The sequence below is a fragment of the Paracoccus aestuariivivens genome (genome assembly GCF_009711225.1).
GTDB lineage: Bacteria > Pseudomonadota > Alphaproteobacteria > Rhodobacterales > Rhodobacteraceae > Paracoccus > Paracoccus aestuariivivens.
The window spans coordinates 1-57671 of the sequence record NZ_WMIE01000004.1; the positions used below are offsets into that span (position 1 = coordinate 1).

At 60.4% G+C, this 57671-nt stretch carries 53 protein-coding genes and 1 pseudogene (1 of these 54 running past the window's edge); 26 read left to right on the top strand and 28 right to left on the bottom strand.

Annotated features, from left to right (window positions below; genetic code table 11):
- Nucleotides 1-170 precede the first annotated feature (170 nt).
- Nucleotides 171-938: pseudogene (locus GL286_RS08910) on the top strand (IS5 family transposase).
- A 9-nt stretch (nt 939-947) separates the two neighbouring features.
- Here GL286_RS08910 and GL286_RS08915 read toward each other — a convergent pair.
- The 4 genes from GL286_RS08915 to GL286_RS08930 are packed head-to-tail and all read right to left on the bottom strand — an operon-like array spanning nt 948 to nt 6765.
- Nucleotides 948-2645, bottom strand: coding sequence for an ABC transporter ATP-binding protein (locus GL286_RS08915; RefSeq protein WP_343038857.1), 1698 nt, complete (start codon nt 2643-2645; stop codon nt 948-950).
- A gap of 8 nt (nt 2646-2653) precedes the next feature.
- Complete coding sequence (locus GL286_RS08920) at nt 2654-3778, bottom strand: ABC transporter permease (protein ID WP_155095214.1); 1125 nt, start codon at nt 3776-3778, stop codon at nt 2654-2656.
- Between the two features lie 6 nt (nt 3779-3784).
- On the bottom strand, nt 3785-4771 hold the full coding sequence (locus tag GL286_RS08925) for an ABC transporter permease (protein ID WP_155095215.1): 987 nt from the start codon (nt 4769-4771) through the stop codon (nt 3785-3787).
- A 47-nt stretch (nt 4772-4818) separates the two neighbouring features.
- Nucleotides 4819-6765, bottom strand: a complete 1947-nt coding sequence (locus GL286_RS08930) for an ABC transporter substrate-binding protein (protein WP_155095216.1) — start codon at nt 6763-6765, stop codon at nt 4819-4821.
- Nucleotides 6766-6990: 225 nt separating this feature from the next.
- Between GL286_RS08930 and GL286_RS08935 the strand changes: the two genes are divergently transcribed.
- Together GL286_RS08935 and GL286_RS08940 are read left to right on the top strand one after the other, a co-directional pair.
- Nucleotides 6991-7710, top strand: coding sequence for a FadR/GntR family transcriptional regulator (locus GL286_RS08935; protein ID WP_155095217.1), 720 nt, complete (start codon nt 6991-6993; stop codon nt 7708-7710).
- 67 nt (nt 7711-7777) lie between these two features.
- On the top strand, nt 7778-8659 hold the full coding sequence (locus tag GL286_RS08940) for an SMP-30/gluconolactonase/LRE family protein (RefSeq protein WP_155095218.1): 882 nt from the start codon (nt 7778-7780) through the stop codon (nt 8657-8659).
- Between the two features lie 52 nt (nt 8660-8711).
- Here GL286_RS08940 and GL286_RS08945 read toward each other — a convergent pair whose 3' ends face one another.
- Nucleotides 8712-9530, bottom strand: coding sequence for an aminoglycoside phosphotransferase family protein (locus tag GL286_RS08945; protein ID WP_155095219.1), 819 nt, complete (start codon nt 9528-9530; stop codon nt 8712-8714).
- A 107-nt stretch (nt 9531-9637) separates the two neighbouring features.
- On the opposite strand from GL286_RS08945, the gene GL286_RS08950 reads away from it, so the two are divergent.
- Nucleotides 9638-10111, top strand: coding sequence for a VOC family protein (locus GL286_RS08950; RefSeq protein WP_155095220.1), 474 nt, complete (start codon nt 9638-9640; stop codon nt 10109-10111).
- A gap of 15 nt (nt 10112-10126) precedes the next feature.
- On the opposite strand, the gene GL286_RS08955 is transcribed toward GL286_RS08950, so the two are convergent.
- Nucleotides 10127-11044, bottom strand: a complete 918-nt coding sequence (locus GL286_RS08955) for a LysR family transcriptional regulator (RefSeq protein WP_155095221.1) — start codon at nt 11042-11044, stop codon at nt 10127-10129.
- A gap of 107 nt (nt 11045-11151) precedes the next feature.
- Here GL286_RS08955 and GL286_RS08960 point away from each other — a divergent pair, with 107 nt between their 5' ends.
- On the top strand, nt 11152-11613 hold the full coding sequence (locus GL286_RS08960) for a cupin domain-containing protein (RefSeq protein ID WP_155095222.1): 462 nt from the start codon (nt 11152-11154) through the stop codon (nt 11611-11613).
- Nucleotides 11614-11651: 38 nt separating this feature from the next.
- Here GL286_RS08960 and GL286_RS08965 read toward each other — a convergent pair whose 3' ends face one another.
- From GL286_RS08965 to GL286_RS08985, 5 genes are all read right to left on the bottom strand, one after another.
- Nucleotides 11652-12386, bottom strand: coding sequence for an amino acid ABC transporter ATP-binding protein (locus GL286_RS08965; protein WP_155095223.1), 735 nt, complete (start codon nt 12384-12386; stop codon nt 11652-11654).
- A gap of 53 nt (nt 12387-12439) precedes the next feature.
- Nucleotides 12440-13237 carry a transporter substrate-binding domain-containing protein gene (locus GL286_RS08970; protein ID WP_155095224.1) on the bottom strand — a complete coding sequence of 266 codons (798 nt, stop codon included), beginning with the start codon at nt 13235-13237 and terminating at the stop codon, nt 12440-12442.
- Nucleotides 13238-13258: 21 nt separating this feature from the next.
- Entirely contained in the window at nt 13259-13915 is a 657-nt protein-coding gene (locus GL286_RS08975; protein WP_155095225.1) for an amino acid ABC transporter permease, read from the bottom strand.
- A 1-nt stretch (nt 13916) separates the two neighbouring features.
- On the bottom strand, nt 13917-14585 hold the full coding sequence (locus tag GL286_RS08980; protein ID WP_155095226.1) for an amino acid ABC transporter permease: 669 nt from the start codon (nt 14583-14585) through the stop codon (nt 13917-13919).
- Between the two features lie 66 nt (nt 14586-14651).
- Nucleotides 14652-15662, bottom strand: coding sequence for a LacI family DNA-binding transcriptional regulator (locus tag GL286_RS08985; RefSeq protein WP_155095227.1), 1011 nt, complete (start codon nt 15660-15662; stop codon nt 14652-14654).
- Nucleotides 15663-16058: 396 nt separating this feature from the next.
- On the opposite strand from GL286_RS08985, the gene GL286_RS08990 reads away from it, so the two are divergent.
- Nucleotides 16059-17267 carry an efflux RND transporter periplasmic adaptor subunit gene (locus GL286_RS08990; protein ID WP_155095228.1) on the top strand — a complete coding sequence of 403 codons (1209 nt, stop codon included), beginning with the start codon at nt 16059-16061 and terminating at the stop codon, nt 17265-17267.
- A gap of 3 nt (nt 17268-17270) precedes the next feature.
- A complete protein-coding gene (locus GL286_RS08995; protein WP_155095229.1) occupies nt 17271-19199 on the top strand; it encodes a MacB family efflux pump subunit in 1929 nt (642 codons plus the stop codon).
- Nucleotides 19200-19255: 56 nt separating this feature from the next.
- On the opposite strand, the gene GL286_RS09000 is transcribed toward GL286_RS08995, so the two are convergent.
- Nucleotides 19256-19753, bottom strand: coding sequence for a hypothetical protein (locus GL286_RS09000; RefSeq protein ID WP_155095230.1), 498 nt, complete (start codon nt 19751-19753; stop codon nt 19256-19258).
- A 232-nt stretch (nt 19754-19985) separates the two neighbouring features.
- On the opposite strand from GL286_RS09000, the gene GL286_RS09005 reads away from it, so the two are divergent.
- Nucleotides 19986-20708, top strand: coding sequence for a response regulator (locus tag GL286_RS09005; RefSeq protein ID WP_155095231.1), 723 nt, complete (start codon nt 19986-19988; stop codon nt 20706-20708).
- Entirely contained in the window at nt 20705-21955 is a 1251-nt protein-coding gene (locus GL286_RS09010; protein ID WP_155095232.1) for an ATP-binding protein, read from the top strand. The genes GL286_RS09005 and GL286_RS09010 overlap by 4 nt, the downstream gene beginning before the upstream one ends.
- Here GL286_RS09010 and GL286_RS09015 read toward each other — a convergent pair.
- Both GL286_RS09015 and GL286_RS09020 read right to left on the bottom strand, forming a co-directional pair.
- Complete coding sequence (locus GL286_RS09015) at nt 21952-22833, bottom strand: dihydrodipicolinate synthase family protein (RefSeq protein WP_155095233.1); 882 nt, start codon at nt 22831-22833, stop codon at nt 21952-21954. The genes GL286_RS09010 and GL286_RS09015 overlap by 4 nt on opposite strands.
- 69 nt (nt 22834-22902) lie before the next feature.
- Nucleotides 22903-24414: an ABC transporter substrate-binding protein gene (locus GL286_RS09020; protein WP_155095234.1), complete on the bottom strand. Its 1512-nt coding sequence runs from the start codon at nt 24412-24414 to the stop codon at nt 22903-22905.
- Nucleotides 24415-24748: 334 nt separating this feature from the next.
- Here GL286_RS09020 and GL286_RS09025 point away from each other — a divergent pair, with 334 nt between their 5' ends.
- From GL286_RS09025 to GL286_RS09035, 3 genes are read left to right on the top strand one after another with little or no spacing between them, the layout of a single operon-like run.
- Nucleotides 24749-25930: a sialidase family protein gene (locus GL286_RS09025; RefSeq protein WP_155095235.1), complete on the top strand. Its 1182-nt coding sequence runs from the start codon at nt 24749-24751 to the stop codon at nt 25928-25930.
- A 12-nt stretch (nt 25931-25942) separates the two neighbouring features.
- The gene (gene pdxA / locus GL286_RS09030; protein WP_155095236.1) at nt 25943-26890 is read left to right on the top strand and encodes a 4-hydroxythreonine-4-phosphate dehydrogenase PdxA; all 948 of its coding nucleotides are present in this window, start codon (nt 25943-25945) and stop codon (nt 26888-26890) included.
- Between the two features lie 28 nt (nt 26891-26918).
- A complete protein-coding gene (locus GL286_RS09035; RefSeq protein ID WP_155095237.1) occupies nt 26919-28028 on the top strand; it encodes an iron-containing alcohol dehydrogenase in 1110 nt (369 codons plus the stop codon).
- Here GL286_RS09035 and GL286_RS09040 read toward each other — a convergent pair whose 3' ends face one another.
- Nucleotides 28029-28748 (bottom strand): FadR/GntR family transcriptional regulator, encoded by a 720-nt coding sequence (locus GL286_RS09040; RefSeq protein WP_155095238.1) that lies wholly within the window; start codon nt 28746-28748, stop codon nt 28029-28031. It lies immediately after the preceding gene.
- A complete protein-coding gene (locus GL286_RS09045; protein ID WP_155095239.1) occupies nt 28748-29770 on the bottom strand; it encodes a four-carbon acid sugar kinase family protein in 1023 nt (340 codons plus the stop codon). The genes GL286_RS09040 and GL286_RS09045 overlap by 1 nt, the downstream gene beginning before the upstream one ends.
- Before the next feature lie 386 nt (nt 29771-30156).
- Between GL286_RS09045 and GL286_RS09050 the strand changes: the two genes are divergently transcribed.
- Nucleotides 30157-32253: a TonB-dependent siderophore receptor gene (locus GL286_RS09050; RefSeq protein WP_170295118.1), complete on the top strand. Its 2097-nt coding sequence runs from the start codon at nt 30157-30159 to the stop codon at nt 32251-32253.
- A gap of 1 nt (nt 32254) precedes the next feature.
- Nucleotides 32255-33484, top strand: a complete 1230-nt coding sequence (locus tag GL286_RS09055) for an MFS transporter (RefSeq protein WP_155095241.1) — start codon at nt 32255-32257, stop codon at nt 33482-33484.
- A 40-nt stretch (nt 33485-33524) separates the two neighbouring features.
- Here GL286_RS09055 and GL286_RS09060 read toward each other — a convergent pair whose 3' ends face one another.
- Nucleotides 33525-34004 (bottom strand): CYTH domain-containing protein, encoded by a 480-nt coding sequence (locus GL286_RS09060; RefSeq protein WP_170295119.1) that lies wholly within the window; start codon nt 34002-34004, stop codon nt 33525-33527.
- A 199-nt stretch (nt 34005-34203) separates the two neighbouring features.
- Here GL286_RS09060 and GL286_RS09065 point away from each other — a divergent pair, with 199 nt between their 5' ends.
- The 5 genes from GL286_RS09065 to GL286_RS09085 are packed head-to-tail and all read left to right on the top strand — an operon-like array spanning nt 34204 to nt 37552.
- Nucleotides 34204-34392, top strand: a complete 189-nt coding sequence (locus tag GL286_RS09065) for a ribbon-helix-helix protein, CopG family (RefSeq protein ID WP_155095243.1) — start codon at nt 34204-34206, stop codon at nt 34390-34392.
- Nucleotides 34389-35900, top strand: coding sequence for a CHAD domain-containing protein (locus GL286_RS22850; protein WP_155095244.1), 1512 nt, complete (start codon nt 34389-34391; stop codon nt 35898-35900). Before GL286_RS09065 ends, GL286_RS22850 begins: the two co-directional genes overlap by 4 nt.
- Before the next feature lies 1 nt (nt 35901).
- The gene (locus tag GL286_RS09075; protein WP_170295120.1) at nt 35902-36663 is read left to right on the top strand and encodes an AAA family ATPase; all 762 of its coding nucleotides are present in this window, start codon (nt 35902-35904) and stop codon (nt 36661-36663) included.
- Entirely contained in the window at nt 36660-37157 is a 498-nt protein-coding gene (locus GL286_RS09080) for a CYTH domain-containing protein (protein ID WP_155095245.1), read from the top strand. The genes GL286_RS09075 and GL286_RS09080 overlap by 4 nt, the downstream gene beginning before the upstream one ends.
- The gene (locus tag GL286_RS09085; RefSeq protein ID WP_155095246.1) at nt 37154-37552 is read left to right on the top strand and encodes an NUDIX hydrolase; all 399 of its coding nucleotides are present in this window, start codon (nt 37154-37156) and stop codon (nt 37550-37552) included. The genes GL286_RS09080 and GL286_RS09085 overlap by 4 nt, the downstream gene beginning before the upstream one ends.
- A 109-nt stretch (nt 37553-37661) precedes the next feature.
- Here GL286_RS09085 and GL286_RS09090 read toward each other — a convergent pair whose 3' ends face one another.
- The 4 genes from GL286_RS09090 to GL286_RS09105 all read right to left on the bottom strand — a co-directional run bounded on the left by GL286_RS09090 (nt 37662) and on the right by GL286_RS09105 (nt 45276).
- A complete protein-coding gene (locus GL286_RS09090; protein WP_155095247.1) occupies nt 37662-38993 on the bottom strand; it encodes an HlyD family type I secretion periplasmic adaptor subunit in 1332 nt (443 codons plus the stop codon).
- Nucleotides 38994-38997: 4 nt separating this feature from the next.
- Nucleotides 38998-40941, bottom strand: a complete 1944-nt coding sequence (locus tag GL286_RS09095) for a type I secretion system permease/ATPase (protein WP_155095248.1) — start codon at nt 40939-40941, stop codon at nt 38998-39000.
- A complete protein-coding gene (locus tag GL286_RS09100) occupies nt 40938-42932 on the bottom strand; it encodes a hypothetical protein (protein WP_155095249.1) in 1995 nt (664 codons plus the stop codon). The genes GL286_RS09095 and GL286_RS09100 overlap by 4 nt, the downstream gene beginning before the upstream one ends.
- A 115-nt stretch (nt 42933-43047) precedes the next feature.
- The gene (locus GL286_RS09105) at nt 43048-45276 is read right to left on the bottom strand and encodes a hypothetical protein (RefSeq protein ID WP_155095250.1); all 2229 of its coding nucleotides are present in this window, start codon (nt 45274-45276) and stop codon (nt 43048-43050) included.
- Nucleotides 45277-45837: 561 nt separating this feature from the next.
- Here GL286_RS09105 and GL286_RS09110 point away from each other — a divergent pair.
- Nucleotides 45838-46530, top strand: coding sequence for a response regulator transcription factor (locus GL286_RS09110; RefSeq protein ID WP_170295121.1), 693 nt, complete (start codon nt 45838-45840; stop codon nt 46528-46530).
- Between the two features lie 41 nt (nt 46531-46571).
- The gene (locus GL286_RS09115; protein WP_170295122.1) at nt 46572-47045 is read left to right on the top strand and encodes a hypothetical protein; all 474 of its coding nucleotides are present in this window, start codon (nt 46572-46574) and stop codon (nt 47043-47045) included.
- Nucleotides 47046-47051: 6 nt separating this feature from the next.
- Here GL286_RS09115 and GL286_RS09120 read toward each other — a convergent pair whose 3' ends face one another.
- Genes GL286_RS09120 through dctP form a run of 4 tightly spaced genes read right to left on the bottom strand, consistent with a single transcriptional unit; the run spans nt 47052 to nt 50355 of the window.
- Complete coding sequence (locus GL286_RS09120) at nt 47052-47480, bottom strand: type II 3-dehydroquinate dehydratase (RefSeq protein ID WP_155095253.1); 429 nt, start codon at nt 47478-47480, stop codon at nt 47052-47054.
- Nucleotides 47481-47496: 16 nt separating this feature from the next.
- Nucleotides 47497-48798: a TRAP transporter large permease gene (locus tag GL286_RS09125; RefSeq protein ID WP_155095254.1), complete on the bottom strand. Its 1302-nt coding sequence runs from the start codon at nt 48796-48798 to the stop codon at nt 47497-47499.
- Nucleotides 48795-49304 carry a TRAP transporter small permease gene (locus GL286_RS09130; protein ID WP_155095255.1) on the bottom strand — a complete coding sequence of 170 codons (510 nt, stop codon included), beginning with the start codon at nt 49302-49304 and terminating at the stop codon, nt 48795-48797. Before GL286_RS09130 ends, GL286_RS09125 begins: the two co-directional genes overlap by 4 nt.
- Before the next feature lie 58 nt (nt 49305-49362).
- Entirely contained in the window at nt 49363-50355 is a 993-nt protein-coding gene (gene dctP, locus GL286_RS09135; protein WP_155095256.1) for a TRAP transporter substrate-binding protein DctP, read from the bottom strand.
- A gap of 196 nt (nt 50356-50551) precedes the next feature.
- Between dctP and GL286_RS09140 the strand changes: the two genes are divergently transcribed.
- Entirely contained in the window at nt 50552-51238 is a 687-nt protein-coding gene (locus tag GL286_RS09140; protein WP_155095257.1) for a GntR family transcriptional regulator, read from the top strand.
- On the top strand, nt 51235-51921 hold the full coding sequence (locus tag GL286_RS09145; RefSeq protein ID WP_155095258.1) for an FCD domain-containing protein: 687 nt from the start codon (nt 51235-51237) through the stop codon (nt 51919-51921). The genes GL286_RS09140 and GL286_RS09145 overlap by 4 nt, the downstream gene beginning before the upstream one ends.
- A 4-nt stretch (nt 51922-51925) precedes the next feature.
- Here GL286_RS09145 and GL286_RS09150 read toward each other — a convergent pair whose 3' ends face one another.
- Nucleotides 51926-53260, bottom strand: coding sequence for a nucleotide sugar dehydrogenase (locus GL286_RS09150; protein WP_155095259.1), 1335 nt, complete (start codon nt 53258-53260; stop codon nt 51926-51928).
- Between the two features lie 108 nt (nt 53261-53368).
- Between GL286_RS09150 and GL286_RS09155 the strand changes: the two genes are divergently transcribed.
- Genes GL286_RS09155 through GL286_RS09165 form a run of 3 tightly spaced genes read left to right on the top strand, consistent with a single transcriptional unit; the run spans nt 53369 to nt 56153 of the window.
- Entirely contained in the window at nt 53369-54337 is a 969-nt protein-coding gene (locus tag GL286_RS09155; protein WP_211596240.1) for a polysaccharide lyase family 20 protein, read from the top strand.
- Nucleotides 54334-55419 carry a glycosyltransferase gene (locus tag GL286_RS22855; RefSeq protein ID WP_170295123.1) on the top strand — a complete coding sequence of 362 codons (1086 nt, stop codon included), beginning with the start codon at nt 54334-54336 and terminating at the stop codon, nt 55417-55419. The genes GL286_RS09155 and GL286_RS22855 overlap by 4 nt, the downstream gene beginning before the upstream one ends.
- The gene (locus GL286_RS09165; protein WP_155095260.1) at nt 55416-56153 is read left to right on the top strand and encodes a polysaccharide deacetylase family protein; all 738 of its coding nucleotides are present in this window, start codon (nt 55416-55418) and stop codon (nt 56151-56153) included. The genes GL286_RS22855 and GL286_RS09165 overlap by 4 nt, the downstream gene beginning before the upstream one ends.
- A gap of 2 nt (nt 56154-56155) precedes the next feature.
- Here GL286_RS09165 and GL286_RS09170 read toward each other — a convergent pair whose 3' ends face one another.
- Both GL286_RS09170 and GL286_RS09175 read right to left on the bottom strand, forming a co-directional pair.
- Nucleotides 56156-56608 carry a cyclic nucleotide-binding domain-containing protein gene (locus tag GL286_RS09170; RefSeq protein ID WP_155095261.1) on the bottom strand — a complete coding sequence of 151 codons (453 nt, stop codon included), beginning with the start codon at nt 56606-56608 and terminating at the stop codon, nt 56156-56158.
- 64 nt (nt 56609-56672) lie between these two features.
- On the bottom strand, nt 56673-57671 hold the 3' portion of the coding sequence (locus tag GL286_RS09175; RefSeq protein WP_211596242.1) for an ABC transporter ATP-binding protein. It continues 1683 nt past the right edge of the window; only the last 999 of its 2682 coding nucleotides appear in the window; its start codon lies off the right edge, out of view; the stop codon is at nt 56673-56675.

Below are 57671 nucleotides of genomic sequence, written 5' to 3' on the forward strand. Positions count from 1 at the left end.
TTGGACCGCCTCGCTTTTCTGATCCCGAACAGAAGCGAAAGCCCGCGAACGACCGAGAAACCACGGCGGTGCACTGCTCGATGCCGCTTGACCTAAGGACCTTGAATAGCGAAGGACCCATTGATTTTGGATTTACGGTGTGATTCAGGCTCTGCGAGGAGAGCCTTCTGATGATCAACCTTTTCTGGCTGACGGATGCGCAACAGGCGCGACTGTAGCCTTTCTTTCCAAAGTCGCACCGCAAGCACTGCGTCGACGACCGCAAAGTCCCGGTCTGGATTATATTGATTAATATCAATTACTTCCGCAGGAGCGGCGCGCCCAAGAAATACGGCCTAGCCAAGACACTCTATAACCGCTGGAAACGGCGGGATGAGATGAGGGTGTTTGCCCGAATAATGCTTGGTTTAGCAGATAACGCGGCCGATCCGACAACACTTATGATTGATGCAACTTACCTGAAAGCCCATAGGACAGCGACGAGCCTGTGGGTGCGTTCGGAGGATCAGAAAACAGTCCGGGGGATTGTTTCCCTAAGAATGGCGGACTGAACACGAAACTGCACACCTTCACAGACCAGGAGGGTAAGCCATTGCGCTTCGTTCTGAGTGTCAGACAGGTGAGTTATTACACCGGCGCGGCGGCGTGGCTTGGCTCATTTCCGGAAGCTGAGGTCCTGTTGGCCGACAGAGGCTACGACATCGACTGGTCCAGATACACCTTAATAACAAAGAGAATACGCGATACATCCCAAGGCGCAAATCACGAGAGACGACGCCGGTCATATTTGACAAACGCCGATATCGCCGGCGGAACCGCATCGAGATGATGTTCGGTTGCCTGACCGACTGGCACCGAGTGACCGCTGCTACGACAGAGGCCCAAAGATATTCCTCGCGACCATCACTCACTCGGCTATGGTCATGTTCTGGTTATGAGGCCTGATCTTAGCTTGCTGCCCTAATGGGGGCCGGTTTGGCCTCTCCAGTATACCGGAAACGGCGCGAGCAGTCGCGGTCGCGCGGATCAGGGCGCGGGATCGCCGACAGAAGCGCCTGCGTATAGGAATGGTCGGGCTCGTTGCAGACTTTTTCAGCCGAACCAACCTCGACCAGCTTGCCGCGATACATCACGCCGACGCGGTCGCACATATAGCGGATCACGCCGATATCGTGGCTGATAAAGATATATGCGAGGCCCAGATCGTCCTGCAGCCGCATCAGCAGATCCAGCACCTGCGACCGCACCGAGACATCCAGCGCCGAGGTCGCCTCATCCGCCACGATCACCCGCGGGTTCAGCGTGATCGCGCGGGCAATGCCGATGCGCTGGCGCTGCCCGCCCGAGAAAGCATGCGGATAACGCTCGCGCGTCGCGGGGTTTAGGCCCACCTGTTCCATCAGGTGGCTGACGCGGTCGTCCAACTCGCGGCCCTTGGCGATGCCATTGACCAAAAGCGGCTCGCCGATGATCTGCGCCACCGTCATGCGCGGATTGAGTGAGCCGAACGGGTCCTGAAATACCATGCGCAACTCGCGCCGCGCCGATTTCAGCGCCGCGCCTTCGAGCGTCACCAGATCGACCTGCGAGCCATCCGCGCGGCGATACAAAATCTGCCCGCCGGTTGGGTCGTAAAGCCGCATCACCGCGCGGCCCATCGTGGTCTTTCCCGAGCCGCTTTCGCCGACAATCCCCAAAGTTTCGCCCGGACGCAGGCTGATCGAGACATCGTCCAGCGCCCTGACCTCGCCGAAATTCATCGACAGGTTCCGAATATCAAGGATCGGGGCCGCGTCAGTCGCCAAAGGCGGGCGCGTGGCGCGGGCCTCAGCCCGACGCTCCAGTTTCAGGACCGAGCCGATCAGCATCTTGGTGTAATCGTCCTTGGGCGCGTGGAAGATCTGCTCGACCGGGCCATATTCCTTGACGACGCCGTTATGCATGACCAGCACCTCGTCAGCGATCTGCGCCACCACGCCCATGTCATGGGTGATGAACAAAACCGCCATGCCATGCGATTTCTGCAGCCGCGCGATCAGATCAAGGATCTCGGCCTGCGTCGTCACGTCCAAAGCGGTCGTTGGCTCATCCGCGATCAGAAGCTGCGGCTTGCAGGCCAAGGCCATGGCGATCATCGCGCGTTGCCGCATTCCGCCCGAATATTCAAAGGCATAGCGGTCGATGGCCTTTTCCGGGTTCGGGATCTCGACCTGTCGCAGCAGGTTGATTGCCTCGGCCCGCGCGGTCTTTTTGTCCAACCTCAGATGCAGCCGCAACGCCTCGATGATCTGGTCTCCCACCGTATGGACCGGGGAAAGTGAGGACATCGGCTCCTGAAAGATCATCGCAATCTCGGCCCCGCGCACGGAGCGGATCGCCTTTCCACGCGGGTCCAGCCGCGCAAGGTCCAGCGAAGTCCCATCCGCCCGGTTCAGGATGATCTGCCCCGAGGCGATCCGTCCGGGCTGATCCACGATCTGCAAAATCGAGCGCGCCGTGACCGATTTCCCCGAACCGCTTTCGCCCACCACGCACAGCGTTTTGCCCGGCGCGATGGAAAAGGACACCCCGTTCACCGCCGTAAACACGCCCGTGCGCAATGGGAATTCTGTGACCAGATCGCGGACTTCCAACAGAGGTTTCACGGCGTCTCTCACTTATTATAGGGATCGGCGGCGTCGCGCAGACCATCGCCCAAAAGGTTCAGCGCCATCACCGCCAGCACCACAGCGCCCCCCGGCAAGAACAGCCAAGGCGCGGTCGCGATGGAGCGGATATTCTGCGCCTCACGCAGCAGCACCCCCCAAGAGATCGTCGGCGGCTGCAGACCAAGGCCAAGGAAGGACAGCGAGGTCTCGGCCAAAATCATCGCCGGAACCGCCAAAGTAACCGAGGCGATAATGTGGCTCGCGAAGCTCGGTAGCATGTGACGGAAGATGATGCGGCGTTCCGGCACGCCGTCCAGCCGCGCGGCGGCGACGAATTCTTCCGAGCGCAGCGACAGGAAGCGCCCTCGCACCACTCGGGCAAGTTGCGCCCAACCGGTCAGGGACAGGATGATGGTGATCATCATATATTGAAGCGTCGCGGGCCAGTTCTGTGGCAGGGCGGCGGCAAGCGCCAGCCAGATCGGGATGGTCGGCAAGGCCAACACGAACTCGATCACGCGCTGGATCACAAAGTCGATCCGCCCGCCGTAATAGCCCGAGATACCGCCCAGCACGATGCCCAGAAACAGCGACAGCGAGACACCGACCAGCCCGATCGACAGCGAAACCTGTGCCCCTTGAACGACGCGAGAATACACGTCCCGCCCCAGCCGGTCCGCCCCGAACAGGTAAAGCGGCTGCTTCGGATCGCTCGAGGCCAACAGATGGATATCGGTGCGAAACAACCCCAGCACCGAATATTCATAGCCCCGACCAAAGAACCTGATTGGAACCTTCTTGGCGGGGTCTTCCTTAAAGATTGCCGCCAAAGTCTCGGGGTCGCGCGACAGCTTCATCGGGCGGAAATACAGCCCGAAATCCCAGCCCTCGGATCGGTCCACGAAATGCACCACCTGCGGCGGATGAAAGGTAGACCGCGCGTTCTGCTTGACTGGATCGTTGATCGCGAAAAAACCCGGCACCAGCGCCACGATGTAAAGTGCCAGCGTCACGAACAGCGCGATCATCGCCAGCTTGTGGCGGCGAAACGCCCACCAGATCAACTGCCATTGCGAGGCGACGGCGACGCGGTCGCGCGAAACCTCGGTGACTAGGGTTGCGTCACTCATCTGCCCTCACTCAAGCCGGATGCGGGGATCGACCAGCGCCAAAAGGATGTCGCTGATCAGCGATCCAATCAGCGTCAGCGCGCAGATCAGAAGGACGAATGCCCCCGCCAGATACATGTCCTGCGCCATCAGGGATTGCAGCAGCATCGGCGCGGCGGTCGGCAGGTTCAGCACAATTGCCACCACGACCGAGCCGGAAATCAGGTTCGGCAGCAACCACGCAATTGTCGAGATGAAGGGGTTCAGCGCGATCCGCATCGGATACTTCAACAGCAACCGTCGCTCGGACAACCCCTTCGCCCGCGCCGTCGTGACATAGGGTTTCGGCAGCTCATCCAGCATATTCGCGCGCATCACCCGGATCAGGCTGGCGGTCGAGGACACCGCCAGAATGATCACCGGCAGCCACAGATGCTGAAGCAGATCGACCATCTTGCCGATGCTCCACGCTGCATTCTCATATTCAGGGGAAAACAGCCCGTCAACCGACTGCCCGAACTCGACCGCCGCGATATACATCAGCACCAAGGCGAGCAGGAAAGACGGGATCGACAGACCCAGAAAGCTGAAAACGGTAAAGGCGTAATCGCCTATCGAATATTTACGCACCGCCGAATAGACCCCGATCGGCAGGGCGATGGCCCATGTCACGATCAAGCTTGCGACCGCCAGAACCAGCGTCAGCGCCATCCTTTCCCAGATCAGCCCCGAAACCGGCTGCTGCCATTCGAAGGACAGGCCGAAATCGCCTCGCGTGACGATGCCCCACACCCATTTCGCATATTGCACGATCATCGGCTGATCCAACCCGAAGCGCTCGCGCAGCTGCGCGGCGGCGTTCTGGTCCACGATCTCGTTCGAGGACGCCAAAGTCGCGACATAGGTCGTCACATAATCGCCCGGCGGCAGCTGGATCAGCACGAAGGCCAGAAAGCTCACCCCGAAAAGCGAGGGGATCATCCACAATACGCGCTTGGCGATGAAACGCAGCATCGGCACCTCAGGTGGCAAAGGGGGCCAGCGAACCGGCCCCCAAGGGATCAAGTAAAGTAGAATTGCTGCGGCATCGCCGGGCCGGGATTCGGCCATGACCAGCTGTCCGGCTGGGTCTCGGGGACGTTGTGCAGATTGTTGCGGATGATCCCGAAGCCGCCGACCGCCAGACAAACGCCGATGGTTTCAAAGGCATCGGCGGTCAGATCAAAGACCTGCTTCATGATCTCGCCGCGCTTGGCCAGATCCGCCGTGGCGCGGGCCTGATCGAACAGCGCAAACCGCTGCTTCTGGCTTTCCGGCGGCTCCTCGCCCGAGGCCCCGTTCGAGGTGTACCACATTGCCCAAGGGATCGCGTAGCGCGAGCCTTGCGGATGGAAGGCGAAATAATCACGCGGGTCGAGCATAGGGTCGAGGCCCCCCGGTCCAGGCCAGACCTGCGCGTCATGGGCGTTGTCATCGCCGCGCGTGTAATACAAAGCGCGCTCGATGGTGTTGACCTTGACGTCAAAGCCCAGCTCGGCCCAATGCGCCTTGACCAGTTCCAGCGTATCGACAAGGTCCGGATACAAAGTCGGGATCACGTCGATGGCAAAGAAGGTGGTGCCGCCATCGGGCCGCAGCCGCCAGCCATTGCCGTCGCGCTTGTGGTATCCCGCCTCGTCCAACAACGCGTTCGCCTTGTCAGGGTCGTATTCGGTGAATTGCTTCGACAGCCCTGCGTGATGCCACGGATGGCCGGGGCGGGGTCCGGTCTGGTAAGGCTCGCTCTGGCCGAAATAGACGATCTCGATGATCTCGTCGCGGTTCAGCCCAAGGGACAGCGCCTGACGCACTGCCTTATTGCCGAACATCTCGCGCATGCCCTTATCCTTATGGGTCATGTTCAGATAGATCTGGCATTGCTGCGCCGCCGAGGGCACCAGCTTCAGTAGGCGATAATCACCCTTCTGCGCGTTCTCGGACAAAGTCGGCTTGTTCGCGAGGATGTTGATATGGCGATCCTGAATGTCGATCTGCCCCGAGATCACGTTCAGCATCAGCGATTCCACATCCTGCGAGATGCCGAAATTCAGTTCATCGGCATAAGGAAGCTGGTTCCCTTCGGTATCGACCTGCCAGAAATAGGGGTTGCGGGTCATCACCACTCGGGTCGCGCCGCCGGTATAGGGCTCCTTCACTACCCACGGGTCCAAAGTCGGTTTCTCGGGATTGGCCCAGCGGCTCGGGATCTCGATATCGCCGCATTTGGCGCGGAAAAGCTCGGGCCATGTGCCAAGACCAGCCGCCTTGGCCTCGGCCTCAAGATCGCGGCCCGACGAGGGCAGGAACTGCCCGCAATAATGCTTGGCAAACAGCGTCGGATGCTGGCCAAGGGGTGTCGCGAGGTTTTCCAGAAACAGCGCATTTGGCGCGGCAAAGGTAAAGCGGACGGTCGTCTCATCGACCTTCTCGGCCACGACCGGCTTGCCCGCGACCTGCAATTGCGCCGGGGTGGCGCTATACAGATCCGTGTTCTTGACCACCTCCTCGATCGAGAACACCACGTCATCGGCGGTAAAGGGCTGACCGTCCGACCAGCGCATCCCCTGCCGCAGCTTGAAGGTGAATTGCGTGCCGTCCGGGCTGATTTCCCAGCTATCGGCGACATTGGGCAGCACTTCGGTGAAGTCCATGTTCCAGCGCACAAGGCCCTGATTGCCGACCAGCCGCAGGATGCCGTTATGGTCCGACGACCCCCGCAACCCGCGCCGGATCGAGCCGCCATAGGTCCCGACCTTTTCATGCGGTGTGACGACCAGCGGATTGACCGGAAGACGGTCATTCAGCGCGGGCAGACCGCCCGATTTGACCGCCTCGGCCAAAGATGGGGCTTCCTTGGCATTGGCGGCGAGCGCTTGCGGCGCAAAGGCGGCCAGCGCAAGCACGCTTCCCGACGCGGCCAGAAAGCCACGACGGCTCAGCCCGCCAAATGACGGATTGTGGTCCTGCATCCTCGTTCCCCTCCCTTGGGCAGTCCTGATTTCAGACCCGCCGTCGCAGCCAACCCCTCCCAAGGTCGTTTTCGCCACGCGGCGATTGCTACAACCGAATCGTTACCAGACAGCCCAAAAATTACAAGTATTGACAGATTGTGACAGCTTTCATAACGCTGATCCGATCTATCAAGTCATAAAAGAACCCGTTCGCAAAACACGATGCCTGCAGGGAATGACCCGATGACCGCGATGACGGGCCCTGACCATCGGCCCGAGGCGACCCGCTTCAGCGATATCATTTACGAGAAAATCGTCGGGATGATCGCGGATGGGCGGTTCCCCTTGAACGACCGTCTGCCCTCGGAACCGAATCTTGCGGTCATGCTTGGTGCGTCCCGTCCCGTGGTCCGCGAGGCGTTGGAGCGACTACGGCAGGACAACCTGATCGTTTCGCGCAAGGGTTCCGGTTCCTATGTCCGGCAACGGCCCGACAGCACCATGTTGCAGCAGGTTCCGGTCGGCTCATTGGCCGAAGTGCAGCGTTTTTTCGAGTTCCGCGCGGGGCTTGAGGGCGCAGCCGCCGAACTTGCCGCCCGCAACGCCACCGCACAGGACCGTCACCGCATCACCGAGGCTCTTGCGCGTCTTGAATCCGCCATGACCCGCGGCGATCTGGGGGCCGAAGAAGATCTGTCCCTGCATGATGCTATCGCCGAGGCCAGCGGAAATCCGTTTCACCTGCAGGTGCGCAATCTGTATCGTCCGCACCTGACCATCGGCCATTCCGTGACCCGCAGCCTGAGCCTGCGCCGGTCCCCGCCTCATGTCCGCGCCGTGCAGGACGAACATGCGGCGATTGTCGAGGCCATTCTGGCGCGGGATGAGTTGGCGGCGGGATCGGCGATGCGCGTCCACATCCTGAATGCCCGTAATCGCATGTTCAGTGGCGTCGACGATTGAAATGTCCCGCCTGTTTTGACGATATGGCGACGGCTTCACCGCCGGCCTGCAAAAGTTAAGGAACGATATGATCAACCCCGCCCGCTTCCGGCCAGAGACCCGCCAGCTTATCGACGTTCCGTTGGGGGTCGGGGAATCTCCGGTCTGGGATGACCGCGAGCAAGTCCTTTGGTTCGTTGATACACTCGGGCCTGCAGTATTCCGGCGCCACGAAGACGGCAGGCTGGACCGTTTCGATATGCCTGCCGCCGCAGGCAGTCTTGGGCTGTGCGAAAATGGACAGATTGTGGTCGGATTGCAGAACGGCGTCCATTTGATGGATCCGCGCGACGGCAGTCTGGCCCTGCTATGCAATCCGGACGGCGGTCGCGAGAACAGCCGCCTGAATGACGGCAAGATCGGCCCCGATGGCTGCTATTGGGTCGGCACCCGCGACGAGGCTGAGCCGCAGACCGGCAATGCCCGTCTGTACCGCGTGGCGCCCGACGGCAGTTTCACGCAAATCCTTGACGGGCTTCTGACCTCGAACGGTCTGGCATGGAGCCCGGACGGCCGCCGTATGTATCACTCCGACAGCAGCGGGCTTTTCGTCCAGGTCTTCGATTTCGACCCAGCGAAGGGCTTGATCGGCCCCGCTACGCGCCTGCATGACAACGCCCCCGACGAGGGCCGCCCCGACGGAGCCGCCATGGATGCCGAAGGTTGCTATTGGAGCGCAGGTGTCCGCTCGGGGCGGCTGAACCGCATGAATGCGGATGGCGAAATCTTCGAGATTTGGGACATGCCGCATAAAGGGTGCAGTATGCCCTGCTTTGGGGGGCCGGATTTGCGCAAGCTTTACGTCACTTGCCTGCAGATGCCGCGTCAGGATGGCAGTTATGAAGCGGGAACCCTGCTTGCCTTTGACGCACCAGTTGCTGGAGCCCCTGTCGCGCGATTCAAGCTGTAGCGCAACGATGACCTGACAATACCGGAACCAAGGAACGGATATGAGCAGTCCGCTAAACGGATAACCTGCTCAGTTCGGCCGCTGCCATTTCCGCAACTTTCGCGTTGATCGGTGCGGACATGCCTTCTTCAAGAAACCAGACGGCCGACAATCCGCACCACGCCAATATCCACTGCAACATGCGCTTGCGAGCAACTCCGGACATGCCTGTTACGATGTCCAACCGTCGCAGGAACAGACGCTGGTCAACTGCGACAGGTCGGGCTGGCCGGGCAAGGTCAGGGTTCAGGAAAATATTGGCGTAATCGAAGGCACGTTCTCCCCACAAACCTTTGGGGTCGATCGCCAGCCAACCGCGATCGCCAAAGTCCAGCACATTTCCGTGGTGGATATCGCCATGTAAAACAACAATGTCCTGCGGACCGACTAGTAGGTGACGCGCGGCATCCGCGCTGTCCCCAAGCATTCCGCCGCGGGATTTTGCGACCGGCCACAGATCCTGAAACCAGCGATCCAGCGACACCAGACCGTCGGGCGGCGCGGCCTTGCGGGCATGTAGCAACGCGACTGTGTCGCATATGATGCGGCAGGCATCGTCATCCTTTCCGGATCGCGCCATGGCCGAAAGCGATGTGCTGCATTCGGCCCGCTCGATCAACAGGGCTGGCCCCTTTCGGGCCAGAACCTTGGCCGCACCATTGCCGTTCCACCACGCCAAGGCTGCGCCTCCGCGACCTTCTTCAGCGGTGAGGGCAAGTTTCAACATGCATCGTACGTCGTTCTGGCGCACGGGCAGCAGGTGCGCGCTTGGCGACGTGATCGCATCACCATCAGGGATCAGGTGCCAGCGCTGCAAATAGGGATCGAACATGGCCCCATTGTAGCAAGAGATCAGCAGGGCTACACTGATTTCGCGGCGACATGACGCGATACCTCACGAAAGCACAGCGGCCCGCCGCCTTTCGAAAGGAAAACGTGATGGCTAAGAATACGATCTGCCTGTGGTTCGACAACGACGCCGAGGCTGCGGCCCGATTTTACGCCGAGACCTTTCCCGATAGCGCCGTTTCGGGGGTGCATCGCGCGCCAAGCGACTATCCCGGGGGCAAGAAAGGCGATGTGTTGACGGTGGATTTCACCGTCGCAGGCATCCCCTGCCTTGGCCTGAACGGCGGTCCGGTTTTCAAGCATAACGAGGCTTTTTCGTTCCAGATTTCGACCGAGGATCAGGCTGAAACGGATCGTTACTGGAATGCGATTGTCGGCCATGGCGGTCGGGAAAGCGAATGCGGTTGGTGCAAGGACAAATGGGGGATTTCGTGGCAGATCACCCCGCGTGTCCTGACCGAGGCATTGGCAAAAGGCGGTGCCGAGGCCAAGCGCGCTTTCGAGGCAATGATGGATATGAAAAAAATCGACGTCGCTGCCATTGAGGAAGCGCGACGCGGCTGAGCGGTTCGCACGACCTCAGGTCGGGCAGGACAGATCGGGCTCGGATTTCGACTTGCGGGCAAGGAAGTTGACAAAGGCCTTTACCCGCAGCGCGATCAAGCGATTGTCAGGATAGACGGCATGCAAGGGGACAACTCCGGCGCGCCAATCCGTCAGAACGCCCTCTAGTCGACCGGAGCGAAGCGCGTCTCCGACCACAAAGGCGGGAAGTTGGCAAATCCCGCCGTCATTCAGGGCGGCGACCATCAGCGCGGTGCCGTCGTTCAACTCCAGCCGCGGCAGGATCGGCACGGCCACGAGCTCGGGGCCTTGGGTCATGGTCCAGACCCGCCCACGCCTCAGCGGCGTGAAATGCAGCAGATCGTGGCCGACAAGATCGTTCGGCGTCAGGGGGCGACCGCGACGCGCCAGATATCCGGCACTCGCGCAGGTCAGTAATGCCGAGCCGCCCAACGCGCGGGTGATCAGGTTCGGACCGACGGCGATGGTGCCCCGAATGGCAAGGTCAAAACGGCCTTCGATCAGGTTGCGTTCGTCGTTCGACAGGTCCAGCTCGATCCGCATGCCGGGATGCAGCGCCAGAAACTGGGAAATCCACGGGACAAGAAAGCGATGGCAGAAATCCGGCGGTGCGGTCAGCCGCAACCGGCCTTCGGGCGCAGTATGCTCGGCCTTTGCCGCGCGTTCGGCCAGATCCACACGCTGACCCAGATCGGAAAGTTGCTCGCGGTAGACCTGTCCTGCGGGCGTGAGGCGCACGATTCTGGTCGAGCGATGCAGAAGACGAACACCCAGTCTTCGTTCCAGATCAGACACCTGCGCGCTGACTGTCGCACGGGACAGGCCCAGCCCTTCGGCAGCAAGGGTGAAGCTTTCCTGCTCGGCCACGGCCAGAAACGCGGCAATGCCGTAAAGGGGATCTACCGTCTTCATTAGGCCAACCATCAAGACAGTGTCGCGGGATCGGGCCGCTTTATCGACCAGCATCGCCAAGCTTATAGCGGCTTCACCTGAAAACAATCGTCTTGATGGAGAGACAAATGACCAGCTTTGACCAAGCCGCCTATTCTCCTACGGGGGCCGGAACAATGGCGATGGGTTTTGGCCCGCACCAGATCCGGATTCCGGCCACCCAGACCGGCGGACGACTGGGGGTGTTCGAATCCGAGCTTGCGCCCGGCGAGGGGCCGCCGATGCATGTCCATGACCGCGAGGACGAGTTCTTCCGCGTTCTCGAAGGCCGTTTCGCCTTTTGGTGCAATGGCGTACGCGTCGATCTTGACGCAGGCGGCCTGATCGTTGTGCCACGCGGATCGGTCCACCGCTTCATGAATATCGGTGAGACATCCGGTAGGGTCATGATCGTGGTCACCCCCGGCGGGTTTGAGGGATTCTTTGGCTCGGTCGAGGCGGAAAATCCGTCCACCCCGCAAGAGATCGACAGCCTCGCCGCGCGCTACCATCTACGCTTTACCCCTGCGCTGGCTGCCGCGATGGCGTGACTCCTGAACAGTCGCCCGCGCAGGACGCGCACTTCCCGTCAGGTGATCTGGCCAAGGAAATTCTGCAGCCGCTCGTTTCGGGGATTATCGAAGAACTCGGCAGGGGCGTTTTCCTCGACGATGACGCCCTTGTCCATGAAGATCACGCGGTCGGCGACGGCACGAGCAAAATCCATCTCGTGGGTGACACAAATCATAGTCATCCCCTCGCGGGCGAGGTCGATCATGGTGTCGAGCACCTCTTTGACCATCTCGGGGTCTAGCGCCGAGGTCGGCTCGTCAAACAGCATGATGCGCGGCTTCATGCACAAGGCCCGTGCGATGGCGACGCGCTGCTGCTGTCCGCCCGATAGTTGGGCGGGGTATTTCTCGGCCTGTTCAGGAATGCGGACGCGCTCAAGGAATTTCCGCGCCGTCGCTTCAGCTTCGGCCCGTGGAGTTTTGCGGGTCTTCATCGGGGCAAGGACACAGTTCTCCAGCACGGTCAGATGCGGGAACAGATTGAAGCTTTGAAAGACCATGCCGACATCCTGACGGACCTTGGCAACGTTGTCTCCGCCGGCGGTCAGTTCGACGCCGTCAACCGTGATGGTGCCGGACTGGATGGTTTCCAACTGGTTGATCGTGCGGATCAGCGTCGATTTTCCGGACCCCGACGGCCCGCAAATGACGATGCGCTCGCCGCGTGCCACGGTCAGGTTGATGTCCACCAGCGCGTGGAAGGCGCTGTAGAACTTGTTGACGCCGCGCATGATAATCGCGTGTTCAGACATGGTCCGGCTCCGGCAGGCTGGGCGCCCGACCATTTCGATCGGGCGGCAGGAGATCACTCGGCGGTTTTGACGAATTCGGGCAGCGGGCCGCCCAGCCATTTTTCATGGGTCTTGTCCAGCATGCCATCAGTTCTGGCCTGCGCGACAAAGGCGTTGATCTTTTCAAGCAGCGCGTCAGAACCCGGCGCGACCGCGATGCCCTGCACTTGGCTGGACAGATCGAACTTCTTGTCGAAACGATCGCCGGAAGCGGCATTGACCTGCGACATGACCACGTTCGAGGCCCCGATCAGTTTCACTTGTCCCGACATCAGCGCTTGAACCGCGCTGGCATCATCGTCGAAGCGGCGGATGTCGGCGTCAGTCGGCGCGACCTTGGTCACTCCGGTGTCTTGCGTCGAGGCGCGGGTGACCGCGATGCTTTGCCCCGAAAGCCCGGCCGCATCCGCAATCGCGGTCCCTTTGTCCCCATAAACCGCAATGCTGATACCGGCATAGGGCTTGGAGAAGTTCACTTTCTCGGCGCGTTCCTTGGTGATCCCCAGCGAGGCGACCAGAACGTCGACCTGCCCCGAAAGCAGATAGGGAATGCGGTTCGGGCCGGTCACCGGCACGATCTCGGCCTTGACGCCCAGAAACTCGCCAAGGGCTTTCGCGACATCGGCGTCATAGCCATCGGGCTTGCCTGCGACGTCCAGAATGCCGAAAGGCGGAAAGTCGACCAGCATACCGATCTTGACTGTACCGGCCGATTCAATCGCGGCCAGATCAGTGGCGAGCGTCGGTCCAGCGAGGCCTACGGCAAGTGCGCTGGCCGCAAGGGTCGCGAAAAGACGACGGTTCAGTTTCATGTTTTCCTCCTCCGTTGTTTGTCAGCGCGTGATTGCCCGGCGCATTCGGGTTTCCATGCGTCTGGCCAAGAGCGACAGCGGCCAGCACAGGATGAAATACAGGATCGCGACCGTGCCAAAAACCAGAAACGGCTTGAAGGTCGCATTGTTGACGATCTGTCCCGCACGCGTCAGTTCGGTGAAGCCAATGATCGACGCCAAAGACGTGCCCTTGATCAACTGGACCAGAAACCCGACCGTCGGCGCTGTCGCGATCCGCATCGCTTGTGGCAGAATGACATGCCGCATCCGGTCGGCATAGCTCAGGGACAACGCCGTTGCGGCCTCGGTCTGGCCCGAAGGCACGGATTCGATCGAGCCACGCCATATTTCGCCAAGATAGGCGCTGGCATGCAAGGTCAGAGCGACAGCGGCAGCGAGTAGCGGGTTGATCGGCAGGCCGACGACTGCCAGCCCGAAATAGACCAGAAACAGTTGCATCAGCAGCGGCGTGCCCTGAAACACCTGAATGAATCCGGCGGCACATCGGCGCAGGACGGTGATGTGCGAGGTCCGTGCCAAGGCAATCGTCAATCCGCCAAGCGCACCTCCGGCGAATGCGATGGCCGACAGGATCAGCGTCCAGCGCACGGCCATGACGATGAACCACACATCTGCGGATGAGAAAACCCGGATCATCCTAGCGGCTCGCCGGATACGAGAACACGGCGCGGCGTATCATCGCGAACACCGCCGAGAAACCCGCTGCAAGCAGAAAATACATCACCGTCAGCACCAGATAGACCTCGAAACTGGCGAAAGTCTTGGCGTTCAGATCCGCGCCCGCCGAGGCGAGGTCATTGGCCGAAATCACCGAGACGACGCTGGAGGTCAGCATGAGGTAGATGAACTGGCTGGTCAGGGCGGGGTAGATGTTGCGCAATGCCGGTTTCAACACGACATGGCGCAGAATCTGCAAAGGACTTAACGCCAGCGCCCTGCCGGCCTCGATCTGGCCTTGCGGGATGGACTCGATTCCGGCGCGGATGATCTCGGTGCCGTAAGCACCTACATTGATCACCAATGCGACCAATGCCGCAGTATTCGGTGACATCGAGATCCCGACCGCAGGCAAGCCGAAGAAGATGAAGAAAATCTGGATCAGGAAAGGGGTATTCCGGATCACCTCGACATAGATATCGACCAACCAGCGTAACAGACGGATGCCCGATGTCTTGGCGACCGCACCCGCCACAGAAACGATCAGCCCCAGAACCATCGCCATCAGCGACAGCCGCACAGTCAACCATGCCCCGTGCAGAAGAAGGTCGATATTTTCTAGTACCGGCTGGAAGTTGAAGTGATACATCTGCCCTCCCCTGCGGATGTCGCTCCTTCCTATTTAGAACGATCTAAGTCGCGATCTGAAATAAAGTCAATTAATTTGGACGCCGCTGCTTTCGCGTATTTTAAGCGCCGGAACCAGAATGCTGCGCTGGACCGGGACATCGGGATGGGCAAGGCGGCGGGCCAATAGCCCAGCCGCCGAGGCTCCGATCTGGTCAGGCCACATCGCTACGCTGGTTAAAGGCGGAAAGGTCAGTTGCGCCAAGGGCAGATCGTCCAGTCCGATCACAGCGATATCCTGACCCGGAACGCGCCCCGCGCGCCGCAGTCCTGCCATCAATCCGGCGGCAAGCACATCGTTGAAGCACAGAACTGCAGTAGGTCTGCTGGCGAGCTGCAACACCTTTTCAGCCGATTGAAAGGCCCCCTCCCAACTCAATTCGGCCTCGACGATCCCCCCGTCTTCGGCATCGGTCTGAGCCAAGGCGCGGGTAAAGCCCAGAAGACGCTCCTTGCGGGCTGAGGTGCGGGCAGTCACCGAAAGAAAGGCAACGCGGCGATGCCCCAATGCCACCAGATGTCTGACGGCAAGTCCCACGCCCTCGGCATAGTCGCCACCGGCGAAATCCGTCGCGTTCTCGCCTATCTCGCGAAGGGACTGGACGACGGGCAGATCCCAATGGTGCAACCGGTCGAGAAGCCCCGGGTCGGTGCCTTGGGCGGGACACAGGATGACCCCATCGACACCGTGGCCGCGAAAGCGGTGCAGGATCTCATCCTGCCGGAGTGGGTCGTCATGGCTATTGGCGAGCAATACGACACGATCCCCCTCGCCCATCACCTGCTCGACGCCCGAGAGAAACTCGGTAAAAAACGAGTTCACGAGGTTCGGTACCACCACTCCGATCGTGCGGCTGCTTTTGCTTCGCATTCGCGCTGCGCCTAGATCATGCACGTAGTCCAGATCGGCCATCACGCGTTCGACCTTCAGGCGGGTCTTTTCTGCAACCAGCGGCGACTTGCGCACGACCAGAGAGACGGTCGCGCGGGAAACACCCGCACCTTGGGCGACATCCTCGAGCGTGACCTTGCTGCGCATGCCGTTTCCCCCGACGTCATATCTCCAAAATACCGAAGATGACTTTTTTTGATAGGGTCGATCCCAGCAAGAGCGCACATCATTTCAATCAACTGCACAACATCGGGGCAAGTCTTGCCCCGATGTATTGTTGTTCACCCTGAGGGCGAAAAACTCCCGTCCTGGAACCGCTGGAACGGACGATCCGCACTTATCCGTGACCAAAGACCGACAAGATGTGGAATGGAAATCGACGGTCGCAGCTTGTAACCGAGCATTTCCGACCATGAGGCAGACACGTTTCGTTACAAATTTGGCGGCTTTGGAAATCATTGCTCACCACCAGACCAACACGCGAAACGTGGGCTTCCTATGTCGGTCACAACGGACATTCGAAGTGAGATGAGGAAAGGAACGATGCGCAGATCCGTAATCGCCGGACTGGTCGTGATGGCCTTGGCAATCATAGGGCTTGGCCTGCGGCACAGTGGTTTCGCCACCGGCAATGCGTCAACGCCCACCTATCTGACCGCACCTGTCACTCGCGGAGACGTCGAACTGACCGTCATGGCCGAAGGTCAGCTGAAACCAGAACATCTGGTGGCGGTCGGGGCGCAGGTCTCGGGGCGGATCACCTCGCTTGCGGTGAAACTGGGCCAGACCGTGAAAAAGGGCGATCTGATCGCCGAAATCGACTCGGTCACGCAGGAAAACGCCTTGCGGACCTCGAAAGCGTCGCTGGCGAATTACGAAGCGCAACGGGCCGAACGGCAGGCGGTTCTGGCACTGGCGGAAAAAACGATGGCCCGCCAACAGCTTCTGGTCAAAAATAAAACCATTTCCCGCAGCGACTATGACAGTGCCCAAGAGGAAGTCGCGGTCGCCAATGCCCAGATCGAGGCGCTGGATGCCCAGATCGCGGGTGCGCAAGTCGCCATCGAGACAGCCGAGGCCAATCTGGCCTATACCCGCATCACCGCCCCCAGCGACGGCACGGTTCTGGCCATCGTCAATCAGGCCGGACAGACCGTCAACGCGGTGCAATCCTCGCCGACAATCGTGGTGCTGGGGCAACTGGACCGGATGGGCGTCCATGCGCAGATATCCGAGGCCGATATCGCCAAGGTCGCGGCGGGCCAGAAGGTCCGCTTCCATCTGCTAGGCGACGGCAGCCGCATTTACGAATCCTTCCTGCAGGAAATTGCCCCCGCGCCCCAAAGCATCGTCAATGACAGCGCGATCGACCCCGACAGCACCTCGGACAGCACCAGCGAGGCGGTTTATTACATCGGCCTGATCCCCGTTGAAAACGCCGACGGTCATCTGCGCACCTATATGACGGCGCAGGTCAGCATCGTGCTGGGGGCAGCCGACCAGGTATTGACCATCCCGACGGCCGCATTGGGAACGCAGGGTCAGGACGGGTCGTATTCCGTTCGGGTACTGCAAGGCGACGGAACGTCCGTAACCCGTCAAGTGCAGATCGGCTTGAACGACAAGGTTGTGGCCGAAGTCCTGACCGGCCTTGCCGAAGGCGATCAGGTCATTACCGGCGAGGCTACGAACTCCACATCCAAATCCGGTCAAAACGGCGGCATGATGGGCCCGCCGCCGATGGGAGGTTAACCGATGAATCCGCTTATCACCCTGACCGGCATCACCCGCAGCTACCCCTCGGGCGAGGGAAGGTTGCAGGTCTTGCATGGCATCGACCTGTCCATCGCACAGGGCGAATTCGTCGCGATCATCGGCGCATCCGGCTCGGGAAAATCGACGCTGATGAATATCCTCGGCTGTCTGGATCGTCCCAGCGAAGGAAGCTATCTGCTGGACGGGCGCGAGGTTTCGGAACTGGAAAGCGGCGATCTGGCCGCCTTGCGCCGCGAGTTCTTCGGCTTCGTCTTCCAGCGCTATCACCTGCTGTCCGAAATGACCGCATTGGGAAACGTCGAGGTTCCCGCGGTTTATCGGGGTGTTCCCGCAGCCGCTCGGCGTGAGAAGGCTGCGGCACTTCTGGGCCGGTTGGGAATGGGAGAGCGTCTGGACCACCAACCCGGCAAACTCTCGGGCGGCCAGCAGCAACGGGTCTCGATCGCCCGTGCGCTGGTGAACGATGCGCGCGTCATCCTTGCCGATGAGCCGACCGGAGCCCTCGATAGCCGCAGCGGCGAAGAAGTCCTAACCATCCTGGAGGAACTGAACGCCGAGGGGCACACCGTCATCATCGTGACCCATGACCCCAAGGTTGCGGCGCGGGCCAATCGGGTGATTGAGATCGCCGATGGCAGGATCGTCTCGGATCAAGCGAAAGCCGAAGCCACGCGCGCCCCAATTCCCCATTCCGTCGCAAGCACCGGCGCGCCGGGGCTGGGAAGGTTGAGCGAGGCCTTGCGCATGGCACTACTGGCAATGCGGGCGCATAAATTGCGCAGCTTCCTGACGATGCTGGGGATCATCATCGGCATTGCCTCGGTCGTGTCGGTCGTCGCCTTGGGTGAGGGTTCACGCCAACAGGTTCTCAAGAACATATCTGGTCTTGGAACCAACACGCTGCAGATTTTTCCCGGCCAAAGCTTCGGCGACATGCGTTCGGGGCGGGTGACGACGCTGGTGCTAGAGGACGGAACCCAGCTTGCACGACAAACCTATGTCGCGTCCGTCAGCCCGACGGTTAGCAGCAGCCAGACCCTGCGCTATGGCGCGACCGAGGCCAGCGCCCAGATCAGCGGCGTCGGCGACCGCTATTTCGACGTGGCCGGTATCACTTTGACAGACGGGCGCGCCTTTGACGCCACCGACGTCGCCGGAATGAGCCAGGACGTCGTCATTGACGAGAACACCCATCAGGCACTGTTTCCGGACGAAGATCCGTTGGGCAAGATCTTCATGGCGGGCAAAGTGCCGTTGCGGGTGATCGGCGTCGCAGCCGCCCAAAGTCGCGGTCCGGGCGGCAGCACCAGCCTGACGGTCTATGCCCCTTATAGCACGGTGCAGACGCGCTATCTGGGTTCGACCAGTGTCAGCGGGCTTACGCTGCGCGTAGCCGATGACGTCGATATGTCGCTGGCGCAGCAGGCGGTCACCGATTTCCTGACCCAACGCCATGGCAGCAAGGATTTCTTCATCATCAACAATGACGAGATCCGTTCGACCATCACCAGCACCACCCAGACGATGACGATCCTGATTGCCGCCATCGCGGTGATCTCGCTGCTGGTCGGCGGAATCGGCGTGATGAACATCATGCTTGTTTCGGTCACGGAAAGGATCGGCGAAATCGGCTTGCGCATGGCGGTCGGAGCCCGGCGCTCGGACATTCGCGCGCAATTCCTGATCGAAGCCGTTCTGGTCTGTCTGATCGGAGGCGTCGCGGGCGTGCTGACAGCATTGGGCTTTGGGCAATTGTTCGCGCTGGTTGGCAGCAGTTTCCAGCCGATCTATTCGTCGACCTCGATTGCAGCGGCGATGCTCAGTTCTTGCAGCATCGGCTTGGTGTTCGGCTATCTGCCGGCGGTCAATGCCTCGCGGCTTGATCCGGTCGCGGCGCTCTCGGCCTGATCGGGACAGAAAAAGGGCGGCCGGAGATCCGATCGCCCTTTCTTGTGGAGAAAACCTCAGTTCATCCGGCGCGGTGCTGGTCCGAGGATCTCGACGATGCGTCCGTCCTTCTTGTTCACCAGGACCAGTTTGTCACGGACCACGCGGTACTCCTTGCCGTGCGGGGCATCGCCGATCCGGCTGTGCTGTCCGGGCTTATAGAGCTTGCCGTCGCGCCCGCTATCGCCAACCCTCAGCTGGTGCTGATCGCCATGTGGCGGAACCCGACGCGCCTGTTCGTGATGCCCGCGCTCGTCGGGCTTCGGACCGCGACGGGCCTCGTGCTGGTCGCCTGCCTCTGGTGGCGGGCCGCGACGCGCGTCATCCCGCCCTTCCTCGCGGGTGGGGCGTTTTTTGCCCTGTTCGCCATGGGGCGGCTTCGGGCATTTCTTGTGGTCCTTTTGGTCCGGCTGACATGCCGGTGGGGCGCCATCTGGCCGAGCCTCGGCCTGTGCGATCTGGGCGGCACCCATCGTTGTCACCGCGATTGCGGTCATCATCAGAAATCGACGCATCATTTCTGTCCTTGTATTTCTGCTCGTTCTCCGCGCCTGTCTGCGCGGTCGGGTCAGCACTAGGGACCGTCGATGTCGGGCTTAGGTCCGGCAGGTGACGAAACATCTCTGGCGGGGATGGATTTGTAACCGCGTGTTTCCAAGAAGGTCGCAGCAAAATATCGTCACAAATTTGGACAGCGCATTGCGGCGAATACGGCTAGAACAGGTGGCACAGTCCAAGGTGATGACGATGAAGCATATCCTGATCGTCGATGACGACCCCGAGATCCGCAACCTTTTACGCCGCTATCTCGAGGGGCAGGGTTTTCGTGTCTCGGTCGCTGCCGACCGCCGCGAATGCGAAGCCCGCGTGGCGGATTCTCGGCCCGACCTGATCGTGCTGGATGTCATGCTGCCGGATGGCTCGGGGCTTGATATCTGCCGCAGTCTGCACGAGCATCGTCCCGACCTTCGGATCATCCTGCTGACCGCGCTCAAGGAGGATGTCGACCGCATCGTCGGGTTGGAACTGGGCGCGGATGACTATCTGGGCAAACCCTTCAACCCGCGCGAACTGGTCGCCCGTATCAAGGCCGTGTTACGGCGCAGCGGTCCGGACGACGCCCCTGCCCCCGATACGCGAACCTATGTCTTTTCGGGCTTCAAGGTTGATCCGGGCCAGCGCCGCGTTCTGGCTGCCGATGGCCATGAGGTTGACCTGACCGGGGCCGAATTCGACCTGCTGCACGTCTTTCTTGAACGGCCCGGGCGGTTGCTGTCGCGAGACCAGTTGCTGGACCTGACGCAAGGCCGTGACCGTGATCCGTTGGACCGCTCGATCGACGTGCTGATGAGCCGGTTGCGTCGGAAACTGGCGGAAAAGGAAGCTGGCGCGATCTTTCGGACGGTGCGCAATGGCGGCTATCAGTTGTCGGTACCCGTGACGGCGGGAACGGGAACCTCCGACGCATGAATTCGCTTCGCACCCGCATTGCCGCCTTGCTGATCGCCGCCATCGTCGCGGTGGTGGTTCTGGCCACCTTCACCGCGACAAGGGTGATGCAACCACCTTCTCCGCAAGCCACAATGGAGCCGGTAGCGTGGCAGATCCATCTGACAATGACGCTGCTTGGCCATGGCGCGGGGCCTTCGCCAGATTTGCGATCCGCGCCCGCAGAGGGACTGGCCGACACGCGGATGACCGATTTTCTGCGCCATGCGCTGGCCCGGACCGGCGAGCCACTTGAGGCAATCGTGACGCATGAAACCGGAGTCGCAGCCCTGACCGCGTCGATTCCGGTCGCCGATCAGGGGTGGCTGATCCTACCTATTCCCGATCTTTCTCCGCCGCCTGGCCAATGGAAGGTGCTGGCTGTCTGGCTGTCGCTGATGGGATTGGGCAGCGCAGCAATCGCGATCCATGCCGCGCAAAGACTGACCCGCCCCCTCCAACTTATCGAAGATGCGGTCGACAAGATCGGACCGGACGGCAAGATGGCCCCGCTTCCCGAAACAGGTCCGGCCGAGGTCAGGGCCGCCGCCCGTGCCCTGAACCGGCTGTCGGGTCAGCTTGGCCGCGCGATGGAAAGCCGGATGAGATTGGTGGCAGCCGCTGGCCATGATCTGCGCACGCCGATGACGCGGATGCGTTTGCGCGCCGAGTTCATTGCGGACGACGAGGAGCGCGAAAAATGGCTATCGGACCTGCAAGAGCTTGACATGATTGCCGACAGCGCCATCCGCTTGGTGCGCGAGGAGGTCGGTCCGGATGGTCTCCAACCGCTGCGGCTGGATCGACTTCTGACCGAGATTGCCGACGAATTGCGGGCGCTGGGACAAAAGGTCGATCTGAGTCCCCTGCCTGTCGCCACGATCATGGCCGGACCGATTGCGATCAAGCGCGCATTGCGTAACCTGATCTCGAATGCCGCGACCCATGGCAAGGGGGCGGAGGTTTCGCTGGCCGCCAAAGGAAAAAACGCGGTCATCCGGATCCTCGACAGTGGCCCGGGTGTACCCGAAGAGCTGCTGTCACAGGTGTTCGAGCCGTTTTTCCGTGTTGATCAGGCCCGCCGGAAATCCGTCCCCGGCGCGGGGCTTGGACTGGCCATCGCGCGCGAGATCATCGAACGGCATCAGGGCAGTATCACCATCCGCAACCACGTTCCGCACGGGCTGGAGCAGGTTTGTACCCTGCCCTTGCCCGCGCTTCGCGGCTAGATCAGATCGTACTTTACAAGAATGGCCCGGATGCTTTCGTCTTGTGCGGGATCGGGCAGCAAGGCGGGTTGGCGGCTGGCGCCGACCGAACTGTCCATTAGAAACAGCGCGCGTTTGACCAAGGCAGGCGGATACCCCAATCCGTAAAGATCCTTGCGGAAATCCCCGAAAATCCTCTGTTGGTTGGCCGCCTCGGCCTGATCTCCGGCGTTGAAGGCGCGGATGATGCCTGCAAGCACCTCGGGCATGACATTCCCCAAACCCGAGATACACCCCGCCGCGCCGTTTTGCAGTGACCAATGCACCAGATGATCCGGACCGGAATAGACCGCAAATCCGTCGACCGCACGGCCGACAGCCAGATAGGCCTCTAGCGTGTCCTGCGCCCCGCCCGAGTCCTTGATGCCCGCGATATTGCTATGTGCGGCCAGCAGACGCGCGGTTTCGGGTTCGATATGGTTCTGGGTGCGGGCCGGAATGTCGTAAAGATAGACCGGCGTTTCAACCGCATCCGCAACCGACGAGAAGTGCCGCACCATCCCGTCTTGGGTACATGCGATGAAAAAAGGCGTGATCACGGCGATGCCATCGACGCCAATCCGGTCGAATTCGCGCGCGAGTTTGATTGTCTCGAAGGTCGCGGGCATTCCGGCATTGACGATGACCCGCGCGCGGCCTGCGACCTCGTCAACGACCGCATCGGTCAGGGCGACTTTTTCTTCGAATGTGAGTGCCGTGAAATCCCCGTTGGTTCCGGCGCACATGATGTTGTTGCCCGCTTCGACCTGACGGCGCACCTGAGCGCGGGTTGCGTCGAAATTGATCGTCTCGTCGTCGTTGAAACAGGTGACAAGCGCGACAAAGGCTTCCTTGGACATGCGGGGCTCCGGGAAAAAAGGCGCGGCGGATTGGCTCCGCCGCGCAAGGGGAAGGGAGAGATCAGGCGCTTACTTCAGCCCGATATGCGACAGTTGCAGTTGACCGTTCGTCGCGATGGTGGGTTTGAAGTCAAGGCGCTCGCCGACGCGGCTGTAGCTGACCATGTGGAACAGCGGGATGTCTGCGACCACATCGTCATGGACATAGGCGGCAAGCTCGGACCACAGCTTGGCACGGTCGTCGCCGGTCGCTGCCGAGGCACGTGTGATCAGGTCGTCCACCTTGGGATCAGAGATCCCCGACTGGCGGCCGTCGCTGGCATATTTGAAATACATGGTGAAAACAGGGTCGCCCTTGTTGTTGTCATGCATCGCCGCCAGCATGTAGACGCCCTGATCGGTCGGATAGGGTTTCGAGTAGTATTTCTCGTGCTCGGCAACTTCGTGGAATTCCAGCTTCACGTTGAAGCCGACATCGGTCAGCATCTGCTGGATCGCCTCCATCACCTCGGTGACTTTGGGGAAGTTGGCGGTGCGGGCGATCAGCTTGATCTCGGTATCGACGGGGACACCGTCGGCCTTGGCCTCGGCCAGCAGTTTTTTCGCGCCTTCAGGATCGAAGGCCGGAACCTTGATATCGGGGTTCCAGCCAGCTGTGGTCGGCGGGAACAGCGCAACGGCAAGCTCGGTTCCGTCCGGCAGAAGGGTGCCGATGAATGCCTGACGGTCAATCGCCATGTTCAGCGCCTTGCGCACGCGCAAATCGCTGACCGGCGCGACCGAGCTGTCCAGGCGGATGTAAACGGTTTCCGAGTCGAGATAGGTGAAATCGGTCGCCGGATTATTCGCATCCTCGCGCGCGATCGAGGGCGCAAGGTCGGCCTCTCCAGTGGCGACCATCGCGGCGCGAACCGATGGATCGGTGCGGAACAGATAGGTCGCCGAAGTGACCTTGGGCTGTTCGCCCCAGTAGTCATCGCGGCGGGTCAGGACAATCTGCTGGCCGGGTGTCCAATCCGTCAGGGCGTAGGGGCCGGTGCCGACGGGGTTGCGGGTAAACTCGATCGGCGTTTCCTCGGGGACGATGGTGATCAGGGACAGCAAAAGCGGCAGGATCGGCTGGACCGGATCGGCTGCGAAATCAATCGTCTGATCGTCAACGACATTCGCGTTGACCTTCATGCCGCCAAAGTAACGCTGGGATTCACAGGTGATCTTGTCGCTCATCGCGCGATCGAACGAGTGCTTCACATCCTTGGCGTCAAAGGTCGTCCCATCCGAGAACTTGACACCCTGCCGCAACTTGAAGCGCCACGACCCGTCGGGCTGCTGGCTCCAGCTTTCGGCCAGACGTGGCATCAGGCCCTGCCCACTGCGCGTATCATATTCGGTCAGCGTCTCGTTCACGTTCTCAAGGATCACCCGACCGATGTTCGAGCGGGTGGCCATGCAGGGCTCAAGCAGGTCCAGATCCTCGCTAAGCACGATCTTGATATCGGTATCGGCAGCAAATGCGGGCGCGGCAAAGCCGCCAAGCCCGACAGCCAGCACAACAGCGCCAAATCTCAGAACATCCTTCATCTTCTGTCCTCCCCACAGGTGATGAGAAACGGGCGCCGCTATCCGGCCTATTCCAGCCCGCCTTGTCAGGAATCGGCCATCAGCCGCCTCCGTGGACCGCTCCCCCGGCCACACGTCGTGAGGATGACTTCCATGCCATCAAGTTGTCAATGAAAGTTTTTAAAAGCATCCGAGTTATCCGCATATTGGAAGATATACTCCTTGATTTATTGGATTAACTGGCGAAATCCGGCGCTGTACACCGATAAAATTCTCGTTCCATCAACTTGACAACTGAGTTTTCCTGCGGCGATTGTCAGCGCGGCGCAACCATTGTCAGCGAAGGAGGGGCAGCATGACACCGACAGAGATCGCAACGGCGATGACCGGCAGGCTGACCGCCGTCTCGCAACAGCGGATCGAGGCGTTTCTTCCCTCGCCCAAGATACAGAACCACGCGGCCTTCCTGCATCTTTTGCCCGACGGCGCCCTGATCTGCGCATGGTTTGGCGGCACATTGGAAGGAAAATCCGATATCTCGATCCATGCCTCGATCTTGTCGCATGAAGCGGACAGTTGGGGTCCGGCACAACAGCTCAGCGACGATCCCGACCATTCCGAGCAGAATCCGGTGATCTTTGCCGCGCCGGACGAGGGCTTATGGTTGTTCCACACATCGCAACCCAGCGGAAATCAGGATGAGTGCCGCATCCGCATGGTCGCCCTGACCCGAGATCCGCTTGATCCGCTGCGCCTTTCGACCGGGGAAAGCCGCTATCTGGACGATCTTCCTCGTGGCTGCTTCGTTCGCGGACAGGTGACATTGCGCGGCGATGGCGCGTGGCTGCTGCCCATTTTTCGCTGCGTGTCCAGACCGGGCCAGAAATGGAACGGCAGCCATGATGTGGCCGCGGTCGGAGTCTCGCAGGACGGAGGCAAAAGCTGGACCTTGAACGAAGTTCCTGCTTCGATTGGGTCCGTGCATATGAGTCCCGTCGCGGGCAAAAATGGCGTCGTACCTGCCTATTACCGCCGCAGGCAAGCCGACGCGGTGCATGTGAGCCTGTCGCAGGACCAAGGCGCAAGCTGGGACGCGCCCCGTCCGACCGATCTGCCCAACAACAACTCGTCGATTGCGGCGATCCGCATGGCGGACGGGCGCATTGCGGTGATCTGCAATCTCGCCTCGGCCCAAAGTTCGACGGATAGACGGGCGTCGCTTTATGACGAGTTGGGTGAAGATGACGACCGCCCCGACGCTGATCCGACGGGCGGCTGTACTCCGATCTGGGGCGTTCCCCGCTCGCCGGTCGCCGTGTGCATTTCCGATGATGGCCTGCATTTTCCGATCAGGATCGTCATCGAGGACGGGCCAGGAACCTGTACATCGAACGACTCGACGGACGGGCGAAACAAGGAAATGTCCTATCCGTGGCTGTTGGAAGGTCCGGATGGCAGCCTGCACATTGCCTATACCTATCATCGCCGCGCGATCAAATATGTCCGGCTTGCACCGGGTTGGGTAGCGACCAGTTGAATGGACGAAAAAATGAGCGATATCATTGGAATAACGATGGGCGATCCCGCCGGAGTCGGGCCGGAGATCAGCGTCAGGGCACTGGCCGAGATGTCACCTGCGGATCGCGACCGGACGTTGATCTACGGCAATCTCGCGACACTTGAGGCGGCTCGCGCCGTGAGCGGCTTGGACATCGACCTGACTGGTCGCGTGGTCGATCTGCCGGTCGAGAACGCGCCTTTGCCATGGGGCAAGTTGTCCGCCGTCGCGGGCGATGCGGCATTTCGCTTTATCGAACGGGCCGTGCGGGACGCGCAGTCCGGCAAGATCGGCTGCATCGTCACCGCGCCGATCAACAAAGAGGCGCTCAATCTTGCCGGCCACCACTACGATGGCCACACGGGTATGCTGCGTAGCCTGACCGGATCGAAAGCGGCCTATATGCTGCTGGCCTCGGAACGGCTGAAGGTCATCCATGTTTCAACCCATGTCTCGTTGCTCGAGGCGATCCGGCGTGCCACGACCGAGCGTGTCTTGGCCACGATCCGCGCCGGAAACGCGCATCTTAAGCGTATCGGGTTCGAGAATCCGCGCATCGCGGTTGCCGGCATCAACCCGCATTGCGGCGAGAACGGCCTGTTCGGAACCGAGGATGATGACCAGATCGGCCCTGCCGTCGCGGCCGCCCAGGCAGAAGGCATCAACGTGCAGGGACCGATTTCGGCCGATACGGTGTTCCATCGCGCTTTTTCGGGGGCGTTCGATCTGGTGGTCGCGCAATATCACGATCAGGGGCACATCCCGATCAAGCTGGTGGCATTCGACACAGCCGTCAACGTCTCGGTCGAGCTGCCGATAGATCGCACCTCGGTGGATCACGGCACGGCCTTCGATATTGCGGGCAAAGGTGTGGTGAACCACGGCAACATGAACTCCGCCATCGCCTATGCCCGCAAGCTTGTTGCGGGCAAACGGTAAGCCTCTGAGTATCGAAAGGAAGTCCCGCATGGCTTTAGCGCGCAACATCACGCTGCACTTACCGAAACGGCTGGAGATCGGTGCGGGTGCGGTCCGCAGGGTCGGTGAATGGGGCAACGAGGCCGAACGCATTCTGGTCCTTGCCTCGCCCCATACCGCAGGTTTCGTTGAAAAACTGGCTTTGCGTGGAGAGGTCGAGATATTCGACGCCATCCCCGGCGAGCCGGACATCCCGTGCCTTGATGCCGCGCTGACCGCCGCCCGCAAAGTCCGGCCCGATCTGGTCATCGGCCTTGGCGGCGGTTCGGTCATGGATCTGGCCAAGCTGGTCGCTGCGATGTGGGATAGCGATCAGACGCTGGCCGATGTCGCCGGCCCGAACCGCGTCGCAGGAAGACGAAGCCGTCTGGCGCAGGTCGCCACGACCGCAGGAACCGGCTCGGAAGCAGGCATTCGTGCCCTGATCACCGATCCTGTCGCAGGCAATAAGATCGCCGTTGAAAGCCCGTACCTGATCGCCGATCTGGCTGTTCTGGACCCCGAGCTGACCTTCAGCGTGCCCTCGGCGGTGACTGCGGCCACAGGGATCGACGCGATGGCGCATTGCGTCGAGGCCTTTACCAACAAGAACGCGCATCCGGTCATCGATGGTTATGCCCGCATGGGTATTGATCTGGTCGGGCGCTACCTTGCCCGCGCGGTTCGCGATGGCGCGGATACCGAGGCGCGTGAAGGGATGATGCTGGCATCGTTCTACGGCGGCATTTGCCTTGGTCCGGTCAACACAGCCGCCGGACATGCGTTGGCCTATCCATTGGGGACGTTGCTGCACCTGCCCCACGGCCTCGCCAACGCCATCATCTTTCCGCATGTTCTGGCCTTCAACCAATGTGCCGCGACCGGAAAAACCGCCGAGGTCGCCGCCGCTTTGGGTCTTGGCAGCGGTGACTTGTTGCAGCAGGCATATCGTTTCTGCGCCGATCTTGGCGTCGAGATGCGACTATCCGCCCATGGCGCGACGGATGATCAACTTCCCCGTTTCGCCTCGGATTCCCACACCATCCGTCGTCTGATGGACAACAATCCTCGTGACATGGGTGTCGAGGATATCTTGTCGATCTACCGCGCAGCCTTCTGATCAGGCCTCGTCCGGCTCGGGCTTGCGGCGTTCGAACAACCGTTCACGCGAGCCGGACAAATGCTCATACATCAGGCGCTGCGCCAGATCGGCCTCGCCATCGCGGATCGCGTTGAAAATGCGGGCGTGTTCGTCGAAAACGCGCACCAGTCCAGTGCTTTCGCGTTTGACCGACGCGCCATGGAACCGCATTCCGGTCGCGATGTGCTCCTTCAAGGCCTCCATCGCGGTCGAGAAATAGCTGTTCTCGCTGGCCCGCGCGATCGCGAGATGGAACTGGAAATCGGCATCCTCGCGATGCGATTGCCTGTTCGTCGCATCCCGCATCAATTCCAGCGCCGAGGCAATGGCGCCAAGCGAGATCTCGTCATGGCGTTCGGCGGCGCAGGCGGCGGCGGCTGGCTCCATCGTCAGGCGGAATTCATAGCAATTGAGCAGGTCCGCAACATTCTCCAACTGGCCGAAGCCCAATGGTTGCTTCAATCCGACCGAGCGCACGAAGCTGCCTGCCCCCCGACGCGAGTAGATCAGCCCTTGCTCGCGCAACCGGCGCAGGGCCTCGCGAACGATAGGGCGCGAAACCTCGAATTCGGCGGCAAGATCATGCTCGGTCGGCAGCCGTTCATCCGGCGCGAATGCGCCCGATTTGATCGCGCGGTGAACCTTGTCAAAAACGATATCGGCAAGGCTGCGTCGCGCCACGGGCTTTTCGAATGCCATCAATTGCCCTTTCCGATCATCGCCGCAAGCTTCACCAAGCTGTCCTTGTCGCCGAAGCCGCCCGATTTTGTCACCACGGTCAAGCCACCGGCATCCGAGGCAACCAGTCCGGGCAAACACTCGCCCCTGACTGTCAGGAAAGGAATCGCGCATTCGCGTAATATCGCTTCGGCCGTCGCGCCCCCTGTCAAAAGCGCCGTGCCGGTACCGGCCTTCACCAGATGGGCGACAGCCTTTGCAAACCTTGCGCCGACAATCTTGCCCGGTTCGGCGCGCGCAGCGGGCAAAAGCTGGATCAGCAAGCGATGCGCTTCGGGAATTGGGCATGGGACTTCGCCATTAGGCGCGGCGACATGCAGAAATCCCTGCCCCTCCGCAAGACGCTCCGCCTGTGCCAGCGTGATCGGATCGCGGGAGCCGATGACAAAAATCGCATCCGGCCCCGGAAGGGTCGCATACACACTTTCCGGACGTCCCGTCATCTGTATCGCCAGAGCCTCGGCAAGACCTCGGGCCCCGATCAGCAGATCGGCATCGCTTTTGCGCAACGCATCGTGCATCTGATCGGTGGTCGAAATGTCCGGAATGGATGCGGCCTCGGAAAACTTCCCAAGGCTTGCGGTGACAGGAATAGGCTCAGCCACACCAAATCCGGTCACGCGGCCGTCCGCCACGATCCGGCCAAATTCAGGAATTGCCGGAGCCATCAGCGCATGATGGAACGGAATTTCTGCCAACTCGGCGGCAATGTTGCCCTTGAGGCGGCTATCAACCTTCTTGAAAATTCGCACCTCGGGCAATGCCGCCATGGTCTTGCGCACGGCCAGGGCCGCATCGCGCTGCGGAATTTCGCGACTACAGGTCGTTACCGCGATCACATCCGGTTTGGTTGCGAGGGCATGTACAATTTGCTCCGGCCCAAGCGCGACGACAACCGAAAGGCCCCGTCCCGCAAAAGGCGCAGCCGAGTCCAGCGCTCCGGTCAGATCATCGGCGATAATGGCAAGCGACGGTTTGGTCATTGCGATGTCGCGTTTTCGCGATCAATGAATCTGCGCATGAACTTCCGGCCTCTGTTACTGGTATGTCACTTTGGGGGCCGCGTAAAAAGTTGTCAAATATGAGTTAACCAACGGCGGGCTCAAATCCAAAAATTCAGATGATTAGTTGGAACAATGACGAAAAATAAACGGCAATTATTCTTTACAACATCAGAGATCAGAAACCCGCTTGATCCTGCGGCAATGACGCAAACAGCGCAGGCCCGGCCTGTGCCAACATTTGGGCAACAGTCCAATTGTTTTTGTCGGATACAGGCTATTCATACCTTATGTTTTTTGTAAGTAGGCTGGAATACCCATCCGCGCAGGCCAGAACGTCAGGCGCGGTAAGAAAACGGACAGTACCTATGCGATCCAGACATATTTTCGCCATGCTTCTTGGCACCACCACCTTTGCCAGCGGCGCTTATGCGCAGGACGCGGTTCAACTGGACGCCATCGTGCTCGAGGCTGAAAGCGACGAAACCCTGCTGCAGAACGGCTACATCGCCGAATCCGGCCGTCAGGCCATGCGCGTCGACACGCCGATCGCGAAACTGCCGCAAGCCGTGACGGTTATCACGCAGGACCAGTTGCAGGATCAGGCGCCCCGCACGATGCTTGAGGCATTGAACTACACCGCGTCGGCAACCCCGGGCAATTTTGGCTTCGACAGCCGTTATGACTCGTTCTATCTGCGCGGCTTCCCGGCCTACCAGACCGGCGTGTTCCGCGATGGCCTGCGCAGCTTCAACGGCTCGTCGGCATGGTATCGCAACGACCCTTATACACTGGAAGGGATCGCGGTCCTGAAGGGTCCGGCCTCGTCGATGTTCGGCGTCAGCACTCCGGGCGGCATTGTGAACCTTGTCAGCAAGCGCCCCAAGGACACACCGTATAACGAGACACGCCTCAGCTTTGGCAGCCATTCCCGCGCGGAAGCGGCGGTTGACTTCACCGGCCCGCTCGATGCCGAGGGGGATACCCTGTATCGGTTCATTGCGCTGGCCCGTGATGCAGACACCCATATCGACGGCTATGCCGATGACCGCATCCTGATCGCGCCCTCGGTCAGTTTCCGTCTGGCTGACGACCAACGCCTGCTGCTTTCCGCCGAATATGCGAAAGACAGCACCGGTGCAGTCGCCTACATGCATTTCGACGACATCACCAACCCGCAGGTGACCGACGAACCGGCAGGCGATCCGGACTACAACAACTTCGACCAAGAGCAATTCCGGATCGGCTACGAGTATTCGTGGGATATCGCCGAGGACACCCAACTGCGCCAAAGCTATCGCTGGACCAAGGTCCGCACCGATATGCATTACGCCACGCGCTACGGCCTCTATCCCGACCTCGCGCCCGGTTATTGGAGCCGCTACCACGAGACCGCCAAATCGCACGTGCTGGACCTGATGGTCGAACACAAGATGACGACCGGCAGCTTCAATCACACATTCGCACTTGGTGCTGACTACACGCGCGGCGAATACACTGCCGATTACGGCGGAACCGGCGACGGGCAAGCGGCAAACGATGCGATGGACGTGCCATTTTATGGTTCGCGCAAGCAAACCCAGAAGGGCATCTACTTTGCCGACCAGATCGAGCGTGACGCTTTGACGATCTCGGCTTCTGCCCGCTATGATTGGGTCGAGACGGATTATGCCGACGCGACATTCGGTACCAATATAGTCACCTCGGGCTCGCAAAAGGACGAGGCTTTCACAGGCCGTCTTGGTGCATCCTACGAGTTTACGAATGGCGTGACGCCCTATGCCAACATCGCGAGTTCATTCGCGCCGAACGTCGCACAGGTGTTTGACGACGCCTCGGACCCGACTGGTGGTCCCGCCGAGCCGACCGAAGCGATCCAGAAGGAGATCGGCGTCAAGTATGCGCTGCCAGATCAGCGCACGGTGATCACCGCCGCGATTTTCGACATCCATCAGGACAACGGCACCGTGCTTGCGGTTGGCGATGACGGCCGGAACCGTGGCCTGCAATACGATCTGACTTCGCGCGGTTTTGAACTGGAAGCGATGAGCAACCTTGAAAACGGTGTCAGCCTGATCGCCTCGTACGCGCATATGAAGGTCGAGATCAACGATGGCGCCCCCGGCACCGAAGGCAATGAACTGTCCGGCGTTCCTGACGACACCCTGTCGCTGTTCGTTAAATACCAGCCGCAGACCGGTCCGCTGGAGAATGTCGGCCTGATGGCCGGAATGCGTTACATCGGCAAAAGCTACGGCAACGACGCGAACACGCTGCGCAACGCCAGCCGGACCTTCTTTGATCTGGGCGCGACCTATGACTTCGCGGCCTTCGGCTACGCCGGCACCGAGCTTCAGTTGAACGTGCGCAACCTGTTCGACCGCGAAGCCCAGACCTGCACCGGAGACTGGTGCTATGCCGACGAGCCGCGCATGATCGACCTGAGCCTGTCGCGTCGCTTCTGATATGACACCGGTCATCCGCCGCCATGCGTTGCCAATTGCCTTGGCATCGCTTGGCGGGCTTTACATCACGCAAAGCGTTCTGGGCGGGTTCATCTGGTCCGCCCTCCCTGCTGTCATGCGGCAGCAGGGCATGGCGCTGGACCAACTTGGCTTCCTGTCCCTTCTCGTTCTGCCTTGGGCGCTGAAGTTTCTGTGGAGCCCGTGGATCGAACGCTGGCGCAGGCCGCATTCCCAAGCAGCCCGCACCAAGGCCGTCATCGCGGTCGGGGGCGGGTTCATTCTGTTCGCCACGGTGCTGCTGGCCCTGCGTGGGGACATGCCCCTTCCGATGCTGATCGCCGCGCTGTTTGTCATCGCGACGGCAACTGCCACCGTAGACATCGCCTGTGATGGTCACGCAGTAGAGGCTTTCCCCACCCGCGCCTATGGCTGGGCCAATATGGTGCAGGTCGGCGGGGCATATATCGGCGCGGCGCTTGGCGGAGGTCTGGTGTTGATCGCCATCGACCGCCTCGGCTGGCAGGCGGGAATGGCCGTCCTGATCGGCCTATGCCTGTTAGGCACACTGCCATTCCTGCTGCTACGCCAGCCCAAGCCTCTGGGGCCGCCCGCGCCTGCCGGAGCCAGCTTGCGCGCGGCACTCATGCGGCCAGACTTGCGTCGCGGGCTGCTGATTACGGCCCTGTTCGTTGCGGCGATGAAATCCTGCATGGGGTTCTTCGGCCCGTTTCTGGTCGATTACGGGTTCTCTCTGACCGAGGTCGGGCTTTACAGCGCCTCGGGCAGTCTCGTCGTGGGCCTGCTTGGAGCAGTCCTGGGTGGAATTGTCGTCGCCCGCCTGGGTACGCTGCCCGTTCTGATGATTGCGCTGATCGGACAGGCCTGCGTTCTGGCTTATTGCTTGGCAGTCGCGGCGGGTTGGGGATTGCCGCTGCAGCCCTTGGCCATCCTGACCCAGATCGGTTCGAATGCGTGGCTGGCTTTCGGATTCGTCGCGCTTTATGCCCGCTTCATGCAATGGTCCGATCCCGGACAAGCTGGCGTTGATTTCACCATCTTCCAATGCACCGACGCCCTTATCGGCATGTTGCTTGGACTTGTTGGTGGCCAGATCGCCCAGCATTTCGGTTATTCCGCGTTGTTCGGCGTCGCGCTGGTATGCTCGATCATCTGCGGTGTCGGGATCCTGCTTGGTTGGGAAACACCCTCCGAGAATCGCGTGACCGGATAAAGACCGGCGGAGGTCGCCTTTTTCTCAGCGATCCAGACGTTCAGGCCATCTCCAGTTCGCGGTTCGCCTTGCGGGCCGCAACCATGTTCACCTTGCGATAGGCCTGTACGCCGCTGACCTCGCGGCCGACCCATGCTGGCAAAGGCACGGGATAGTTGAGGCTGGGAAGTTCGACCTCGGCAATGGTAATACCGGCCAGAAGGCCATGATATACATCGACCGTCCATGTCAGTTCACCCGCCGGAATGTGATAGCGGGTTTTCTCGACGACTTCGTCGCCACATAGCCGAAGCATCTCCTGCGCATCGGCAAGCGGAACAGGATATTCGAATTCGTCACGGACGATGCCGTGGCGGGGGCCTTTTACGGTCAGGATGGCCTGATCGTCCTGAATGCGGACACGGACCTTGCGCCCCTCGGTCGTCGATATAAGGCCGTCGTGCAACTCCTGCTGATGCGAAACGCCAGCTTGCCAGCCGCTATTCGCAACCAGAAATTTCCGTTCTATTTCCTTCGCCAAGGCGAGCTCCGGCTGTTGGACAAGGCTTGGTTCGGAATAGGCTGCACGATTAGTATGATAAACAGACAAAACGCGATTGCATAGCTGCTATGCGCCACATTGCGTCATGCCGCAACCGGAATCGTGACTTCATGAAACTACCGCTTGCGGTGCGTCGGATCAGGTGACATCATGACGTCACTTTTTGCCAAGGTGAGACATGCCGAAAGCCAAGAAATCCGGGGCCGGAGAAGCAAAGGAAAGCAAGACCAACACCTCGCTTCGGCTTGAGCGCAAGACGCTCAAGGCGCTGAAGGTCAGGGCGATTGAAGAAGACACCAGTGTCCAGAAGATCATCGAGAAGCTGATCGAGGGCTATCTCAAGAAGGCGGCGAAACGAGAATCGTGACCACTACTGCAAGCGAGATCCTTATTCTGGATGGAGAACCGGTCAAAGCGGGACGTGTCGGGAAGCTGACAGCAGACCTTGGCAGCGAAGCCGACTCCGTTCCATTCACCCTGCTGGATTGCCATGACGGGTCGATCCGGCAGACCGGACAGGTGCTGATCGAAGCCGGACCGAAATTGATGCTGTACCGCAACAATGAGGTTCTGACGCAGTCTGCAAAGCGGGCGGGCGACTTTGTCGCCGATCTGGCCGAGGGGCCGGTGAAAAGCGCGCTGAACGAGACATCGCCGCTGCGCTGCCTGTTGCCGGTGGGTTCCGGTACGCTGAGCCGCTCGCAGATCGCGCTGCTAGATAAGGAAGGCAAGACACACGCCCGCGCCGATTTGGTGGTCCTGCATCCGGCTGGTCAGGATCGAGCGGTAACGCTGGCGTCACTGCACGGGCTGCGCGGCTACGGCAAATCCTTTGCAGCCCTATCGGCGCATCTGCGGGGCGCTGGCACGGCGGATCATGCTATTCCGGATCTGGTCGGGATGCTGTTTCCCGAGCATAAACCCTATGATCCCAAGCCTGAAACCGCCATGACGCCAGAGCAGACAGCCTATGACGCGGCAAATGACATCATCCGGACCTATCTGACCGTCGCGCGCCAGAACGAAGGCGGGATCATAGCCGATCTCGACAGCGAGTTTCTGCATGATTACCGCGTGGCACTGCGCAAGATGCGCTCGGTCGTCAGCCTATTCCGTGATGTCTACGACGAGGCGCAGACTGCGGCGCTGAAACGCGACCTCTCGGACCTGATGGCTCCGACCGGCAGATTGCGCGATCTGGACGTCTATCTTCTGGAACGCGGAACCTATCGCGATCTGCTGCCCGAGGCGCTGCATGACGGGCTGGCCTTGATGTTCGACATCTTCAAACGCGAAAGGCGACGCGAGCACAGGAAGCTGGTCAAACGATTGCAGGATGCGGATTACGCCGCCCAGATCAAGGCACTGGAAAACCTGTTCCCCAACGAGGCAGGCCCTTCGCGCGGTCCTGATGCGGAACATCCGGCCTTCGATTATGCCTGCGGCCTGATCTGGAAACGCTATCGCAAGGTCTGCAAGATTGCGGCCGGAATCAACGACGACACACCGGATTCCGAGGTGCACGAGTTGCGGATCAACTGCAAGAAGCTGCGATACCTCATGGAATTGTTCGCGCCGCTGTTCCCGCGTGGGCGGCTGAAATCGCTGCTTTCTCCGTTGAAGGAACTGCAGGAAAATCTGGGGCTGTTCAACGATTACTCGGTCCAGCAGGTTGCTATGCAAGACTTCCTGATCCGCCACCCGTTGAAAGGACAGGACGGGCTGGCCATGGCGACAAGCATCGGGGCCTTGATCGCGATCCTGCACCAGCGTCAGATGCAAGAACGTGCCCGCGTGGTGTCCAGTTTCGAACATTTCGACAGTCCGGCCATCCGGCAGGAATTCGCCAATCTGTTCCGCAGGAAAGGAGCCTGATGTGAAGATTATCGCTTGTTACAGCAACAAGGGCGGCGTGGGCAAAACGGCGACTGCGGTGAATCTGGCCTACGCCTTTGCCAAGGCGGGCGCACGCGTCCTGCTTTGCGATCTTGATCCGCAAGGGGCGTCGGGTTTCTACTTCCGCATGAAGCCTTCGAAGCGGTTGCTGGACGAGGCGTTTTTCAAGGATGTCGAGCGTTTTGCCAAAGCCATCCGTGGTAGCGACTTCGATAATCTGGACATTCTGCCCGCGAACCTGACCTTCCGTGATTTCGACATTTACCTGTCACGGATGAAGCACGGCAATGCACGGTTGGGAAAATCGCTGAAAGGTGTCGCGAGCGATTACGACATCGTCCTGCTCGATTGCCCGCCGAATATCTCGATGCTGGCCGAGAACGTGTTTCAGGCCGCCGATCACATTATTGTCCCGGTGATTCCGACGACCCTTTCAGAGCGCACCTTCGAACAGCTTCTGGATTTCATCGACGAGCAGGCCAAGTCCGACAGGAAGAAGATCGTCGCCTTTTTCTCGATGGTGCAGAAGCAGAAAACCCTGCATGTCGAAACGATGGCGCGGATGCGCGACACCTATCCCGAACGCTTCATTTCCGCCGAGGTGCCATTCTCGACCGACATCGAGCGTATGGGGACGCATCGCGCCCCTGTCGCGACCTTCGCTGCCGCGCGTCCGTCAGCCAAAGCCTATGACGACGTTTATCGCGAGTTGAGGGAACACATGGACAAAGAGGGAAAATGACCGACCGACCGCTGGAAATCGAGCGCAAGTTCCTGCTGCGCAAGTTGCCCGATCTGGAACACGTCCCTTCGGTCGAAATACGGCAAGGCTACATCACCGCACCGCAGGACACGACCGAGGTCCGGCTTCGGCAGTCGGGAGAAGGTCACTTCCTGTCCGTCAAAGGCGGCGCGGGGCTGGTGCGCTCCGAACGTGAGGTGACGATCTCGGCCCAGCAGTTCCAATTGCTTTGGCCGGAAACCACGGGGCGGCGGATCGAAAAGACGCGCTACAAAGGCCAGCTTCCCGACGGCCTGACCTATGAATTGGACGTCTATGCCGGATCGCTGGAGCGGCTTTTTACGGTCGAGGTCGAGTTCCCCTCCGAAGCCAACGCGAATGCCTTTTCAGTGCCGGACTGGTTCGGCAAGGACGTGACTCTGGACAAACGATACCGCAACAAGTCGCTCGCGGTCGCGGATCATGAAACCATCAAGGCTCTCCTGAACGGATGAAGAAACGGTATGGTGTCATCTGCTATCTTCCGGGCAAAAAACAGGACGAGGTGATCCTTGTCACCAGCCGGCGTAGCAAGAACTGGATCTTCCCCAAGGGCCGCAAAATTCCGGGCATGTCCGGCCCCGCTTCGGCCAGACGCGAAGCCTATGAGGAAGCCGGTCTGTTGGGTCGGATCGACAAGCGCATGAAGTTCCGGATCGCCACAAAGCAGGCCGGTGAAAAGGTCGAGTTGCTGCTTTATGCGATGCGGGTGGACAAGCTGCTTAAACGTTGGCCCGAGGCGCGCCAGCGCTCGCGCCTCGTCATCTCGCGCAGCAAGGCCGAAAAGCTGCTGGATTGCCCTGATACCAGTCTTGCGCTGAAGAAAGTTCTGGGCAGAAACAAGCGTTGAACACAATGGCACTTGCGACCGGCCCGACCAACGCAATCGCCATGTCAGGGTCGCTCGGTGCGCCTCCCATGTCGGTTGCAAGCGATAGCTGCGACCATCCGCACCAGTCCTAGTTCTCGCGGAATGCGCGGGACAGGCTGTCTTCGATGGGCTTGACCAGATATTCGAAGAAGGTCCGGGCCGAGGTCTCGATCATCACTTCGGCGGGCATTCCGGGGGTTGGATGGAAGCCATGGACGCGCTCGAGTTCGGCGGCTGGCAAGGCGACGCGGGCGATGTAGATCTCGTGCCGGACCCCGTCCACCTCGGTCATAAGAGCATCGGCCGAGACATAGACCAATTGCCCCTGCAGAACCGGCGTCGTGCGCTGGTTCAGCGAGGTCAACCGGACCGCCGCATGCTGGCCGACTTCGACATCATCAATGTCCGAGCGCGAAATCTGGGACTCGACCACCAAGGGGGCGTCCTGCGGCAGGATTTCCACGATGGGTTTGCCTGCCTCGATCACGCCGCCTGCGGTGTGATAATACATCCGCACGATGGTACCAGCGACGGGCGAAAGGATTTCGGAGCGCTGCAAGACATCCTGCGCCTTCATCGATTGCTCGCGAACGCTGTCCAGATCGGCCTCGATCGACTGGCTTTCATCCAGCGCGGTCTGACGATGCTGGTTCCGGGTCTGTTGGATCTCGCGCTCGGCCTTGCGGATGGCTTCCTCGGTTTCGGCGATCTGTGAGGTCAGTCGTTCGATCTGACCCTCGGCATCCGCGACGGCGCGTGCAAGGGTATTGACCTCGCTCCGCCGCACCAGACCGCGATCGAAAAGCTGGGTTTTGGTGTCGAAATCCTCTTTCAGCAGCGAAAGCTGGGTTTTCAGCGAGATCAACTGGCCGTTGAACCCGCTGATCCGGGAACGACCGGCGTTGATGTTGCTTTCCAGCAAGCCGACCTCGCCTTCTTCCTTGGCGCGGGCAGCACGAAAGGCGGATAGCTGCTCGGTCATGATCGCGGCAAAGCTGGAGTCACTGACCTTTTCCTCAAGATAGCCGGAAAAGACCGGAGCATCCGCACCTTCATACTCGGCGTCCAGCCTTGCGCTGATGGCCTCCAGACGGGCGCGGCGCAGTTCCAGCTCACGCTGGTTCGCCTGCGCGGCGGTGCCATCCAGCCGGATCAGGACCTGCCCTTCGGTGATAAGGTCGCCCTCTCCCACCAGAATTTCATGGATGATGCCGCCTTCAAGGTGCTGGACAATCTTGTTGCGACCGGTGGCGACAAAGCTGCCCGGAGCCATGACTGCCGCAGCCAAAGGCGCACTGAAGGCCCAAACTCCGAAGCCGCCCAGAGCCACGACCATAAGGGAAAGCCCCACGATCAGATGCCCGCGGACCGAGCGGGGAACATTGGCGTAAAGTGCGGTATAATCCGAGTTCTGGGTCATGGTATCACCCTTGGCTCTGTGGTGGTGCCGGAGGCGTGGCGGGATGCGCGGGTGGCGGAGGCATCGGCATGCCCTCTTCGCTGCGGCTGAGTTGCGCCAGCTTTTCAAGCATCTGGTCGCGCGCGCCGAACATGGCGATCTGCCCGTCCGCCAGCAGCATGATATTGTCTACGTCGCGCAATAGCGAATGTTTCTGCGTCACCACGATCATGGTGATCCGGTCTTTCTTGGCCAAGGCCATCGCGCGCGACAAGGCCCTATCCCCCGCCGTATCGAGGTTCGAGTTCGGCTCATCCAGCACCACCAGACGCGGGTTGCCGAAAAAGGCCCGTGCCAGCCCGATGCGCTGCTTTTGCCCCCCGGACAAGGGCGAGCCGTCTGCCGCCACGATGGTTTCATATCCCTCGGGCAGCTTTGCGATCATGTCATGCACATCGGCCAGCACCGCAGCCTGATAGATGTCCTGATCGCTGGCATCGCTGCGCATACGGGCGATATTGGCTTTGATCGTTCCGGGGAAAAGCTGTACGTCCTGCGGCAGATAACCGATGGATTGCCCCAATTGACGCTGGTCCCAGTTGCGCAGATCCATCAGGTCAAGGCGTACGCTGCCCGATGTCGGCAGGATCGAGCCCACCAGCATCTTACCCAATGTGGTCTTGCCCGCGCTTGATTTTCCGACAATCGCCAAGGAAATTCCCGGCATCAGCGAGAAGGTGATCGAGTTCAGCACAACCCGTTTGGTTCCGTTCGGGACGTAGAGCAGCCGCTCGACATCCAAGCGACCCTCGGGGCGGGGCAATTGCAGGCGTTGCTGGTTCAGCGGTGATGCCTTGAGCAGCGAGGAAATCCGTCCGAAGGCCGAGCGTGACATCGAAACGCTGTTCCAGCCTTCGATCGCGCCCTCAATGGGGGCCAGCGCCCGGCCAGCGATGATGGACGCTGCGATCACCATGCCGCCGGTGATCTGGCCCTGCAGCGCCAGATTTGCACCCCAGCCCAGCAGGGTGATCTGGGTCAGAAGCCGCACTCCACGCGACAGTCCGGCAAAGACGATGTTGCGATCCTGGGCGCGGACCTGCGCCGCCATCGAACTGGCCGCATCGCGCCCCCAGATGTTGACCGCCTCGGGGATCATGGCCAATGCGTTGATGATCTGCGAATTGCGCGCCATCGAATCCAGATGCAGGTTGGCCCGGCTCAAATGGCGGTTCGCCTCGGCAAAGGGGGCGGCGGTCATGCGCTGGTTGATCAATGCGATGATCAGCAAAATGATCGCGGTGGTCAGTACGATCAGTCCCAGATGCGGATGCACCAGAAAGATCGCGAGCACGAAAACCGGAACGAAGGGCAGATCCAGCAGCGATAGCAACGTCCCCGAAACCAGAAAGCTACGCAATTGCTGCAAATCTCCAAGGGTCTGGTATTCCTGCCCGTTGCTTTGCAGTGATGCCCGCGCTGCCGCCGACAGGATCGGAGCCCCCAGCCGCGCAGACAGATCGACCGAACTGCGCAGCAACATCCCGCGACGGATCGCGTCGAAGATGACCTGCAAAAGGACCGCACCCACGATGATGACGGTCAGCATGATCAGCGTGTCGATCGAGCGGCTGGTCAGCACCCGATCCGAGATCTGGAACAGGTAGATCGGAATCGCCAGCACCAGCAGATTGGTGACGCAACTGAACAGCAGCACCCCGGCGATATTGGCCCAGATCTTGCGCAAACTGGCCTGCAAAGCGCCCGCAATATCGGGCTCGGATACGCGCTTGTGGAATGCCGTCCCGCCAGAGGCGGGCATCGCGGCGGGAAGGCGACCGGCTTCCTGATCGATGGTCGGGCCGGTACCCATCGGTTTGGCACTTGGCGGGCGCGATTTGTCACCCGGCAGATCAAGACGCAGGCGCGGTTCGCCCGTGCGGCTGTCAGTCGTACGATCCTGAGTCATGCGAGCACGGTTTCCATTACATCGCCGGGAACCGGCGCATCAGCGTTGATCGGCCGGAAGCCGTGATCGTCGTCATTGTCGGCAAGAAAGCCGTCAGCCAGAAACAACACAGCCTCGCTGGCCAATGCCGGCGGCCCCGCGGGCATGGCTGGCGCGTCAGGCGTCACCAACTCGGCCTGATGCAGCAACGCATCCGAGTAATGCTCTCCCGGCGTGTAAATTTTGGAATCGACTCCGAACTCGGAAATACTTGCGCTGTTCACCAGAACGTTCGAGCCTGCGACGACCTTGACCTCGGCCCCCGTACCCACGACTTCGTTACGGTAGACCTCGATCTGGTCCGAGTCCCCCAGCACATTGGTCTGGCGGATCATGTTGACCGATACCATATCGCCTTCGATATGCAGAACCCGCACGATGTCCCGACCAGAGAAGGCCGGATCGTTCAGGATCGACGCGGGGAGATTGACCTCGCCATTCCCTGCATCCCGCAGCATTGCGTCGATTGCGGCATTGGTGGCGGTGACACTATGAGAGCCGATCCGCGTGATACTGGTTTCGTTGTATAACAGGTTGTCGCCCGCACTGACCTGCGCGCCATCTACCCCGATTCCGATGCTGTCATTGTCCAGCATCACATTCGTCTGGATGATCGCGTTGAGATTGATCATGTATCCGTCGATGATGATCAGATCGAACTGAAATCCCAACTCGGCCAGCGAAACCTCGTTCATCGAACCGTTTTCGCCCATCAGCATCAACGTCTTGTCGGTATGCAGCGAAACCGTGGAGACGTCCCTGTCGGAAACGAAATTGTACTGATCGATCCAGTTGACGCAGATCAGGCTGCCTTCCAGCGTCGCGGTCAGCCAATATTGCGGCGCGTCTGCGTCGCCTCGTTGCTGAGGCATCGGGTTCGAGAAAATGCTATACGAGGCGAAGTTCAACGCATTGGTCGGAGTACCGTCGAAATTGGATGGCGACAGACCCAGTTGCGTGAAAATGGCGTCGTTGTCGCACCAGACATTGGTCTGGCTGATAATGGTGTAGCTATAGATGCCCTGCCCCGCCGCGATCACGGGGGCAGTGATCCATGCATCGTTGATGCTCGCCTGATTGAGCAGCAGATTGTTGCCATAGACCAGTTCGTGCTGGGCGAAATCGTCCTCGGTATCGCCGTCTTCGTCTTCGTCCTGCCGCTCCTGCCGGTAGGTCGGCATCAGGTCTTCGAAATCGGGACGCGCATTGGTCTGCTCGCCGTCAAAATATTGGCCCAGAACATCCTCGCCCCATCTTGTCGAAGCTTCCGCACCGCCGAAATCGCCGTCTGGCGCAGTGACGTCCCGAAACGCATGCGCCACGGATAAAAAGGACACCCCGTCAGCGGGCAGATCGATGTCCAGATCGACGCCCAACTGTCCGGACTGTTGGCACAGCGATGCGAGCTGCTCGCCAGATTCGTCCGGTCCGAAATGCGTCGCGCTGCCGAACTGGTCATCATCGGAAAGCAATGTGGTCTGGTAGGTGACAGCCGCAACCGATCCGGGCGGAGGCATGGTCCATTCATATTCCGGCGTCGGAGGGTCGGGATCTGGGGGATCGGGGGGATCGGGATCCGGCGGATCGGTTGGCGGTGTCACATGCCAGTTGTGGTTCAGGAACCGCTCTGCCCGCTCGTTGAACGCTTCGGCTTGCGGCCGTCCGAACGAGACAGGATCACGAACCGGATTGATGAAGACATAGTCGGCCTCGGTCTGAAGCCCTTCCTGCACGGGCACCGGAGGTGTGTAGATCACCTCGGGATTGTAATCGGTGGGAATGCGCGGATGGTCCGTAACCAGATCCTTGGGCGTAATCGTGCCGGGATCGACATCGGGATTATCGGGGGTCAACTCGTCATAGTTGATCCGCAATCGCGCCACTTCATCCGTTAGGTGGAAAACGCCTATGAAATGCCAAATCGCTTCGTCGACAGGGGAAATAAACAGCATGGTAACCACCTTCCTCGCCAATTCCTTCCCTCTGGGGCGGTCAGGCTGGCGTTGTTCAAATGCTTCCTGCGCGAAGAGACTCCGCGCAGGAATTCGTTGCTAGAAAGCGTCGCGCTCAGACGTCATCGTCGCCGACGACGCTGGAGTTCAGGTCGCCACCAACCACAGTCATATCGACCGAGTTACCAAGGATGTTCGCGCCCATCACGATGCTTTGGTTGAAGGCCGTCGTATCAAGAACGCCATCGGCCGATGCGGTCGAAGTGCCGGTGACATAGCCATCATCTCCGTTATTCGAGCCCCACATGCCCGCATTGGCCGAGCCGCCAGTGCCGGTCATGATCTCGCCGATATCGCCACCATTGCCGCTATCGGCATTGGCACCGTCGCCGCCGCGCGACCAGCCGCCGCCAGCTTCGGCCCAACCACCGTCGCCGCCGGTTGCATCGGCCCGACCGCCGGTGCCGGCACCGGCAACCGCTCCGCCGAAGCCCGCACCATAACCGCCAGCGTCGCCGCCAGCGCCTCCGGTCGATCCGGCCGCACCAAGACCAAGGCCAAGGGCATCGCCAGAAGTGGCATCGCCACCCATGCTGCCTGCCGCGGCCAGAGCCGCACCTAGTCCGTTACCGTTGCCGCCGTCGCCGCCTGCGCCGCCATTGCCGCTGTCGCCGCTATCGCCGCCTGCGCCGCCATTGCCGCTATCGCCGCCTGCGCCGCCGGTGCCGCTATTGCCACCGTAGCCGGCCATGCCGCCATTGCCGCCATATCCGGCCTCGCCGCTGTCGCCGCCATCGCCGCTGTCGCCACTGTCGCCACCTGCACCGCCATTGCCCGAGTCGCCTGCGTCTCCGCTGGTTCCTCCGCCCGCAGCACCGACGCCAAGACCAAGCAAGGCTCCGATACCAACGCCGATGCCGCCACCGGCAAGACCGCCCGCACCACCATCGCCGCTGTCGCCGCCATCACCAGCGCTGCCGGTTTCGCCGCCGTCACCAGCGCTGCCGCTGTTGCCGCCGTAGCCACCTTCGCCGCCGTCGCCGCCGTCGCCGCCGTCGCCGGTTTCGCCGCCATCACCCGCATCGCCACTTTCGCCGCCGTCACCGGCGTCGCCCGTGTCTCCGCTGCTGCCACCTTCGGCACCTGAGCCACCCAATCCGGCGCCCAGACCAAGAGCGCCTGCACCGGCCGCGCTGTCGCCACCGGTCGCATCGCCGCTGTCACCGGCACCCAGTCCGACTCCCAGCGCTGCGGAATCTCCGCCCGAGGCGTCTCCGCCATGGCCCGCGCCAACGCCCAAGCCAAGAGCCGATCCACCGACGCCGATACCGCCAAGGGCAGCCGCGCCACCACCTGCCGCACCGGTCGCCACGCCGCCAGCCGACGTCGCGCTACCGCCATTGGCTTCGGCATAGCCGTCGCCGGTTCCGGCAAGGACATGTCCGCCATCGCCGCCCGTGCCGCCAGCATCAATGCCGTCGCCCGAGTCCGCATCGCCTCCATTGGCGTCGCCATTCTGGTTGAATTCGGCACCGTTGGTCACGTCGGGATCGGTCAGGCTGTCTTCGTCATTGATCTCGCCGACCTGGTTGTTCAGCGTCGAAACACCTTCCCCGCCGACCGTCACATTGTCGAAGCGCACATCATGCGTGCCGACATTGACCTCGCCGTCGCGGTTGACCAGCACATCGCCCATCGTGCCGTAGGCATTGTCGATGTCGACATAGTCATTGTCGCTGGGCATCCAGCCTTCCAGATCCAGACCTACATCCACCGTCGTCGAGACATTGGTGACGACATCCGTATCCACATCGGTATCGACATTGTTGGTCGCGTTATTCTCGGCAGTATTTTCGCCGTAATTGTCTGAATCATTCGAATTCGAGGACGTATTGTCGGCGGAATTCGAAGCGTTATTCGCAGAATCATTTGACGACGTGTTGTCGGACGAATTCGAGCCGGAATTGCTGCCAGAGTTCGAAGCGCTGTTCGACGCCTCGTTCTCCGAGCCGTTCGCCGAATGGTTCAAAGCGGCATTGCCCGCCAGATTGCCCGCGCCGTTCAACGCAAGATTGCCTGCGGCATTGCCCGCGATATTCGCGGCTTCGGTCGAAGTCGAACTGGTGTTCTCGTTGCTGTTTGCGTTGGAGTTGTCGTTGCTTTGGGACTGTTCCTGACCCTGACCCTGTCCTTGGCCCTGCCCCTGACCTTGGCCTTGTCCCTGACCCTGCAGGTTCAGCTGGCCCTGACCTTGGCCTTGTCCCTGACCCTGCCCTTGATCCTGATCCTGGCTTTGACTATCGAGTGGCCAAGCAAACAGGTTCGTGCTGCGGCTGTCAGCCATCGTACTCACTCCCGAAAGTGGGCGGGTACGGTCAATGCATGCGCAAACGCGTATGCCCGCCCGGGTTGCCGGAGAAGATACCGCAAAACGATTTTGGTCGCTGAGCCCATGCTCACCGTTGCGACGGCACGACCGTCCTCATGATGCTTGCTGAACCGAAATCGTCGCTCCTCCATATCGAACGACTTCGGCATGTCGGAGCGGGTCTGTCACCCGCCGACCAAAGCAAGATAAAACCAACCCACGCCCATGGCCTAGCCGGACGAACAGGCTAAGCCCGCGATAACGAACGGCTACATCCCTGATCGCGTTTCACTAGCCATCCGCTCAGGCCCAACCTGATCGTTATTCCTAGGGGTTAGTTCGTTTGGATATCGCCAGCGCGAACTGGTTCGGTATGGAAGGATTACTATCTTTTTAGGCTAGATTTTGACCAAGCCTTTGGATGTATGCCCAGTTATGCTACATTTGTCTGGCCGAACTTCGCTTTTTTCTGAGTTTTGCGCAGAAGATTCTTGACCACGGAATCGTGCGCGCTCTGTGACAATGCAGGGATATGTAATGATGATTCCCTTCCAGAACGAATCGCCGGCAATGCAACTGAATACGCAGGATGCCGGAGCCGAGCTGATCTTTGTCGGCAACCATTGCAACTTTTCGGGCTGTCTGATCACTACGACAATTCAGGAACTGGGCGGGATTACCTCGGCCGCAATGACATCGTTCCACGATTTTCGTAGCATGATCGAAGCGACCAGAGCCAATCCGGGCGCAGTCGTGCTGGACGAACCGACCATGCGCGGCCTGTCGGATTCCGACCGCAGTTTCCTGTTGGGCTTGAATGGGTCGTCCTTGGGCGTTGCGTTCTCTTCGCTTGAGTTCGGCATGGCCTGCCATGCTGACCCAACGCTCCGTCATAGATCGACCAGCATATTTCCCTTGAATGTCAGGCTGGATGTCTGGCTGTCGATCATCAAACTGATCGTCCATGGCGGCAATTACGTTTGCCCCGAGGTAATCACTCCGAGACTGGTCGAGGAACGTGCGGAGCCCGCAGCCGACGATACCGGCCTGACCCAGCGCCAAATGGATGTGCTGCGGCTGGTTGCAGATGGGCAATCGAACAAGCGCATCGCTGACGCGCTGGGGCTATCCATCCATACGGTGAAACTGCACCTGCATAATGGCAGCCAACGACTTGGCGCGCGCAATCGGACCGAGGCCGCGATGCGCTATCGCGAGTTCCATCTGTGAACACGCCCGCAGTCACGACCGACCCCTCGGGAGAAGCCGGATTGGACTCCGTGTTGCTGCGTGTCGGAAAACTCAACTACGCATGGAGCAATACGGAAAGCCTGCTGGTCCACCTGCTCGCCGGATTGACCGGCATGGACAAGGACAGTGCCATTGTGGTCTTTCTGTCGATCAGTTCGACCAAAGGCAGGATCGAGTTGATCGAACGACTGGCCAAGCTGCGGCTGAGTGCTGGGCCGAAGCAGCGCGAATTGCTGGAACTGATGACGCAGTTCGGACGGCTTTCAGCGGTGCGGAACCGCTACAATCACAGCATCTGGTCGTTTCAAGAGGACGGCTCGATCTCGACGATCCTGATGCGGATTGCGGACCGCCGCGACCGCATCCGCATGGGCCAGCGGCACATGCTGGACGGAGACCAGATGGCCCGACTGGATCTGGACCTCGAGACCCTGTCTGCACTTAACCGCAGCATCTGGCGCTATTTGCAGGAATATGAATACCCCATCGAATAGTCGCGCTCAGGGGATCATCTCGCAAAGCGCGCGTACGGCTGTCGGGTAACCGCGCGGTCCGATTCCGGCAATCACCCCCGTCGCCACCTTGGATATCAGCGAGTGCTGATACATCGCCTCGCGGCGATGGATATTCGAGATATGTAGTTCGATGATCGGGCCATTGAACATCTTCAGCGCGTCCACCACCGGGATCGACGTGAAGGACAAGCCAGCCGGATTGATGATGATCCCTTCAGCCTTGGCGTCGATCGCCTCGTGAATCCAGTCGATCAGTTGATGCTCGGCATTGGTCTGGCGAAATTCGACCGCCATGTCTCCGGCGGCTTCGCGCGACCAGTCCTCGATCTCGGCCAAGGTGGTGTGGCCGTAGATGTCTGGCTCACGCTTACCAAGTCGGTTCAGGTTCGGGCCGTTCAGGATGTAAATGGTCATGGCATTTGCTCTCGGTTCAGCCACCGTAACCGGCAAGGCGGGGCAGCCACAGGACAAGACCGGGGAAAAAGGTGATCAATGCCAGGCACAGCACCATCCAGCCAAGGAACGGCAGGCAGTCACGGATGATATCCTTGAGCGGCGAGCCGGAGATATTCGAGACGATAAACAGTAACAGCCCATAGGGTGGAGTCACCAGCCCCAACATGATGTTGACGATGACGACCACGCCAAAGTGCACAAGGTCGATTCCCAGCGCCTGCGCGGTCGGGATAAAGACCGGCACGATGATCAGCAGGATCGCCGTCCCCTCTAACACGCAACCCAGTATCAGCAGGATCACGTTGACGAGGATCAGGAACTGGACCTGCGACAGTTCCCAGCCGGTCATGACCCGACGCAGGGTTTCGGGGATGTTCTCGACGGTGACCACATAGTTGAAAACCATCGCGCCCCCGATCATCATCCCGATCGAAGCCGAGGTCTTGGCCGAAAGGCGAAGCGCGCTGTAACCCTCGCGCCATGTCAGGCTGCGGTAAATCACCGTCGAAACAAGGACCGCATAGGCAGCGGCAAGGGCCGCGGCCTCGGTCGGGGTGGTGACGCCAGTATAGATGCAACCCAGCAGGATGACCGGCATCAGCAGGGTCGGAAACGCGGCGATGGTGATGCGGGGTACATCGGCCAGGGGCACACGCTCCTCGACCGGAAAATTGTGCCGCCGCGCATCGCGAAAGACCTGCACCATCTGCATCGCGGTCATCAGCAATCCCGGCACCACACCCGCAAGGAACAGATAGCCGATGGACGCATCCGAGACGAGCGCATAGACTACCATCGGGATCGAGGGCGGCAGGATCGGTCCGACGACAGAGGTCACCGCCGTCAGCGCCGCCGCATAGGACGACGTATAGCGGTTGTCGCGCGTCATCATGTTCTGCATCATCCGCCCCGAACCCGCCGCATCGGCCACGGCCGAGCCCGACATTCCCGCGAAGATCAGGCTTTGCACCACGTTGATCTGAGCCAACCCGCCCCGAAAATGCCCGACCAGCACATTGCAGAAACGCAAAAGCCGCTCTGTCATGGACCCCGAGTTCATGATCTCGGCGGCAAAGATGAACAGCGGCACGGCAAGGATGATGTAGTTCGAATACATCCCGTTCAGGAATTGCTCGGCCACCGTGCCCATATCCATGCCGGCAAGCCACAGATAGCCGATAGAGCCCACCATCATCGCCAGACCGATAGGCAGTCCCAGCAGGGCAAGCGCAGTGATCACGACGATGGCAAGAAAAAACGGACTGGTCAGATTCATACGCCGGAACTCGGATTGGTGGGGTCGTAGGACTGGGGACCGGAACCGTAGATGGCGCGAAAACCCATCCAGATGTGGCGCAGGATCATGGCAACGGCGAAGATGACATAAATCGAGTAGAACCAGTCAAAGCGGATGCGCAGATAAGCTGTCTTTTCGACCTTCATGAAGGTCACGTAATCCCACGTCGCGGGCAAAGCGACGGTGAACGCGATGACCGTGACGATGGCCGAAGCCGCAACCATGATCCGCCGCGTCCGGTCGCCGACAGCGCGATAGACCAGATCGAAGCGCATTTCTTCTTCGTCACGGATCACGAATGCCGCGCCGAACAGGACAAGCCAGACCCACAGCATGACGCTGACCTCATGCGTCCAGCCGATCGGCCAGTTCAGCAGATAACGCGAGACGATCTGCAGCAGAAAGACCAAGAACATCGCAAGAAGCATCGCGACAAGTAAGTTCTCGGCCCGGCGTGACAGCCAGCCGAACAGCCTTTGGGGCATGGTTCACCTCGAAGGAAACCGGCCCGCGCGATGGATATTCGCGCGGGCCTTTCTGGAATCAGAGCGCCGAAATCCGGTCGAGCAGACCCTCTGGCCAGTCCTTGGCCAAGGCCGAGTCCAGATAGGCCTTCTGAACATGCGCGCGGAATGCCTCGACATCAGGAGTGTAGACCTGCAACCCGCGCTCGGCGAAGGATTTGGCCAACTCTTCCTCGCGCGCCACATGTGCGGCGGTCGAGAAAGCAATGGCCTCGTCCGCGGCCTTCTGGACGGCGGCTTTCTGATCGTCCGGCAGCCCCTCCCAGACCTTGCCCGACATGGTCAGCAGGTCAAAAGCCACCAGATGCGAGGTCATGACGATCTGTTTCATCACCTCATAGAACTTCATATTCTCGACGTTCGGCAGCGGGTTGTCCTGACCGTCGATGGCGCCGGTCTGTAGGCCGGTATAAACCTCGGCATAGGCCATCGGCGTCGGGTTCGCGCCAAGCGCCTGCCCTAGGAACTGCCACGCCTCACCCCCCGGCATACGCAGCTTGATTCCGGCCATATCCGCAGGGGTGCTGATTTTTTTATCGTTGTTCAACCCGACCTGACGCGTGCCATAGAAGGTCGGGCCAAGGATCTTGATGCCCAACTGGTCCTCGGCCAGCTTTTTCATCTCGGCACCCGCGTCCGAGGCGAAGAACTTGGTCAGATGCGCGGAATCGCGGAACAGGTAGCCCGAGGTCAGCGCCGACCATGCCGGAATCTGGTTCGAAACGTCCTGCGGCGCAATGTTCGACATCTCGAGGTTGCCACGTTGCAGCGCGACAAGTTCGGTTCCCTGCTTGAACAAGGTTCCGCCGTAAAAGCCCTCATAGGCAAAGCTCGGTCCGATACCCTCGACGAATTTCTTCATCATCTCGGCACGGATGTCCTGTTCCGAGAACACCGCCGAGAACCGCAGCTTGATCGGGTCCTGTGCATGAGCGATCCGCGCCACGAAAGGAGTCGCGATTGCAGCAGCACCCAATGCGGCGAAACTACGCCGCGTCAGTTTATTGATCATGATTTCCTCCCTGTTGGCAACGGCGCAACCTCCCCTTCGCGCCGCTACTAAGTCAGCATGGCATCGGAGCATTTACGGATCAACTCTCAATTCAAGAATCATATGATAAAAATTTGTTCTTCCTATGATGTGACATTCCGAGGGGATCTTGCGCTTCGTAATGTCATACGCTGAAATGCGTTAACGGAGGATTACCATGAACGCGGCGACGCTTGTGCCCGGCTCGGCTGGGGACGCGACCCATTTGCGGATACGCGACGATATCATCTTTGGCCGGTTGGCCCCTGCGCAAAAACTGCGGCTGGAACGTCTGCGCGATGATTATGCGGTCAGCGTGACCACATTGCGCGAGGTCATGGGCCGGCTTGCCGCAGAAGGCCTGATCCTGTTCGAGGCGCAAAAAGGCTTCGAAGTCGCGCCGATCTCGGTCACGGATCTGCGCGAGATCTCGGATATGCGGGCGCTGCTGGAATGCCATGCCATCGGTCCATCTTTTGCTGCTGGCGATCTGGAATGGGAGGCGCAGGTTGTCGCCACCCATCACAAGCTGTCCCGGATGGAATCGCGGATGCTGCAAGGCGACCGCAGCGTCACCGCGACATGGAAACGCTATGACCGCGAATTCCACCTTGCCCTGATCGGAGCCTGTGGCTCGTCCGAATTGTTGGCGACGCATCAGCGTATTTTCGACCGGTTCCAGCGTTATCAGGTTCTGCTGGTCATGTTTCGCGGTGAAGCCGCGACGCGCGAACATGACGCGCTGCTGGAAGCGGCACTGACAAGGGATACCGCCAAGGCACAGGCCATCCTGCGCAAACACATCGGAGCCTGCATCGAGTACACGGTCGCGCATGGCCTGTTCGATCCATCGGGTGAAGCATGAACGGCGATCTGAAATATACGGTGCGCGAAACCGTCGGCGCAGGCATTTATCAGCGCTTGCGCCAAGATATTATCATGGGACGGTTGCGCCCCGCGCTGCGTCTGCGGCTGGACCAGTTGAAAGAGGACTATCCCGCCGGAGCCAGCACCTTGCGCGAAGCCCTGTCGCGACTGGCCGCCGACGGGCTTGTTCTGGCCGAGGGGCAGCGCGGATTTCAGGTCGCTCCCGTCTCGCCCGAGGGACTGCGCGAGATTGCCGGTCTTCGGCTGCTACTTGAAGAAGAAGCGCTGACCAGAAGCTTTGCTGCCGGTACGCTGGACTGGGAGGTTTCGGTCATCGCCGCGCATCACCGCCTTGATGCTCATGAGGAAAGGCTGGAGGCGGGCGATACAAGCCGGATCGCGGAATGGCGGCTTAGCGATTTCCATTTCCATCAGGCGCTGATCTCGGCCTGCGGGTCCAGCGTACTCATGCGAACCCATGCCGAAGTGTTCGACAAATATCTGCGCTACCAGATGATCGCACTGGCTTTCCGTCCCGCCGCCTCGCGCCCCGAGCATGAGGCACTGAAGGATGCCGCGCTTGCCCGCGACGCCGAAGCTGCGGTTGCCATGCTTTGCCACCATCTTTCGGCAGGTGTCGAGCAAGCCCTGTCACAGGAAGCCAATTGGGTCGAAGGCTGATTCCTCAGGCTTTCACGATATGGCGGCCGACATGGCCCGACCGCGACATGACGTTGCGCGTGTCGACGACAAGCTTCGCCCCTGCAATCAGCCCGTAGTCGATCCCGTCATGGTCGGTCGAGATCAGCACCGCATCCACATCGGACAAAATTTCTGCGTTCAAGGGCACGGACGAGCGGCCCTTGAACGCACCATAGACACGCGTGCCGGGGATCGAGGGGATATGGGGGTCGTGATAAAGCACCTCTGCCCCACGTTCCTCAAGCAGTTCCATCAGCTTAAGAGACGGGCTTTCGCGCAGATCCGGCACGTTTTTCTTGTAGGCCATCCCCAGCAACAGGATACGCGAACGGCTTAGCGCCTTGCCCGCCTGCCGGTCCAACGCCTCTGCCAAACGGCTGACGACATGACGCGGCATGGCGGCATTGATCTCGCCAGCGAGTTCGATGAAGCGCGTCGGCAATTCGTATTCGCGCGATTTCCACGTCAGGTAGAACGGGTCGATCGGGATGCAATGACCGCCAAGACCGGGGCCGGGGTAGAATGGCATGTAACCGAAGGGTTTGGTCTTGGCCGCCTCGATCACCTCCCAGATGTCGATGCCCATCGCGTCGTAGACGATCTTGAGTTCGTTCACGAGCGCGATATTGACCGCGCGAAAGATGTTCTCGGTGATTTTCACCGCTTCAGCCGTCGCCGTCGTCGAGACCGGCACGACCTGTTCCATCGCAGCAGCGTAGAAAGCGGTGATCAACTCTTGCGCCGCCGGACCGTCTCCGGCGACGACTTTCGGAATGGCGGCTGTGGCGAAGGTACGGTTGCCGGGATCTTCACGTTCCGGCGAAAAACCAACGAAGAAATCCTTCCCCGATTTCAGAGCCGTTTCTTCTAGGATAGGACGCAACACGGCATCGGTCGTGCCCGGCCATGTGGTCGATTCCAGTACGATCAACTGGCCCGGACGCAAAACACGCGCAATATCGCGCGCGGTCTGCTCGACAAATCGCAGATCAGGCTCGCGATGCGCGGTCAGGGGAGTCGGCACACAAATCGCGATCACATCGCATTCCGCGAGCCGCGCCAGATCGCAACTCGCCTCGAAACGTTTTGCGCCTAACGCCTCGGTCAACATTTCGGGCGTCACAGCCTCGATGTAGCTTTCACCGCGATGCAGCGCCTCGATCTTGGGCGGATCGATATCAAAGCCGGTGACCGGATAACCGGCGCGCGCAAGGCTCATCGCCAAAGGAAGCCCGACATAGCCCAGCCCGACCACGCCTGCCCGTGCCTCGCGGGTCGAGATGCGGGACAGAAGATCGGCGGCAGTGGCGTGAAGCATGGCAAGATCCTTGACTGAGTGACAAGACGGTTGAAAATTGCCCTGCTACTGTCAAGCACATCGAGGCATTTTTCCCGTTTTATCAAACGGAACCACAGGAATTCTGCGATGGAGTGGATCACAACGATGCGACAATCGACCGTGAGCCTTGTGATGGCGCTTGTTCTTGCCCCCATACCTTTATGGGCGGATGAAGCTGTCTTGCGCGATGATTTCGACGGAAAGGATTTCGCGCCCGAGGGCGGCTTGTATTACCGCGACAATTTCGAGCAATCCGCCGGCAGTGTCGAATTCCAATCCGACGTCACCCGCAGCGGCAGCGGCGCTTTGAAACTGTCGGTACGCCCGAACTGCGCGCCGGAATCGGAGGGATGTAGCGAACGCGCGGAGATCTGGGAACGGACAGCCCTGCGAGTACCCTATGACCATGGCGCGTGGTATGCCTTTGCCTTGCGTTTTGCCAAACACATACCACAGGACGACCACCGCTATGTCATGGCGCAATGGAAACGCGAAATCGGACCGGATGCCGACGGAGATTTCAGTCCGTTCCTTGCACTCCGCATGCGATCTGGCGTGATGTTTGCGACCGTCGAGACGAATTTCGTCGCCCCGCCCGCAAGCGCTCCGCGTCCGGCGGACGGCATTTGCCCCGAAGGCTGGGCTCCGGTCTGGCTGCGTCCCGAGACGCGGCAGATGCGGGTTCTCGTTGCCGAAGCACCGGACCTGTCGACCAAGATCGTGCCGGAATTCGATCACTGCACCGATCAGGTCCAAGTTGTCGGACCGGCTGTACTGCCTAGTGCCGAGGCCGAATGGCACGATTACGCCTTCTTCACAAAACCCGGCCCCAATGGCGACGGGCTGATCCACATCGTGGCAGACGGGGCGCTTGTCGCTACTGCCACCGGTCGGATCGGGCATGATGATATCGGGTTGGGCGCAAACCAGTATTTCAAGTTCGGCCCCTATCGCGATGCGGGAAAAGGCGAATGGACGCTGTTCTACGACAACTTCACCCGTTCGCCGCAATGCGATGCCGTCCTGCCTGCCAGCATCTGCGGCGAATTTGAGTGAGGATCGCCTTTTACGCTCCGCTGAAATCGCCCGAACATCCGGTTCCCTCGGGCGACAGGCAGATGGCAAGGCTGCTGATCGCGGCGCTGCGGGGTGGCGGTCATACTGCCGAACTGGTCTCCGAATTGCGGGCCTATTTGCCTGATGCGACGGACGCTGCGGCGCTTGCATCACTCGAGTCTGCCGCAAAATCGGAACGCGACCGTATTGCCGCGCTTTGGAGGGCTGACGGTCCTCCGGATTTCTGGTTCTGCTATCACCCCTATTGCAAGGCTCCTGACCTTCTTGGTCCTGAACTGGCAAGACGCTTCGACCTGCCATGGATCAGCGCCGAGGCCTCGCTGTCCCGCCGCCGCAATCAGGGCATCTGGACGCAGACGCAGGCCGCGGTCGAACAGGCAATCGCTGGTGCGGGGATGAATTTCGGCCTGACTGCAAGAGACCGTCAGGGACTGAGGGAGTATTTCCCCGATGCGCGGATCACTGCGCTGCCGCCGTTTCTCGATCTAGGGCAGTCGCCGCCCCTTGCCCCGTTGAACGGCAACCGACTGGTCACCGTCGCCATGATGCGCGCGGGCGACAAGATGGACAGCTATCGCGCCCTTGGCGCCGCGTTGCGACTATTGCCCGCCAATCTGGACTGGCGGCTGACAATCGCCGGTGATGGTCCGCTGCGTAACGAAGTCCGCGCTTTACTGCCGTATCCGCAGATCGAATGGGCGGGAAAACTATCGACGGCAAACGTAATAGGCCTGCTGCAATCGGGCTGCGCCTATGTCTGGCCCGGATGCGGCGAGGCTTTCGGCCTTGCCTATCTTGAGGCTCAGACCTGCGGACTGCCGGTCGCCGCTTGGGCAACCGCCGGAGTCCCCGAAGTCGTCACGCATAACCGGACCGGACTTCTGGCCGCCGAAGGCGATGTTTCAGGCCTGGCGGCGAATATCACAAGATTGCTGACTGACCTCGACCTGCGGCAAAGGCTGGGGCTGGCAGCGCGCCAGCAGGTGTTCCAGCGCCACAGTCTGGCCAATGCCACATACATACTGGATCATGGTTTGCGCATAGCATTGGAGAAACGATGAACGCGGCCAGACATGCAGCCGGACAGGCATTGGCCATGCGCGCCACCTCTGGGCGCCCGCTACAATTATGGTGGCGTGACGACGATGCGGTCGCGCCCTCTCCGGCGCTGGATAGGCTGCTGCGGATCACCGAAACCGATGCGCCGCTGACGCTGGCTGTCATCCCCGCACCTTGGGACCAGCCGCCGACGGGAACGGAACTGGCAGAAAGGCTGGCGGATCAGCCGCATGTGCATGTGGCCGTGCATGGCTGGTCGCATCTCGACCACGCAGCGGCAGGCGCGAAAAAGCAGGAGCTTGCCCCGCATCGTGCTGTTTCCCAAATGCGGACCGAACTGCGTCAAGGGCTGGCCATGTTACGCGATTTGCATGGCAAGCGGGCCTTGCCCTTGCTGGTTCCGCCATGGAACCGCATCGCCAATGACCTGTTGCCACATCTGGCACAGGACGGGTTCACCGCAATCTCGACCTATGGTCCAGAACAGCCCGTTCCGGGCTTGCGGGTCGTGAATACCCATCTAGACGTTATCGACTGGCGTGGCGGACGGATCGCCCGCGATCCGGATGCAATGTGGCACGAACTTGAAACCCTGGCCGCGTCACCGCGAAACTATGTCGGTGTTCTGACACACCACCTTGTCCATTGCGGCAAGACATGGGCGTTTCTGTCTGACCTGATCAGCGTCGTTCGCGACTATGGAGGAGAATGGCGCGGGGTCGAAGACGTGACCTGACCTCAATGCGCTCCGGCAGAGGGCGTGGTGACGGTGTTTTTATCGGCCAGTTGGGCCCCGAGCGAACGGATGACGCCTTCACTGCTTTTCCGGCACGAGGTCATCAGCTGCATGAAGCAACTGCCATTAATCAGCAATACCTCCACCGGCGATACTGCCGTGACCGTCGCATTATACGGACCTTCATTCAGCATTGACGACTGGCCGACGATTGCGACCGCGTTTTCGTTGCCCGAACGGATCTGGTGTGAGTCCTCGGCGGCCTTGTGCACATCGACCGAACCCGAGAAAATGACATATGCGCCCGAGTTCGGTTCGTTTTCACGAAACAGCACTTCGCCCGGAGCAAAGCTTTCGCGGGAAGACGCAAAGCAAAGAACCTTCAGCCGACAGGGATCAACGCCAGCGAAGAGCGGTAATTTCCGCAGCAGTGCGACTTCATCCTCGAGCAGCATGAAAAGCTCCTTTCAACGGGACGCTCGATTGATATTGCATCGTTCCCGAACAATCGGCAACGGATCATTCTTGAGCCAATAATTGAAGTGACGCGGCGTCTTGAACAAGCCGACCCTTCGCGAACTCTGCTCTTCTATGGAAATGGTGAGCAAAGGCCGGATTTGCAAGCACCCAGACAACGCCCGCAGGGTCGGGTTGATCGCCAAGAAAGCCCAGTACCTTGCCGATCATCTGCTCCTGCAAAAGCGGGTCCACCCCCGATAGCGGCTCATTGAAGACATAGTAATCCGAACGCCGAAGTAGGGTCCGCGCAAGCGCAAGCCGTTGTCGTTGCAGCAAAGTCAATCTGCGTCCACCCGAGCCGATATCATAGCGCAAACCCAAGGACAGAATCCTGTCCCGCAGCACCGTGTCATTGGCCATCGCCTCGCGCAGAACGCTGCGGACGCTGTCGGCGATGCGTTCCTCCGAGCGGCCCAGACGGCGGTTGACCTTCCCGAACAGGATGTTTTGCAGGATGGTCGCGCGTTGCAGATATGTCGCAGGATCGTAAGGCTGTAGATGCGACCGAAGATCGGCAGGCATCCGCTCGGCCAAGGTCTTGCGCCCTTCGACGAGTCGTGCGCGCAGATCGTCATCGAGCAGGCTGAAGCGGTATTTCGGCTCGACATAGGACATCGCAAGACGGATCAGGCGGATGCGATATGCCAGCGTTGTGTGATCCATCCCACCGGGTTCGGTGTGGTTCAGGATATGCTCGTACTCGGGCAGTTCCTCGGGCGTCATATAGGTCAGCCATTGCAGCAGATCAGGGTTGTCGGCAAGGCTGCCGAACAGATCGAGCGTCACCCGCGCGAAGCGCCAGCCCAGATCGAACAGTCGCGAGGCAAGGCCCAGTTCGATCAATGCTTCGCGGAAGAACGGATCGGCGACGATCACCCCAATCGAGGCATCTGCATCGGTCGGAACGCCGAACAGCAGGTTCTCGGCTATGGTCGCCTCGCTGTTGTAGCGATCGGGTTCGAATGGCAGAACCGCGTTGACAAGGTTCTGCTCTGCCAA

Bases quoted from the DNA above. Each gene is read 5' to 3' on its own strand.
- GL286_RS08920 (WP_155095214.1), bottom strand. From the start codon at position 3,778: ATGAGTGACGCAACCCTAGTCACCGAGGTTTCGCGCGACCGCGTCGCC.
- GL286_RS08925 (WP_155095215.1), bottom strand. From the start codon at position 4,771: ATGCTGCGTTTCATCGCCAAGCGCGTATTGTGGATGATCCCCTCGCTT.
- GL286_RS08930 (WP_155095216.1), bottom strand. From the start codon at position 6,765: ATGCAGGACCACAATCCGTCATTTGGCGGGCTGAGCCGTCGTGGCTTT.
- GL286_RS08935 (WP_155095217.1), top strand. From the start codon at position 6,991: ATGACCGCGATGACGGGCCCTGACCATCGGCCCGAGGCGACCCGCTTC.
- GL286_RS08940 (WP_155095218.1), top strand. From the start codon at position 7,778: ATGATCAACCCCGCCCGCTTCCGGCCAGAGACCCGCCAGCTTATCGAC.
- GL286_RS08945 (WP_155095219.1), bottom strand. From the start codon at position 9,530: ATGTTCGATCCCTATTTGCAGCGCTGGCACCTGATCCCTGATGGTGAT.
- GL286_RS08950 (WP_155095220.1), top strand. From the start codon at position 9,638: ATGGCTAAGAATACGATCTGCCTGTGGTTCGACAACGACGCCGAGGCT.
- GL286_RS08955 (WP_155095221.1), bottom strand. From the start codon at position 11,044: ATGAAGACGGTAGATCCCCTTTACGGCATTGCCGCGTTTCTGGCCGTG.
- GL286_RS08960 (WP_155095222.1), top strand. From the start codon at position 11,152: ATGACCAGCTTTGACCAAGCCGCCTATTCTCCTACGGGGGCCGGAACA.
- GL286_RS08965 (WP_155095223.1), bottom strand. From the start codon at position 12,386: ATGTCTGAACACGCGATTATCATGCGCGGCGTCAACAAGTTCTACAGC.
- GL286_RS08970 (WP_155095224.1), bottom strand. From the start codon at position 13,237: ATGAAACTGAACCGTCGTCTTTTCGCGACCCTTGCGGCCAGCGCACTT.
- GL286_RS08975 (WP_155095225.1), bottom strand. From the start codon at position 13,915: ATGATCCGGGTTTTCTCATCCGCAGATGTGTGGTTCATCGTCATGGCC.
- GL286_RS08980 (WP_155095226.1), bottom strand. From the start codon at position 14,585: ATGTATCACTTCAACTTCCAGCCGGTACTAGAAAATATCGACCTTCTT.
- GL286_RS08985 (WP_155095227.1), bottom strand. From the start codon at position 15,662: ATGCGCAGCAAGGTCACGCTCGAGGATGTCGCCCAAGGTGCGGGTGTT.
- GL286_RS08990 (WP_155095228.1), top strand. From the start codon at position 16,059: ATGCGCAGATCCGTAATCGCCGGACTGGTCGTGATGGCCTTGGCAATC.
- GL286_RS08995 (WP_155095229.1), top strand. From the start codon at position 17,271: ATGAATCCGCTTATCACCCTGACCGGCATCACCCGCAGCTACCCCTCG.
- GL286_RS09000 (WP_155095230.1), bottom strand. From the start codon at position 19,753: ATGCGTCGATTTCTGATGATGACCGCAATCGCGGTGACAACGATGGGT.
- GL286_RS09005 (WP_155095231.1), top strand. From the start codon at position 19,986: ATGAAGCATATCCTGATCGTCGATGACGACCCCGAGATCCGCAACCTT.
- GL286_RS09010 (WP_155095232.1), top strand. From the start codon at position 20,705: ATGAATTCGCTTCGCACCCGCATTGCCGCCTTGCTGATCGCCGCCATC.
- GL286_RS09015 (WP_155095233.1), bottom strand. From the start codon at position 22,833: ATGTCCAAGGAAGCCTTTGTCGCGCTTGTCACCTGTTTCAACGACGAC.
- GL286_RS09020 (WP_155095234.1), bottom strand. From the start codon at position 24,414: ATGAAGGATGTTCTGAGATTTGGCGCTGTTGTGCTGGCTGTCGGGCTT.
- GL286_RS09025 (WP_155095235.1), top strand. From the start codon at position 24,749: ATGACACCGACAGAGATCGCAACGGCGATGACCGGCAGGCTGACCGCC.
- pdxA (WP_155095236.1), top strand. From the start codon at position 25,943: ATGAGCGATATCATTGGAATAACGATGGGCGATCCCGCCGGAGTCGGG.
- GL286_RS09035 (WP_155095237.1), top strand. From the start codon at position 26,919: ATGGCTTTAGCGCGCAACATCACGCTGCACTTACCGAAACGGCTGGAG.
- GL286_RS09040 (WP_155095238.1), bottom strand. From the start codon at position 28,748: ATGGCATTCGAAAAGCCCGTGGCGCGACGCAGCCTTGCCGATATCGTT.
- GL286_RS09045 (WP_155095239.1), bottom strand. From the start codon at position 29,770: ATGACCAAACCGTCGCTTGCCATTATCGCCGATGATCTGACCGGAGCG.
- GL286_RS09050 (WP_170295118.1), top strand. From the start codon at position 30,157: ATGCGATCCAGACATATTTTCGCCATGCTTCTTGGCACCACCACCTTT.
- GL286_RS09055 (WP_155095241.1), top strand. From the start codon at position 32,255: ATGACACCGGTCATCCGCCGCCATGCGTTGCCAATTGCCTTGGCATCG.
- GL286_RS09065 (WP_155095243.1), top strand. From the start codon at position 34,204: ATGCCGAAAGCCAAGAAATCCGGGGCCGGAGAAGCAAAGGAAAGCAAG.
- GL286_RS09080 (WP_155095245.1), top strand. From the start codon at position 36,660: ATGACCGACCGACCGCTGGAAATCGAGCGCAAGTTCCTGCTGCGCAAG.
- GL286_RS09085 (WP_155095246.1), top strand. From the start codon at position 37,154: ATGAAGAAACGGTATGGTGTCATCTGCTATCTTCCGGGCAAAAAACAG.
- GL286_RS09090 (WP_155095247.1), bottom strand. From the start codon at position 38,993: ATGACCCAGAACTCGGATTATACCGCACTTTACGCCAATGTTCCCCGC.
- GL286_RS09095 (WP_155095248.1), bottom strand. From the start codon at position 40,941: ATGACTCAGGATCGTACGACTGACAGCCGCACGGGCGAACCGCGCCTG.
- GL286_RS09100 (WP_155095249.1), bottom strand. From the start codon at position 42,932: ATGCTGTTTATTTCCCCTGTCGACGAAGCGATTTGGCATTTCATAGGC.
- GL286_RS09105 (WP_155095250.1), bottom strand. From the start codon at position 45,276: ATGGCTGACAGCCGCAGCACGAACCTGTTTGCTTGGCCACTCGATAGT.
- GL286_RS09110 (WP_170295121.1), top strand. From the start codon at position 45,838: ATGATGATTCCCTTCCAGAACGAATCGCCGGCAATGCAACTGAATACG.
- GL286_RS09120 (WP_155095253.1), bottom strand. From the start codon at position 47,480: ATGACCATTTACATCCTGAACGGCCCGAACCTGAACCGACTTGGTAAG.
- GL286_RS09125 (WP_155095254.1), bottom strand. From the start codon at position 48,798: ATGAATCTGACCAGTCCGTTTTTTCTTGCCATCGTCGTGATCACTGCG.
- GL286_RS09130 (WP_155095255.1), bottom strand. From the start codon at position 49,304: ATGCCCCAAAGGCTGTTCGGCTGGCTGTCACGCCGGGCCGAGAACTTA.
- dctP (WP_155095256.1), bottom strand. From the start codon at position 50,355: ATGATCAATAAACTGACGCGGCGTAGTTTCGCCGCATTGGGTGCTGCT.
- GL286_RS09140 (WP_155095257.1), top strand. From the start codon at position 50,552: ATGAACGCGGCGACGCTTGTGCCCGGCTCGGCTGGGGACGCGACCCAT.
- GL286_RS09145 (WP_155095258.1), top strand. From the start codon at position 51,235: ATGAACGGCGATCTGAAATATACGGTGCGCGAAACCGTCGGCGCAGGC.
- GL286_RS09150 (WP_155095259.1), bottom strand. From the start codon at position 53,260: ATGCTTCACGCCACTGCCGCCGATCTTCTGTCCCGCATCTCGACCCGC.
- GL286_RS09155 (WP_211596240.1), top strand. From the start codon at position 53,369: ATGGAGTGGATCACAACGATGCGACAATCGACCGTGAGCCTTGTGATG.
- GL286_RS09165 (WP_155095260.1), top strand. From the start codon at position 55,416: ATGAACGCGGCCAGACATGCAGCCGGACAGGCATTGGCCATGCGCGCC.
- GL286_RS09170 (WP_155095261.1), bottom strand. From the start codon at position 56,608: ATGCTGCTCGAGGATGAAGTCGCACTGCTGCGGAAATTACCGCTCTTC.